Below are 45,503 nucleotides of genomic sequence, written 5' to 3' on the forward strand. Positions count from 1 at the left end.
CGAATCCACCCGATCATGGCCAGCTGCAGGTGCCCCGGGTGTACGGGCGAGGGCGGCCCAGGTTCGGGCGTCGCTGACCGCCTGGGTCAGGCGGCACCGGCCGCCGGTCGATCGCTTAGCGGGACGCGGCCTCGCGGAAGGCGGTCACCCACGGGGTCAGGTAGTCCTCGGCGGCGTCGACGTCGTCAGGGACCGGGAGTTGCAGACGGACGTCGGTGACGCCGGCCTTGACCAGCGCAGGTAGGCCGTCGATGGTCGCCGCGAGGTCCGGTGTGCCGTCCGGGCCGGCGACGTTCGGCAGTTTGCCGGCGACGCCGAGCTCCAGCGGGTCGCGGCCGAGCCCGGCGACGGCCTCGCGCATCCGCGGGATCGTCTCCACCAGCGCGTCGGCCCGGTCGGAGGCCGGTCCCCACGGAATCCAGCCCGCGCCGAACCGGGCCAGCCGGCGCATGGGGCCCGGGTTCACCGTGCCGCTGACCCACACGGGCACCCCGCCGGGCTGGACCGGCTTGGGGTTGAGGTGGATGTTCTCGAACGACAGCTCAGCCGACGAGTACGTGGCCCGCTGCTCGCGCCACAGCAGCTGGCAGACCTCCAGGGTGTGGTCGAGCAGCCGGCCGCGGCGGGTGAAGTCGAGGCCGGCGGCCTCGTACTCCTCGCGCTGCCAGCCGATCCCGACGCCCAGGTCGAGCCGCCCGCCGGACAGCACGTCCAGCGTCGCCGCGCTCTTGGCCAGCACGATCGGCCGGCGCAGCGCGGCCAGCAGGATGCTGTTGGTGAACCGCACCCGTGACGTCATCCCGGCTAGGAACGACATCGTCGTCATCGGTTCGAGGAAGTGCCCGTCCGGGTCGGTGGGCTGCACCCCACCGACCCGGCCGCCGACCTCCGGCCGGGAGTAGTTGTCCAGGTGCTCGCCGAACACGACGTGCTCGCCGGAGAGAACCACCCGGTCGACACCGGCCCGGTCCGCGGCGACGACCCGGTTGAGCAGCGGCTGCCACGTCCCCGGGTCGCTCGGCGCGAGCGCGGTGTACCGGATCGAGAACTGCGCCCCCGCTAACCCGGCCATCACGCGCCGCCGGCGAGACCCACCGGGATGCCGATGCTGCGCGTCTCCAGGTAGCCGGCCAGCCCCTCCGGCCCGAGCTCGCGGCCGAGCCCGGACTGCTTGAAGCCGCCGAACGGGACCAGCGGGAACGGCGGGAAGTCCGCGTTGATGTTGACCGCACCGGTCCGCAGCTGGCGGGCGATCCCGAGCGCGCGCGCCGGGTCCGCGCTCCAGACGCCGCCAGCCAGGCCGAACGGCGAGTCGTTGGCGATGCGCACCGCCTCGTCCTCGTCGTCGAACGGGATGAAGCTCAGCACCGGGCCGAAGATCTCCTCGCGGGCGACCGGCATCCCGTTGTCGACGTCGCCCAGGATCGTCGCCTCGACGTACCAGCCCCGGTTCAGGTGTCCCGGGCGCTTCCCGCCGGCGACAACCCTGGCGCCGCTGGCGACGGCGCCGTCGATGTAGCCCTCGACCCGCTCGCGCTGCCGCTCGGCGACCAGCGGCCCGATGACGGTGGCCGGGTCGTGCGGGTCACCGAGCGGGATCCGCGCGGCGCTCGCGCCGGCGGCCTCCAGCGCCTCGGCGTAGCGAGACCGGTGTACCAGGATCCGGGTCTGCGCCGCGCAGACCTGGCCGGAGCGGTTCATCCCGATGCCGACGACGGTCGGGACGATCTTCGCGATGTCCGTGTCGTCGAGCAGGATGCAGGCCGACTTGCCGCCCAGCTCCAGCGAGACCCGCTTCACCTGCTCCCCGCACAGGCTCATGATCCGCTTCCCGGCGCCGGTCGAGCCGGTGAACGCGATCTTGTCGACGCCCGGGTGGGTGACGAGGTGCTCGCCGACGTCCCGGCCGCCCGGCACGACGTTGATGACACCTGCCGGCACGCCCGCCTCGTGCAGCGCCTCGGCGAACGGGAAGGCCGACAGCGGCGCCTCCGGCGGCGGCTTCAGCACGACCGTGCACCCGGCGGCCAGCGCCGGCGCGATCTTCCACGCGGCCAGGGTGACCGGCGCGTTCCACGGCACGATCGCGCCGACGACACCGACCGGCTCCTGGGTGACGAGGCCCGCGCGGGCGCCCTCCAGGACGGTCCGCTCGAACGGGTAGGTCCTGGCGAGCTTCCCGTAGTACTCGAACACCGGCGCGACGAGCCCGGTCTGCGACCCGGGGTTGCTGACCGGGCAGCCGATCTCGTCGACGGTCACCGCGGCGATGTCGGGTGCGCGCTTGGCCAGCACCTCGGCGGCCCGGATGAGGATCTCGCCGCGCTCGGCCGGCGTCAGGCGGGGCCACGGGCCGTGGTCGAACGCGGCCCTGGCTGCCGCGACCGCGCGGTCGATGTCGCTGTTGGTCGCGAGCGGGACCTTGCCGACGATCTCCTCGCTGGACGGGGAGATGACGCCGAACTCGTCAGGGCCGGCGGGCGCGGTCCAGTCGCCGTCGATGAAGAACGCATCCCGATAGAGCAGTCGCTGATCCACGGTTACCTGCATTTCCTCGTGGTCGGTCAGTTGTCGAGCGTGCCAAGCAGGAGGTGGGTGTCCTGCTGGAAGACGCGGATCTCGCGGATCGTGCCGTCGGCGACGGTGAACAGCTCTACGACATCGACGGTGGCCACCCGGCCGGTCGCCTTCGCCGTCCAGGTCTGGGTGGTGATCTGGACGGCCGTGGCACCGCTCCCGGTGATCCGCGGGTCGACGATCGCGCGGTCCCAGTGCGCGCCGGCCTCGACGTTCATCGCGGCCATGCCGTCCTGCCCGGTGTGCCAGCCGCCGTGCGGCAGCGAGGCCGGCTGCTGGACCCGGATCTCCGGATGCATCAGCGCCCGCGCCCCGGCGAAGTCGCCGGACTGGAAGCGCCGCGCCATCTCCTTGACGACCGCGACGGCGTCCGCGCTGTCCACGCCGACCTCGGCACGGGTCTGCTCCGCCGCTGTGCTCATGCGGAGGCCTTGCGGGCCCGATAGGCCGCTAGCGCGTCCTCGAAGCCGCGGTGCAGGTGCTGCGGGGCGGGCTCGTTGCGGCCGAACACGACCGTGTCGATCAGGCCCAGGCGCACGCCCGGCTCGGTCCGCCCGGCGACCCAGAAGTCCTCGCCGTCCACGACCGTGTCGCAGATCCACGGCGCCATGTCGACGGCCTTGGAACGCTCCTCGTCGGTCAGGCCAGGGCGCAGATAGACCGTGTGCACGACCTCGGAGTGGCTCTCGTCGACCGGGAGGATCTGCCAGAGCTCGATGTGGCGGGCGTCGAAGGTGAGGCTGACGTTCGGGAACAACGCGTACTGGTAGCTGAAATGCCCGGAGACGTCACCCCAGTCCGGCTCGGAGCGCTCGCGCAGCTCGACGATCGACTTCAGGGCCGAGGTGTTGCGCAGGTGGCGGCCGAACGCGTCGAAGGTCAGCACGCCGCCGATGGCGTAGCTGGCAAGGGTGTTCTTGTGCAGGTAGTTGAAGTGGTAGTTCTCCCGGAACGTGTCCAGGGTGACCTTCCAGTTGCCAGCCACCTTGTGCACGTGCGGCTCGCCATACGGCTGCCAGGTCGCGAAGTCGAGCATCGCCAGCTCCTCGGCCAGACCGGGCCCGAGGTACTCGTCGATGTCGATCGGCGCGCCCGGCCGCAGCCGGCCCACGATCAGCCCGTACCCCTCGGCGACCTCGAGCCTGACCAGGCCCTTGCTCGACTTGTCCATGCCGGCGAAGCCCTCGGCGACCGGCATCCGGCCCAGCTTGCCGTCCAGGCCGTACGTCCAGGCGTGGAACGGACAGGTCAGCCGGATCGCCTCGCCGGCCCCGTCACACAGCCGCACGCCACGGTGGCGGCAGGCGTTGAGCATCGCGTGGACCTGGCCGTCGTTGTCCCGGGTGAGCAGCACGGGCGTGCCGAGCAGGTCCACGGTCCGGTAGGTGCCCGGCTCGGGCAGCGCGCCGGACAGGCACAGCACCAGGGGCTGGTCGAGGAACAGGCCCTCGATCTCGGCGGCCTGGTGCTCGGCCGAGTAGGCGTCGACCGACAGTTCCATGACCTCGTCGGCCATGTCGGTGCTGCGGTTGTCGATGTGGTCGAGCAACCGGCGCACGATGCCGTGTTCCAGCGCTTCCCTGTCCATCGTGGGTTCCCTTCGCCGGGGAGGCACTTCAACTTCGGGGTCCGGGCGGGACGTGCCGGTGGGCGGCCGGCTGGCAGGTCTCTCGACCATCCCAGCCGGCCGCCCGCGGCGCTCGCGTTCGACGATCTGGCGTTACGACAGATCTGGCCTTATGACAGCGGCTTTCCGACGAGGAACGGCTTCTCCACCGTCACCGTCAGCTTTCCGTCCTTGATCTCGCCCTGCGAGGCCGACTGGTTCTTCACCCGCGGGATACCCGTGACGCCGGCCGAGGTGAAGTCGATGGGGGCGGTCGCTCCGTGCGTGTCGAACGCGGTCTGCTGGTCGAGCCAGGCCTTGATCTTCACGGCGTCGACGGCGCCGACCTTGGGAATGATGTCCGCGACAAGCTTGACGCCGAGCCAGGCGTTGATCGCGGAGTCACCGATGGTGTTGGTGATGCCGCCGACCTGCTTGCCGTACTTGGCGACGTCGTCCGCGAACGAGCCGATGGCACCCTGGCCGAAGGCCAGGACGATCAGGTTCGGCTGGTTCAGGCTTGAGACCGTCTGCACGACCTGGGGGGTCAGCTCGATGCTCGGGATCGCCCAGAGCGTCTTGGTCAGGCCGAGCTGGTTGCAGGTCTGCATCAGCGGGGCGAGCTGGCTAGGGTTGATCGCCGGGACGACGGTGTCGGCGCCGCTCTGCTTGATCTGCAGGCAGGTCGGCTGGAAGTCCGTCGCGGTCAGCCCGAGGCCGAGGTTGTCGACCTTGACCGAGGTCGGGTAATAGGTGGCCGAGACCTTGGCGGACGCCTGCGCGACCGCCGAGTCCGCCGAGATGTAGGCGATGTGCTTGCTGGTGGCCGGCAGCATCTGCGGCAGGATCCGGTAGCCCACGAGCACCGGCTCGATCACGTAGACCCGGGGGTTCTGCAGGTCGGCGGACGCGGCGCCCAGGCTCGACCACGAGATCGTGTTCGCGGTGTCGAGCGTCGGGAGCAGGCTCGGCTCCTGGGTGCCGTCGTCGCCGGCCATCATGAGGACCTTGTCCTCGACCAGGAGCTTCTGGGCGCAGACCGAGGCGCCCTGTGGCGTGTTGTGGTCGTCGCAGACGTCGATCTCGACCGGGCGGCCGAGGATGCCGCCGTTCGCGTTGATCGAGGCGGCCGCGATCTTGGCTGCCTGTGCGACGTACGGCTGGGAGACGGCGTTGGTCTGGATGCCGGTCATCAGACCGAGCTTGATCGGCGCGCCGGTGGGCTTCGGCGCCGTCGTGCCGCCGGAGCTGGCGGACCCACCGCCGGACGAGCCGCCGCAGGCCGCGGCGACGAGTGTGACGCCCAATAAGGCGGCGACCAGCTGGGTACGTGGAATTCGTTTCTGCCGGCCGTCGGCCCGCCTGATGACTGACATTCTCTATCCCCTCAACGGTTGACACGCGTGCGTGGAAAAGGCATCGGTTTCCGGACGCGCACGGTCAAGGTCGCCGGGGTGGTTCACTCGCCCGGGCGCGCGCCGAGATCCCGCCTGGTCGTTCGGCGGGCCCCCGTCGTCGGACCGTCTGGACGGTCCGACGACGGGTGAAGAACAGCACCGGGCCGCGCCGCCCGGGTGAAAGGAGACCGCCGGCTGGCTCAGGCGATGGTCGCCGGGTCCGCCGGGGTGAAGTTGTAGACCCGGGCGGCGTTGCCGACCGTGATCTTGTGGACGACCTCGTCGGACAGGTGGCCGAGCCACTCGTTCGCGACCTTGGTCGTGTCCGGCCAGGTGGAGTCCGAGTGCGGGTAGTCGCACTCGAGCATCACGTTGTCCTCACCGATGATGTCGAGCAGCCGCAGGCCGGCCTGGTCCTCGATGAACGTGCCGAAGACGTGGTCGCGGAACAGCACCCGAATGTCGGTGTCGAGGTCGAACGACGCCGCGCCCTTCGACTCGCCCCGCTCGTGCGAGGCGTTCATGTCGATGTCGAACCGGGACGCCCAGAACCGCTGCTTGTCGATGACCTGCTCGGCGCGCTCCAGGAAGTACGGAATCCAGCCGATCGAACCCTCGGAAAGGGCGATCTTCAGGTTCGGGTACTTCGGGAAGATGCCGCTGAACAGCCAGTCCAGCAGGGTGCCGGCCTGGTTCGCCGCCGCCGAGTAGGCCATGAAAGCCAGCGTCGGCATGTCCGCCGAGGTGCGGATCAGGTTCGACGACGAGCCGACGTGCATCGAGACGACGTAACCGGTGTCGTTGCAGGCCCTGAACACCGGGTCCCAGAAGTCGGTGTGGATCGACGGGAGCCCGAGCTTGGTCGGGTTCTCCGAGAACGCGATCGTCTTGCCACCGAGGGCGGCGGTGCGCTCGATCTCGGCGGCGGCCGCGACCGGGTCCCACAGCGGGATGATCATCATGGGGATGAACCGGCCGGGGAACGCGGCGCCGAACTCCTCCAGGATGAAGTCGTTCCACGCCTGGACACAGAGCAGCGCCAGTTCCTTGTCCTTGGCCTCGTGGAACACCTGGCCGCAGTAGCGGGGGAAGCTCGGGAACAGGAGCGAGGACAGCACGTTGCCCTGGTTCATGTCCGCGACCCGGGCGGTCGGGTCGTAGCAGCCGAGGCGCATGTCCTCGTAGGTGATCGGCTCGGGCGAGAACTCCTCGCGCGTCTTGCCGGCGACCGCGTTCAGACCGGTGGTGACGATCTGGCGGTCCTCGTACACCCAGAACTCGGAGTCACCGTCGCGGACGATGCGCGGGCCGGTGTCACGCCAGCGCTCGGGCAGCCGCTCCTGCCAGAGCCGAGCCGGCTCGATGAGGTGGTCGTCAACGGAGACGAACCAGGAGAACGACACGGGTGCCTCCCACGGCCGGATCTTTGGACTCGGGCCCCTGTGAACACTGGGGCCCTGCTACGAGCGTGGGCCCTCTAAGAGAGCGAACGCTCACATGCTAACGGAGATGGACACACCAGCGCCAGATCCTCAGACGAACCTGTGCGCAAGCCGAGCCCGGTGGGCCGTCGGCGACCCGAACAGCGCGCGGTTGCCGGCGGCCCGCTTGAGGAACCGGTGCACCCCGCTTTCCCACGTGTAGCCGATACCGCCGTGCAGCTGCATCGCCTTGCCGGCCACGTCGACGGCGGCCCCGCCCACGTAGGACTTGGCCCGCGAGACGGCGATCTCGGCCGCCGCCAGGTCACCGTCGAGACCGCCGGGCCCGAGCGCCGCCAGCGCGCGCACGGCGTCGGCGACCAGGCCCCGGCTGACCGAGACCTGGACGAACATGTCGGCGCACCCGTGCTTGACGGCCTGGAACGAGCCGATCGCCCGGCCGAACTGATGGCGCACACCGACGTACGCGACGGTGGCGTCCAGCATGGCCTCGGCGACGCCCAGGCTGTCGGCGGCAAGGGCCAGCGCCCCCCGGGCGAGCAACGTCCTGACCGCCGCCTGGCCGTCACCGCCGAACCGGTGGACCTCGCCCACCGTCGCGTCGGTGACCGTGACGGTGCCGAGACCGCGGCTCACGTCGAGAACGGGCTGGTCGGCGATGCGCACGCCGGGCTGGCTCGGCTCGACGGCGACGAGCACCGGCTCGCCGTCCGGTGCCGCCGCGAGCAGCAGCACCGTTCCCGCCTCGGCCGCGTCCGGCACGAAGTCCGCGTGCCCACTTACCCGCCAGCCGCCACCAGCCGCAGCGACGAGCTGGAACGGGAGTGCCTCGGGCTTGCCCACGGCCGCGTCGCCGGTGGGCAGCGCGGGCGCGAGGCGCGGCGCGCCGGTCGCGAGGGCGCGCAGCCAGCCGTCCCGGGTCTCCCCAGGCACCAGCGCCAACAGCGCGCCGGCCCCGAGCACCGCGGTGCCCAGGTAGGGAGCCCGCGCCGCGGCGCGGCCGAGTTCCTGGCAGACGACGGCCGTCTCGGCGAAGCCCACACCGGCGCCGTCGAGCTCGTCGGGCACCTCCAGCCCGAGCCAGCCCGCGTCCGCGAAGCTCGCCCAGCCGTCGGTCGCGCCGTCCTCGTCGCCAGCGGGCAGGCCGGCCAGCAGGTCGCGGGCGACCGTCCGCAGCTCGGCGCGCAGCTCCTCGGCGGCGGCTCGCTCCTCGGCGGTCGCGGCGCTCGCTGTCGCGTGAGTACTCACACTCATCACGGCTCCCTGGGCAGGCCGAGGCCGCGCTCGCCGATGATCGTCCGCTGGATCTCGTTCGTGCCGCCCGGGATCGTCCACTCCCAGGAGCCGATGAAGTCCAGCAGCCAGGCCCCCGACTCCCAGCCGCTGGACGCCGGCTTGTGCAGCACGGTGAGCGCGTCGAGCCCGGCGAGCTCCGCGCCGAAGCCGGTCATCCGCTGCAGCAGCTCGCTGTAATAGACCTTGACGACGGAGGCGTCGGCCGCATGGCCGGAGGCCGTGCGATCATGGTTTTTTCGCACGGCCGTAGGCCCCTCAGCGGCATTGTCGGTGCCGGTGTCGTGGCGTTCGACCAGGTCACGGCACAGCGCTCGCAGGCCGGCGATCTCGGTGTCGAACGCGGCCAGCCGGTCCGCCACCCGGGAGTCGTCGATCGGCCGGTGCCCACGCTCGTCCGGGCGCCGACAGGTCTCGACCAGCGCCCGCAGCCCGACGTTGCCGAGCCGTTCGGCCAGCTCCAGCATCGTCATCCCGCGCTCGGCCGACAGCGTCGCCTGGGCCACCTGCCAGCCGGCGTTCTCCGGCCCGACGAGGTTCGCCGCCGGGATCTCGACGTCGTTGAGGAAGATCTCGCAGAAGTGCGACTCGCCGACGGCGTTGCGGATCGGCCGCACGTCCAGGCCCGGTGAGCGCAGGTCCATCAGGAAGTAGGAGATGCCCCGCCGTTTGGGCGCGGCCGGGTCGCTGCGGGCGAGCAGCAGGCACCAGTCGGCGTGCAGGGCGCCGGACGCCCAGAGCTTCTGGCCGTTGACGACGAAAACGTCGCCGCCGTCACGCGGTTCGCGCCGCGCGGTGGTGCGCAGGCTCGCGAGGTCGGAGCCGGCCTCCGGCTCGGAGAAGCCCTGGGCCCAGATCTCGCCGTCGAGGATCGCCGGCAGATGCCGGGCGCGCTGCTCGTCGGTGCCGGCGGTCAGCAGGGTGGCGGCGGCGTGGTGGATCGAGACGAACGCGAGCACCAGCCGGGGCGCGTCCGCCGCCGCCAGCTCCTGGTAGAGCACCATCTGCTCGGCCGCCGACAGGCCGCCGCCCCACTCGGCCGGCCAGTGCGGCACCGCCCAGCCGGCCGTGCGCAGCTCCTGGAACCAGGCCTGCTGGAAGGCGACGAACTCCGCGTCGCCGACGCCGGTCTGCGCGCGCCGCCAGTCGGTTGGCACGTGGGCGCGGCACCAGTCCCGCACGGTCGCGCGAAGCTCGGCCAGGTCGTCGGTCCGCGTCGCCAGCGTGGTCAACGGGCACCAGCGTTCGGGCCGAAGATGCCGGTCAGCCCACGGCGGCCCAGCCTGCGCGCCAGCGCGTCCTGGGTGGCCGAGCGGCCGAGCGGCAGCCGGCGCGCCGGCTGGCTGTAGCGGGACAGCCAGGACAGCGTCGTCTCGTCGCAGAAGCCCATCGCGCCGTGCAGCTGGTGGCAGACCCGGAACACGACGTCCGCCGCCTCGATCGCCGCGAGCCGCAGCGCCAGCGCGTCATCCAGCGCCTCGGGCCGGCCGGCCTCGATGCTCCACAGCGCGTAGCCGGCGAGCTCCGCGACACCCGCCCGCTCCACCTCGGCGTCGGTCAGCTGGAACTGCACGCCCTGGAAGCGGGCCAACGGCTGGCCGAACTGCTCGCGTTCCTGGATGTACGTCCTGGTCAGCGCCATCGCCCGGTCGAGCAGGCCGAGCAGCGTCCAGCCCGACAGCACCAGGCCCAGCGCGACGTCGCTATCGGGCGCGATGTCGAGCGGGGTGAGGTCCAGGCCGGCGACGAACGCCGTCCGGCGCGGCCCCTCGGCCGGCTGGCGGACCGTGGCGAGCGAGCGGCGCCCGTCGAGGGTCACCGCGGCCAGGCGCAGGTCGAGCCCGGCGACCGGGGCCGCGGGCGCGACGTCCGCGACGACCAGCAGCGCGTCGACGTCGAGGTCGGCCGGACGGGCGAGCCGCTCCGCTACCGGGTAGGGCAGCGCCCACCAGCCGGCGGCCCGGCACAGCGCCGCGGCCGCCTCCAGCTCGTCGGCGCTGCCGCGCGGGTCGAGCTCCCACGCGCCCAGCCCGGCCAGCAGCGGCGCGACCAGATCCGCGCGCCGCGCCGGCTCCCGCTCGGCGGTCTGGGTCAGCTCGTCGCCGCCGGCCGCCTCGATCGCCCGCTGCGCGGTGCGGCCGAACTCGACGGCCTCCAGGGCGAGGTCCAGGTCGACGGCCGTGGTCAGGGCGTCCGCTGCATCGATCACGCCGCTGTCGGTCACGAGGCCCCCCTTGAGGTCGAGGTCGGCGTGCCGGAGGCCGCGAGCAGGGCGCGGGAGAGCAGGATGCGCTGCATCTCGATGCTGCCGGAGGCGACCGTGGCCGAGACCGAGTAACGGGCGTGGTCCTCCACCTCGCGGCGGTAGTACTCGCCGTCGGCACCGGTCAGCGCGGCCTGCGCGATGATCTCCATCAGGACCTCGGCGCTGTCCTGGTCCAGCTTCGTCACGGCGATCCGGTAGGCGGCCGAGTCGACCGGGCTGACCTGGCCGGTGCCCTGGCGGGAGACGACGCGGTAGGCGAGCAGCCGGGCCCGCCGGGCGTGCACCAGCAGCCGGGCCCACCGGCCGTGCAGCTCCGCCGGCAGGTCCGCCCAGGCGCCGCCGAGCACCTCGGGCGCGGCCTGCAGCAGCCGCTCGCAGCGGGCGTAGCGGGCGATGCCGACCCGTTCGAAGGCGAGCACCTCCTGGACTACGGACCAGCCGTCGTCGACGGTGCCGAGCACGTCGGCCTCGGTGACCCGCACGCCGTCGAAGAACACCTCGTTGAGGTGGTGCGGGCCCATCATGCAGTCGATCGGGCGGACCTCGATCCCCGGCGCGTCCATCGGCACGAGGAAGATCGTCAGACCGGCCTGCTTACGGCCGCCGGTCGTGGTCCGGGCCAGCAGGAAGCACCACTGCGCCATGGTCGCGTAGGAGGTCCAGATCTTCTGGCCGTGCACCCGCCAGGCGCGGCCACCCGAGCCGTCGCCGCCCTCCTCGGGCCGGGCGGCGGTGCGCAGCGAGGCGAGATCGGAGCCGGAGCCGGGCTCGGAGAAGCCCTGGCACCAGATCACCTCGCCGCGCGCGATCGGCGGCAGGTGCTGGGCCTGCTGGGCCGCCGTGCCGTGCCTCATGATCGTCGGTCCGACCCAGTTGACGCCCATGTACTGGGCGCCGCGCGGCTCGTGGGCGGCCCACATCTCCTCGCGGACGACGGTCTGCTCCCACAGCGACGCGCCGCTCCCGCCGAACTCCTCCGGCCAGGCCATGCACAGCAGGCCCTCGTCGGCGAGCGTCCGGCAGAACCGCTGCGCGACGTCGAGATCGGCCGGATCGGGCGTGAAGGCGCCGAGATAGTCCACCGGCACATGCTCGGCGACGAGCGCGCGCAGGCGCTCGCGTAACCGGGCCGCGCCGGGACCGAGGTCGTACTCCATGACCCGCGACGCTAGGACGTGGGCCGGCAAACAGTCAATACTTATAATGATGGTAGATTGAGGCGTGCCGCCGAGCCGCCGCAGGCCCATCTCCGCGCCGCGAGTCGCCGAGACCATCGCGGCGACGCTGCGCGAGCGCATCCTGGCCAGCACCGCCGGGGACGCCTACCGGCTGCCGACCCAGGAGCAGCTGGTCGAGGAGTTCGGGGTCAGCTACCCGTCCGTCCGGGAGGCGCTGCGGATCCTGGAGACCGAGGGCCTGGTGACCGTCCGGCGCGGCAACGTCGGCGGGGGCGAGGTGCACCGGCCGGACTCCGCGTCCTCGGCCTACCACCTCGGCCTGGTCCTGCAAGCCGAGCGGGTAACCCTCGGCGACCTGGCCGGCGGGCTGCGCCTGTTCGAGCCGCTGTGCGCCGCGGAATGCGCCCGCCGGACCGATCGGCTCACGGCCGTCGTGCCCATCCTGCGGGCCAACATCGAGACCTCCGTCCAGCTGGTCGGCGCCGAGGTCGCGTTCACCCAGACCGCGCGGGAGTTCCACGAGCTCGTCGTCGCCCTCACCCCGAACGCGACCGTCCGGACCGTCGTCAGCAGCCTGGTCGCGTTGTGGTCCGCGCAGGAGGTGCGGTGGGCCGAGCTGTTGACCAGCCAGGGCCGCTACCCAGCCGAGCACAACGCCCAGGCGGTCGTCCGCACCCACCGGCGCATCCTGGCCGAGATCGAGGCAGGCCGGGCGGCCGAGGCCGAACGGATCGCCCGCGCCCACCTGGCCGCCACCCAGGCACTCCTGGTCGACCGCTTCGACGACGACGTAGTCAACGCCGCCTCAGCCAAACTCTGGCAGTCCGAGTCCCCCGGCAACCTGTCCCGCCCCACCAGCCGCATCTGACCGAGCGGCCCCGGGCCGACCCGAAGCCGGCCGCAGGCTAACGCAGAGTTTTATATCACCCTGTCTTGACAGGGTGATATAAAACTAAGCCATGGTCAGCAGCCGGGAGGGCATCCGCCGCGAGGCCGAGCGGGCGATCGCGGAGGTACTCGGGGGCCGCCCCGCGGCGCAGCTCGAATCGGTGACCTTGGACTTCAAGGAGCTCAAACGCTCCGCAGGCAACGATCGCGACCCGCTGCGGGCCGCGGCGATCGATCTCGCCGAGGCCGCGGCTTGCCTCGCCAACAGCCGAGGCGGGACAGTCATCGTCGGCGTCTCGGACACCGGATCGGGGTCCGAGGCCTTCGTTGGGGTGCCGAACGAACTGGACATCGACCACCTGAGACGACGGATCTGGGAACTCAGCTCGCCGCCGCTGGTGGTTGATCTGGAGGACCGAACGGTCGACGAGCGACGCGTCCTTCTCCTCGCTGTCGAGCCCGGATTCGACCTCGTCCGCGTCGGCGGCAAGCTGCGGGAGCGGATTGGGACGTCCTGCGAGCCGTTGACCGCCGATCGGGAGGCGGCCGTCCGAGAGGAACGGCGCGGGTATGACTGGTCCGTCGAACAGACCCAACTGACGCTTGGTGATGTCTCGGCCCGGGCACTGGAAGAGGCACGGCGCCTCCTCGTCGAGGCCGGCGATGCGCAGAGCCGTCGGCGAGCGGAGCTGGGCAATGCTGACCTGCTCCGCGAGTGCGGCGTGCTGACGAGCGAAGGCGTGCTGACCCGGGCCGGCGCACTGCTGTTCTGCGGAAGCCCGGGACTCGCCGCTGACCCGTCGCTGCACTACCTCCGGCGGCGCACCCCCGGCGGGTCGCTTGCTCGTCCACCGTCCGTGCACGACACACCGTTGATCGTCGCGATTGTCGATGTTCTGCGCAGCGTCGACGCGATCAACGAAACCACGTCGGTCACGCTGCCGACCGGCGTCCAGCAACAGCTGGAAACGATCCCCGAGTTGGCCGTCCGAGAGGCGATCGTCAATGCGGTCGCACACCGCGACTATCGCCATCCCGAGCCGATCGTGATCGAGCACAGTCCAAGCCGGCTTGTGGTGACATCACCTGGCGACCTGGTCTTCGGCGTTACCGAGGAAAACATCCTCACCCACGTGTCGAAGCCCAGGAACCGGTGCTTGATCGATGCGCTGCGGGTGCTCAGGCTGGCGGAGCGGGCCGGTACCGGAGTCGACGTGATGGTGCGTTCCATGGTGCGGGCCGGTCACACACCACCCGTGTTCAACAGTGGAGGCGGCAGCGTCCGGGTCGTGCTGGACGGTGGTGCTCCGGTCGCCCGAGTGTCGGCCATGATCGCGAGTCTGCCATCGGAGATCCAGGACGACACGGACGCAATCCTGATCATCCACCACCTGCGCTCGCACGCGACGATAGACGCGACCACAATCGCCCCGATCCTGCAGAAGAGCGTCGAGGAGTCGGCGGAGGCACTTCGGCGCCTCTCCGATGACGCCTACGACCTGCTCGAGCCGGCCCGCGAGACGCGGCGGTTCAGGCTGCCTACGTACCGGTTCCGTGAACGCATCCGGGTCGAGCTTGGCACCGTCCTGCCCTACCATCGCAACACGGCGGACGAGACCGAACGACGGATAGTCGCTCACCTGCGCGAGTACGGGACGATCTCCAACCAGACCGTCCAGAACCTTCTCCTCATCGGCGTCCAGCGGGCGAGCGTCATCCTCCGCTCGCTCGCCGAACGGGGAATCATCCAGCGAACCGAGAACTCCCCAACCCGCGGTCCTGGCGTCCGCTACGAGCCAGGTCCCCACTTCCCGACCCGTCGACGAGCACACTGACGGAGACGACAAGCACTGGAATCGTCCGGCGACGTATTTTCGCGGCAGCTGTCCGAGGCCGACCCGGCTGTCAAGCGCGCCAGGGCTCGGCGGGCGAGGTTTGTCAGCGCCCGTCAGAGTATGAACCGTGCTTTCTCCTGCTTGAACATCTGGAATGAGTTCGTCCAGCGGACGCCGACAGCGTTGCAGGCATCCGCGATCTTGATCTTCTTCTTGGACCCTGGCTCTGGCTTCTCATTGGTGACGACGCTTCGATTCAGGGTGAGTGCCCGGGAGACGAGGGCACCCCATCTCTAAATTGGCGCCTTTTGTCATCAGACCGTCATGCTGGAGAGTCTCGGGGGTCGTGACAGGGTGCGGTCGGTCGGCCCGGCGGAACCTGTCCGGCTCCGGGTACGCAGGCCGGCGGTGGCCGAGGTCGATCTCGCGCCGACGCCCCGTCAGCGAGGAGGCCCTCGGCTATCACGATTCGTGATGACTGGCGGTTCAGGATGCTTCTTGGCCCGACGAGCGTTTCGGGCTGGACTTGTGGTGGCGGCCCCGCGAGTCCGGGTTCCGCGCAGCTAATCCCGTCGAGTCCCGCACTCCCTTCGCACCAAGGAGAGCCCTCATGCCGATCGTGACCGTCCAGCAGGGGCCGCGTAGCGTCGAGCTCAAGCGCCAGCTCATCACGCGCATCACCGACGCCTTCGTCGAGGCCTACCAGATCCCAGCGGAGGCGGTGCAGGTGTGGATCCACGAGATCCCCGTCGAGAGCTGGGGCACGGCGGGCAAGCTCGCCGCTGACTCCTGAGCCCTCGGCCCGCAGAGTCCCGGGTGGCCGGACGGGCGACAGGGTCGCCGTTTCCCGACGACCTTGGCTGGGTCCCAAGCGCGCGACACAGGTGCTCGCCGCCATGTTGACCGGCGGATATCGCGACACCCGATGACAGGGCGGCGGCGTCTCGGCCGTGAGGTCGAAGGACGGCGCCGAACGCGTCATCTGGCTGGACGGTGACTCCGAGACGCTGCCCGCCCTCGGCTGCGATCTCGCGGTCGTGACAGGCAACGTCGCGCAGGTGTCTTCACCGACGAGGTGTGGAATCGCACGCGAGGCATCCGCGGCGCGCTGCGCGCCGGTGCCATCTTGTGTTCGAGACCAGGCGACCCGAGCGCCGCGTCCCAGCCGACGAAGGGCCAGGTCGGCGGCCAGGCTCCGCGATCAACACGGCCGGCGGCGCTCGGTCGCGCCTCGGGCGCCGAGCGGGCCGCTGCGGAGCGGGGCGTCGGCGCGAGGCGCTCCGCTAGCGGGCGGTCCAGCCGCCGTCGACGGCGATGGTCTGGCCGGTGACGAAGCGGGCGGCGTCGCCGGCCAGCCACAGGACCGCGCCGACGATGTCCTCCGGGGTCGCGTCGTCGGGCAGCGGGGTGTTGCGGTGCAGCCACTTCTGGCCGCTCTCCGTGTCGAACAGGTCTCCGGTGATCTCGCTGCGGAAGAAGCCCGGCGCCACGGTGTTCACTCGGATCCGGTGGCGGGCCCACTGGACGGCGAGCTCGGAGGTCAGCCCGGACAGCCCGGCCTTGCTGGCCGCGTAGGACGCCTGCGGGATGGAACCGATGCCGACGAGCCCGCTGATCGACGAGATGTGGACGATCGAGCCGCGCCCGGCTTCCCGCATGTGCGGGAACGCCTGCTGGCTCAGCCGGAACGGCGCGACCAGGTTCAGCGCCAGCGTCCGGGCGAGGGCGTCGGCGGACTCGTCCTCGGCGCGGGCTTGGCTGAAGATGTTGCCTGCGGCGTTGACCAGGATCTGCGGGCCACCCAGCTCGGCCGCCACCCGCGGGACGACCGTGTCGACCTGGTCCGCCTCCAGCAGGTCGGCGCCGACGGCGAGGCCGTCGATCTCCTTGGCGAGTGCGGCCAGCCGGTCCTCGCGCCGGGCCACGATCGCGACCCGCGCCCCGACGGCGGCGAGCGCCCGCGCGACGGCGGCACCGAGCCCCGACGAGGCGCCGGTGACGATCGCGACCCGCCCGTCCAGCCGAAACCCGTCTCCCGGCAGCGTCATGTCGGTCATCGTCTCCCGTGTTCGCTCGTCGCCGCACTCAATCGTTTCTCCACCCACTGCTTCTCCACCCACCGGGTCAGCTCGCCGTGACGAGCTGACCGGGGCGCGCGTCGGTCAGCTCGTCGGCCTCTACCAGGACGGCGCCGTTGACGAGGGTGTAGTCGTAGCCGCGGGCCCGCTGCACGAACCGCTGGGCGCCGAGCGGAAGGTCGGCGCGCATCACCGGTGTGTCCAGGTCGAGCCGGTCCAGGTCGAGCACGTTGACGTCGGCGAACGCGCCGGGGACGAGCACGCCGCGGTCCTCGATCCCGAACAGCTGGGCGCCTTCGAGGGTCAGCTTGTGCACGGCGCGCTCGATGCCGAGCAGGCCTCGCTCGCGGACCCAGTGCTTGAGCAGGTAGGTGCTCTGGCCGGCGTCCATCGTCATCGCGACGTGTGCGCCGGCGTCCGCGACCCCGACGACCACGTCGGGGTTGGTGAGCATGGCGGCGACGGCGTCGAGGTCCTGGTTGAGCACCGGGTAGTACAACAGCCCGTTCCCGGCGGTCTCGGTCAGGAAGGCGAGGAAGGCCGCGGCGGGCGAGACGCCTCGGCGGGCGGCGTCGGCGGCCAGGCTGTTCTCGGGTCGCACGTCGTAGCCGGCCGGGCCGGGCCGCAGCAGGTAGAGCCTGGCCGGGTCCTTGGGCGCGAGCGGGCCGGCGAGGTTGGCCGGCTCGTCCGCCGCCGCGACCAGGCGCGCGCGGACGGAGTCGTCGGCGATCGCGGCGAGACGGTCGGCCAGCGGGAGCGACCAGATCTCGGCCCAGGCCGGCAGGTTCTCGTAGGGAGTCCGGGCCGCCAGGCCGTAGTGGATGCCGATGCCGCGGGCGGAGGTCTGCGGGCGCAGGTCGGCGCCCCGGGCGCGGGCGGCGCGGACCTGGTCCATCACCCAGGACCACAGATCGGGCCGACGGTCACTCTGGGTGATCGCGAACGTGAGTGGACGGCCGGAGGCACGGCTGACGTCCGCCATCCAGGCGAGCTCGGCGACCGAGTTCTGCCGGGTGGCGCCGTCTCGTTCGCCGATGCGCGGGACGACCTCGATCGTGCCGCGGCCGCGGGCGGCGAGCGCCCCGGCGATCGCGGCCAGCTCCTCGGGGCGGGCGTACGTTCCCGGCACCGGGCGGCCGTCGGGGACCGTGTGCAGGAAGCTGCGTGACGTGGAGAAGCCCAGCGCGCCCGCGTCGATCGCCGCGCCGACGACGGCTGCCATCTCGGCCAGGTCGTCCGCGCCGGCCGGTGCGTCGTCGAGGGCGCGCTCGCCCATCACGTAGTACCGCAGTGCGCAGTGGCCGACGAGGCCGCCGACGTTCACCCCAAGCCCGCGGCCGCCCAGGGCCCGCAGGTAGTCGCCATAGGACTCCCAGCCCCAGTCGCCGAGGCCCGCCATGATCGTGTCGGCGGGGATGTCCTCGACGGCCTCCATCATCTCCGCGAGGTAGCGCTCCTGGCCGGCGCGGACCGGCGCGAACGTGACCCCGCAGTTGCCGAGCACCAGCGTCGTCACCCCGTGCCAGCTGGACGGGCTCGCGACCGGGTCCCAGAAGAGCTGGGCGTCGAGGTGGGTGTGGATGTCGACGAAGCCGGGGGTCACCAGCCGGCCGGCGGCGTCGAGCTCACGGCGGCCGCGCTCGACGACGGTGCCGACCGCGGTGACGCGGTCGCCGTCGATGGCGACGTCGGCCGGCCGGGCTGGGACACCGGTGCCGTCGACGACCTCACCACCACGGATCACGACGTCATGCATGGCTCTCACTCGCGGTTGAAGTACGCGACTCCAAGTAAGCAAGTCCTCTAAGTAAGTGAGTCCTCATTCTATAAGAGAGCCTAGAATTTCGGTTCCGCGTGTGTCAAGCGACCGACATCGATGTCGAGATCAGCGCGGTAGCCCTCGGGGCGGTTGCCAAAACTCTCATGATCGGGCGGGTAAGATAGCGTACGTTCATTCACCTGGCGACTGGGCTCCGTACTCGGAGGAGCTCCGTATCAGGAGAGCCACCGCTACTGGAGGACCGATGGCCGACCAGCCGACCGTGGAGCAGACGGCGGCGTCCGACGGCGCGAGCGCGGCCGCCGAGGCCAGGCCGCGGCCGCGACGGCTGACCGCCGAGGCCCGCAAGAGCTCCATTCTGAAGGCCGCCCGCCAGGCGTTCGTCGAGACCGGCGACATGAACGGTACGACCATCAAGCAGATCGCCGAGCGCGGCGGTATCAGCGAAGGTGTGATCTACCGGCATTTCGAGAGCAAGGACCAGCTCTTCTACGAGGCGGTCTTCGAGCCGCTGCGCCAGGCGGTGGACGAGCTGGTCGCGGCCACCGAGGTGGTCGACCTCGACGAGCCGCTCACGCCGGAACGCCAGCTGGAGACCCTCAACGGCCTGTACCGGCAGCTCATCGCCACCCTGGAGGAGATCCTCCCCCTGCTCGGGCTGGTGCTGTTCGGCGATCCGAAGGTGGCGCGCCGCTTCTACCGCAAGCACTTCACCGTCGCGATGGACCGGCTGGCCGAGGCCTGGCGCGAGGTCGAGGACAGGTACGGCTTCGAGTTCGAGTCGCCGGACATCTCCGCCCGGGCCGTCATGGGCATCGCGCTCGTGCTCGCGCTGGAAAGCCGGCACAACGACCTGTTCAACAAGGACCGGGCCGTCACCCTGGTCTCCCAGAGCACGGTGAAGGGCTTTTTCCCGACCCTTGAGCCGACCCGGCGCCGCCGCTAACCCGTGCCGCCGGGGAACGGGATGGGGATCGCCGCGAATGGCACGATCCCGATCCCTTTTCCTCTTCGCCGCGAGTTCGTGGCGGAAGAGGCCACGAACAAGCCTGGGCAATTCGGTTATCCCGCCACCGGAGCGATCGGGCCGCCAGCCTCCACGACCGTCTCGGCTGCCGGCTCCGGCTCGGCGGTCGGCTCCGGCTCGGCGGCTGGCTCGCCCTGGGCCTCGCCGCTGAGCTTGCCCAGGTAGGCGGCGCGGACCGCCGGGTCACGCAGCACCTCGTCCGGCGAGCCCGACGCGATGACGCGGCCGAAGTCGAGCACCACCACGTGGTCGCAGGTCGCGGCCACCACGTCGATGTTGTGCTCGACCAGCAGTACGGCGGCCCCGGACTGCCGCGCGAGCAGCCGGAACAGCTCGCTGGCCGTGCGCCGCTCCGAACCGTTCAGTCCGGCGGCCGGCTCGTCGAGCAGCACCGCCGCCGGCCGCTGCGCGACCAGGCGGGCGATCGCCACCATCCGCCGGCGGCCCTGCGGCAGGTCGGCGACCACGGTGTCCAGCACGTCGTCGAGCCCGAGCAGCGTGACGGCGGCGGCCGCCGCGTCGGACAGCACCCCGCGGCGCGGCCAGAACAGGTCACGCACGTAGGCCAGCGGGCCCCGGCCGTCCAGGCCGGTGAGGACGTTCTCGCGGACCGACAGGTCGTCGAACAGCTCCAGGTTCTGGAACGTGCGCCCAAGGCCGTGGCGGGCGCGGGCCGGGGCCCGCAGCGCGCCGATGTCCCGTCCGAGCAGCTCGACGGATCCGCCGGAGGTCCTGGTGAAGCCCGTCACGGCGTCGATGAGGCTGGTCTTGCCGGCTCCGTTCGGCCCGATCACCCCGACCACGCGGCCGGCGACCAGCTCGAAGGACACCCCGTCGACGGCGACCGCTGTCCCATAGGTCACCCGGATGTCGCGGGCGACGAGAACCGTCTCGCCGGCGGGAACCGGGCAGCTCGGCTCGAAGGACACCGGGCCGCCGGGCGACGCGGCGGCGACGGCGCCCGCGTCGCCGGCCGCCGGTGCCGGACCGCGCCGGACAGCGCGGGCCACCAGCCGGACGACGGCGTCCTTGAGGGCGGCCTGGGCCGGGACGATGCCGCTCGGCGAGCGCACCATCGCGTCCAGCACGACGAGCCCGGTCGCGATCGAGAGCCACGCGTCGATCGAGTCGACGCTCAGCAGGTCGGAGATGGCGGTCGCGACGACACCGCCGACCGCGGTCGTCGCGGCGAACACCGCGCCGGCGACGAACCCGACGCCGCCGACGACCGTGAAGGCGAGCACCGAGATCGACCGGAAGACCCCGAAGTCGGTGAAGTCCGCTAGCTGGAACTGGAAGGCCGACAGCGCGCCCGCGAGCCCGGCGATGCCGGCCGAGATGGCGAAGGCGCCGAGCTTGGTGCCGGGCACCGACACGCCGAGAGCGGCCGCGCCCCGCTCGTTGGCCCGCACCGCGAGCAGCCGCCGCCCGGCCTCACCGCGACGCAGGTTCAGCACCGCCAGGCCGCACAGGACGAAGGCCGCGATGCACACGTAGGCGAACCGGTCGGGATGCGCGGACGGGCTGAGGTCCAGGCCGAACAGGCTAGGGCGGTGGATGTGCAGCCCGTCGAGGCCGCCGGTCATCTTCGGCTGGCTGAGCACCAGGTTCTCGACCGCGAGGGACAGGCCCAGCGTGACGATCGCCAGGTTGACGCCGCGAACCCGCACCGCGGGAGCGCCGAAGACGACCCCTAGAAGCACGGCCGCCGCGGTGCCGACGATCAGGCAGACCAGGAACGGCAGGTGCAGGTCGCTGCTGGCCCGGGCGGCGGCGAACGACCCGAAGCCGGCGAGCGCCGCGCACGCGACGCTGATCTGCCCCGCATAGCCGGTGACGACGACGACCGACAGGCCGAGCAGGCCGAACAGCGCGCTGTTGGTCATCGCCGCCGACCAGGACGGCGCGGCGAACAGCGGGATCGCCACTGCGGCGAGGACCCAGACCAGCCCGGTCACCGGGCGCAGCCGGCCGCTGCCCGCCCGCGGCAGGCGGCCACTCAGCGCCTCGCCCCGCCCGGGCATGGCCGCGCCGCCGAGGACCACGGTTACGATGATCACGGCGAACGGGACGGACGAGATGACGCCGTTGTTGATGCTGTAGCGACGCATCACCGACTCGGCGACACCGAGCGCGAGACCGATGCCGACCGTCGTCCACACGGCGTTGAACCGGCCGACGAGCGCCGCCGCCATCGCCGGGATCACCAGCAGGGTGAGCGCGTCCGGCGTCAGTCCGATCACCGGGATCAGCAGGATGCCGGCGAACGCGGCCATGGCGCCGCCGACGCCCCAGGTGATCAGGCCGGTGGGGTGCGGGGAGATGCCGATCCCGCTGGCGGCGGTCGGGTTCTCCCGCAGCGCGGTCGCGTTCATCCCGAGCTTCGTCCGCGAGAACATCAGCGACAGCCCGACGGCGAGCCCGATCGTGACGACCAGGATGGCGAGGGTGTCGTAGGTGATCAGACCGCCGAGAATCTTGATCTTGCCGCGGCCGAACAGCGGGGGCAGCAGGTGGGACTCGGTGCCGTACCGCTTCACGACCGCGCTCTGCAGCAGCAGCATGAGGCCGAGCGTGGCGACCACCTTGGCCATGTCGGGGACGTTGCGCAGCAGCCGGACCACGAGCAGGTAGAACAGCAGCCCCAGCACCGCGCCGCTGGCCACGCCGATCAGCATCGCGGGCGCGACCGGCAGCGAGGCGATGGCGCCGCTGCTGGTGGTGCCGCCGTACAGGCCGGCGCCCTCGCTACCCGCGTGCAGGTCCCAGAAGACGTAGCTGCCGACCATGCCGATGGCGCCCTGGGCGAAGTTCAGGACGCCCGAGCCCCGGTAGACGGCGACGACGCCAAGCGCGACGAGCGCGTACGCGCCGCCGCCGGCTAATCCGATCAGGGCGAACTGCCAAAGCTGCGACAACGGTTCTTCCTCCCGGCGGCACCCCCGCCGCGGGCGGGGGAAGGCTGGTGCGGTGACCCGGCCAGGACCAGTGCCGGAGATCGCGGGACAGAGCGTAACCGTGGTCACAGGCCGCTCTCAAGTGAGTCCTCACTAATTTATGACCCGAAGCCAGGTCAGAGTGGCCCCGGTGGGCCGGCCGGCCGGCCAAACCGCGCAAGCTAGCGAGTACTCGCTCTGTAGTGTTACGTTCGGCTCGAAGCCCTGCCGGACCGCTGAGGGGACTCGTCATGCCCAGAGGAATCATGGTCGTGCAGTCCAGCCCGGCGAGCCCGGAGCAGGACGCCGACTTCAACAAGTGGTACGACGAGGACCACCTCCCGGAGATGCTGTCCGTCGCCGGTTTCACGGCCGCGCGTCGCTACCGGCTGCGGGCCACCGGCCCGATCAAGGCTCCCGAGTCCGTGCAGGGCTACCTGGCCGTCTATGAGGTCGAGGCCGAGGACCTGGACGCCGCCCTGGTCGCGATGCGGTCCCGGCCGCCGGGCACCGCCAGCGACGCGCTCTCCCTGAAGCCACCGCCCGTCGTCCTGTTCTATGAGCTGCTCAGCGAGGTCACGGCCTCGCCAGCCGAGGAACCCGGGTGACGCCCGCCCTCACGGCATCCGTCCGACCGACGCCGGACTTCCTGAAGGCCGGTCCCAAGAAGCTGCTGATCGGCGGCGAGTGGGTCGACGCGGCCGGCGGGCGGAGGTTCACCAGCGTCAACCCGTCGACCGGCGCGACGATCGCCGAGCTCGCCGAGGGCGACGCCACCGACGTCGACCGGGCCGTCGCGGCGGCCCGGGCCGCTTTCGACGGCGGGCCCTGGCCGCGGCTGACCCCGCGCCACCGCCAGGACCTCCTGTGGGCGTTCGCCGACGCGGTCCAGCGCGACTTCGAGGAGCTGCGCCTGCTGGAGACGCTCGATATGGGCGTTCCGATCGGGCGCCCCCGGACGAAGGCGCGCACCTCCTGGGAAGCCAGCGTGCTGCGCTACTTCGCCGGCTGGGCGACGAAGATCCAGGGTGAGACGATCCAGAACTCGCTGCCGGGGTCGGTCTTCACCTACACGCAGAAGGAGCCGGTCGGCGTCGTCGCGGCGATCGTGCCGTGGAACCGGCCGATCAGCAACGCCATCTGGAAGATCGCGCCGGTGCTCGCCACCGGCTGCACGATGGTGCTCAAGCCCTCCGAGGAGGCGAGCCTCGTCGCGATCCGCCTCGGTGAGCTGCTCGTCGAGATCGGGCTGCCGGCCGGTGTCGTCAACGTCGTCACCGGCCTCGGCGCCACCGTCGGCGCTGCCCTGGCGGAGCATCCGGGCGTCGACAAGGTCGCGTTCACCGGTTCGACGGCCGTCGGGCAGCAGATCATCCGGGCCTCGGCCGGCAACGTCAAACGGGTCACGGTGGAGCTCGGCGGCAAGTCGCCGGACGTCGTGTTCGCCGACGCCGACCTGGACCGTGCCGTCCCCGGCGTCTCGATGGGCGTCTTCCTGAACTCGGGCCAGATCTGCTGCGCGGGCAGCCGGGTGTACGTCGAACGGCCGGTCTACGACGAGTTCGTCGACCGGATGTCGACGTTCGCGGACGGCCTGCGGGTCGGCGACAGCCTGGACCCGGAAACCGTGATCGGGCCGGTCGTCTCGGCCCGCCAGCTCGACCGGGTGGTGGGCTACCTCGACCTGGGCAAGGCCGAAGGGGTCCGCACGACCGCGGGCGGGCGGCGGCTGGCCGACGGCGAGCTGGGTGACGGCTTCTTCGTCGCGCCGACGGTCTTCGCCGACGTCCGCGACGACATGCGGGTCGCCCGCGAGGAGATCTTCGGCCCGGTCGCCTGCGTCCTGCCGTTCGACACCCTCGAAGAGGCGACGGCCCGGTCCAACGACAGCCCGTTCGGCCTGGCCGGCGGGGTGTGGACCCGCGACGTCGGCCGCGCGTTCCGGATGGCGAACGGCCTGCGGGTCGGCACCGTCTGGGTGAACACCATGCTGGACATGGACCCGGCCGTGCCCTTCGGCGGCTACAAGACCAGCGGGTACGGCCGCGAGATGGGCCAGAGCTCGCTGGAGAGCTACCTCAACGTGAAATCGGTCTGGATCAACACGGAGTGATGAGCAGATGGACACGACAGCGTCGACACCGGCCGCCGGCTTAACAGACGTGTCCGCCGCGGTGCCGCAGCGCCGGCTACCAGACGGCCGGATGCCGGACGAGTGGTGCCTGCGGGAGTTCGACCACGTCGCGCCGGAGCTCGCCCCGGTGCTGCCGGAGACGCTCAGCCGGATGCGGTCGCTCTGCCCGGTCGCGCACAGCGAGCTGCACGGCGGCTACTGGGTCGTTACGAAGTACGAGGACGTGCTGCGGGTCGCGCAGGACTGGGAGACGTTCACCTCGACCGACGGCCTGAACATCCCGCCGAGCCGAGGCCACGTCCGCAACATCCCGGTCGAGGTGGACCCACCCGAGCAGCGCGTCTACAAGCGGCTGGTCAACCAGCACCTGACGCCTCGGGCGATCGCACACTGGGAGGCACCGGTCCGGGCGCTGGTGACCCGGCTGCTCGACGACATGATCGAGCGCGGCTCGTGTGAGTTCATGGACGACTTCGCCCGGCCGTTCCCCAGCATCGCCTTCTTCGACCTCGCCCTGCACGCGCCGCGGGAGGACCTGGAGAAGGTCTCCCTGCTGGCGTCGGCCGCGTCGGTGCCGAACCATCCGCAGGCACGGGAGTGCTGGGCCGGGCTCTCCGCCTGGATCTCCGACCTCGTCGCGACCCGGCGGGCCGGCGAGCCCAAGGGTGACGTCGTCGACGCGATCCTCGCCGCCGAGTACGAGGGGCGCCCGCTGACCGAGGGCGAGACGACCGGCATCATCCAGCTGCTCATCCTCGGCGGGCTGGAGACCACCGCCGGGGCACTGGGCCTGATAATGTTGCGGTTCGCCGCGCAGCCGGAGATCCCCGCGCAGCTGCGGGCCGACCCCGCGCTGATCCCGACCGCGGTCGAGGAGCTGCTGCGCCTCGACTCGCCGTTCATCGCCGTCGCCCGCACCGCCACCCGCGACGTCGAGCTCGGCGGCCGCCAGATCGCCAAGGGCGACAAGGTGCTCATGTACTGGGCGTCGGCGAACCACGACACGGCCGAGTTCCCGGGCGGCGAGCTGTTCGACGCCACCCGCTCCCCCAACCGTCACGTCGCCTTCGGCGCCGGGCCGCACCGCTGCCTGGGCTCCGCGGTCGCCCGGCTGAACCTGCGCGTCGCGCTGGAGGAGCTGACCCGCCGGCTGGACGACGTCCGGCTGGCCGACGGCGCCCAGGTGCACTTCCACAACACCCTCACCCGCGCCCCGCACAGCCTCCCGCTCACGTTCCGCCCCGGCTCCCGGCTCGGCCCCACCGAGTAACCGGCCCGGGTCCGCCAAGGTCCACCCGTCGTCTTGATCGCTGTTTTCGTCCTCTGGTGGCTATGAAACAGGCCCCGCAACGACCACCCGAGGGCCAAAACAGCGATCATGGCTGACCGCCGAGCGAGCCGGTCAGTTGTCGGTGGTCCGGGGCGTTGGGCGGGCGCGTAGGTGGAGGCGCTCGCCCTGTGGGCCGAAGAGGCTGAGGATCTCGGCTGGCTGCGCGGTCGGGTTCGCGAAGGCGTGTGGCACGTGCGTGTCGAACTCGGCGGCCTCGCCTGCGCCGAGCAGGAGGTCGTGCTCGCCAAGCAGCAGCCGCAGCCGGCCGGAGAGCACGTAGAGCCACTCGTAGCCCTCGTGGACCTGCGGCTGCGGCTCGCCCACCGGCCAGTGGGCCGGAATGAGCATCTTGAACGCCTGCAGCCCGCCGGGGCGGCGGGTCAGCGGCATGAACGTCATGCCGTTGCGCTGGAACGGGCGCGGATGAATCCGCGGGTCGGCGGTCGGCGGGTGACCGACGAGCTCGTCGAGCGGTACCTGATGGGCTCGGGCCAGCGGCAGCAACAGCTCCAAGGTGAGCTTCCGTTGCCCGGACTCCAGCCGTGACAGCGTGCTGACGGAGATGCCGGTCGCCTGGGACAGCTGCGGCAAGGTCACCTGGCGCTCATGCCGCAGCGCCCGCAGCCGCGGCCCCACCGCCGCCAGCACGTCGTCGAGGGCGGGCTCGTCCCCGGCCTCGGACGTGTCGTCCAGTCGTTGGTCCACCATGCCGCCAGTTTGCCATCTTGGCAAAGCAATTTGTCAAACTCGGCCACGCCGGTGCACTGTCGCCCCCGAGTGAACGAAGCACCAGCCCGCGGCCACGGACGGACCGGCCACGGGCAGCACGCACAGGAGGCAGGCATGGCGATCGAGACAGCCGACCAGGTGAGCGGCAGCGACGGCTACGACGTGGTGGTCATCGGCGGCGGGGCGGCCGGGCTCTCGGGAGCGCTGACGCTCGCCCGGGCGCGCCGGTCGGTTCTGGTGGTCGACGCGGGGGCGCCTCGCAACGCCCCCGCCGACGGCGTGCACAACTACCTCGGCCGCGAGGGCACTCCCCCGGCCGACCTGCTGGCGGCAGGCCGCGCCGAGGTCGCCGGCTACGGGGGCCAGATCATGTCAGGGTCGGTCACCACGCTCGCGCGGATCGACGGCGCCGACCTCTCGCCGGCTGGTGGCCCGAGGTTCGAGGTCGGGCTGGCGGACGGCCGGACCTTGCTGGCCCGCCGGCTGCTCGTGGCGACCGGCCTCGTAGACGAGCTTCCCGACGTGCCCGGTCTGGCCGATCGGTGGGGGCGCGACGTGGTGCACTGCCCGTACTGCCACGGCTGGGAGCTGCGCGACCAGCCGGTCGGCATCCTGGCCACCGGGCCGTTGGCCGTCCATCAGGCCCTGCTGTGGCGGCAGCTGACCGCCGACGTCGTCCTGTTCCGGCACACCTCGCCGCCGCTCGGCGACGAGCAGGCCGAACAGCTCGCGGCGCGCGGGATCCGGGTCGTCGACGGCGAGGTCGCCGGGCTGGAGGTCACCGACGACCGGCTCACCGGCGTGCGGTTGCGCTCCGGTGAGGTCGTCGCACGCCGGGCCGTCGCCGTCGGGACCAGGATGGTGAGCCGGGCCGACCTGCTCGCGCCGCTGGGCCTGGCGCCCGTCGAGCTGCGGCTCGGCGAGTTCGTCATCGGCTCCCAGATCGAGGCGGACCCGATGGGCGCGACCGCCGTGCCCGGCGTGTGGGTCGCGGGCAACGTCGCCAGCGCCCAGGCCCAGGTCCTGGTGTCCGCCGCCGCCGGTCTCACCGCCGGTGCCGCGATCAACATGGACCTGGTCACCGAGGACACCCGGGTGGCGCTCGACGCCCACCGTGCCCACCGGCAGGACCTGGTCTTCGGCCCGGACGCCTGGGACGCTCGGCACCGGGCTCGCGCCGAGGCGCACCCGGGGCCCGACCGGCCCAACCCGGTGCTGGTCGAGCAGATCGCGGCCCTCCCTGCCGGGACAGTCCTCGACGCGGGAGCGGGCACTGGCGCGGACGCGGGCTGGCTGGCCGACCGCGGCTGGAAGGTCACCGCCGTCGACCTCTCACCCGCCGCGCTGGAGGCCGCCGCTCGCCACGCCGACCGTCAGGGCCACGGCATCACCTGGCGACGGGCCGATCTGGCGACCGAGCCGGCCCCGGGAACGTTCGACCTGGTCGTCTCCCACTACCTGTGCCTCCCGCCGGGACCGCGCCGCGCCCTGTTCGCGAACCTGGCGGCGGCCGTCGCTGCGGGCGGCACGCTCCTGCTCGTCGGCCACGCCCCTGCCGAAGGCACCAGCGCGCCCGCGCAGGCTGGTGCCGGCCACGGGCACGGCGACCGGCATGGCGATCGTCGTCCGGGCGCGCCCGATCCGCACCTGGCCGAGGTGGCCTGGAGCGCTCCCGAGGTCGCCGCCACCCTGGGCCCCGACTGGATCATCGAGATCGCCGAGACCCGTCCGTTCAGGGCTCACGAGCACCATGGCGCGGCGACGCATGACTCGGTCCTGCGCGCCCGCCGCGGCCCGGCCGCGGCAGCACTCGCCGACGGTTGATCGCGCAGCGAGTGTCACTGTCCGCATCGGGTTGGCTGGTGGCGGATGCGCCAGGTAGCGGGGGACGGGTGCGGGGGCACCGACGGTGCCGGAGGGTCGGCGTATCTGTGGCGTTTGGCATGCCTTGTCGTTACTGTCCGGTCCGTAGTCGCCGTCGGTCCTGGGGTGGGGCCGGCCCGAGCGCCGCCGCGTGGTCGGGTCGACGATCGGCGCGCAGGTCGAACCGTCGCAGCGGAACTGCCGCCTGCGACCGCACCTGGGCGGGGTCAGATGCAGAACTCGGAAGATCCGGTATTAGGCGCGGAAGCCGCGGCGTCGGCCGGTGACGGCACCGCTGGCAGCGAGGCCGCCGTCGACGAGACCCACGGCGCCGAGGCCGCCGACAGCCAGCCCCCTGATCCGCCGGCCGCCGGCACCGATCCACCCAGAAGCGACCCACCCGACCCCGAGCTTCAGAACACCGAGCTTCAGAACACCGGGCCGCCCAACCCCGAGCCACTCGACACCGCGACGGCCGCCGCCGAGCCAGCCGACACCGACGACGCCGGGCCAGCCGACGACGCTGAGCCAGCCGACGACGCTGAGCCACTCGACTCCGATGACGGCGGGCTGGCCGACATCGGGCTAGCCGATATCGAGCCGGCCAACACGGCCGGTCGCGCGGCGCTGGACGCCGACGAGGACGAGGACGACCCGGCGGACCGGCCGACGCGGGTGGTGTCGCGGTCGGTGGTCGTCGCCATGCTGGCGCTGCTGTTCATGCTGATCGCCGGCGTCGTGGTCACGGCGGTCAGCCAGCACGGCGGCAGCAGGGCCGGCGGAGCCGCGGAACAGCCGATCGCCTTCCCGAGCGCGCTCGGCTCGACCGACGCGACGGCGCCGGGCGACACGAGCCCGACTCCCGTCGACGCCGCGCCGACGTCCACCGAGCCGGCCCTGACCGACGCCGAGCTCCCGGTGCCAACAGACAGCACTGCGGCCGGTCCCCCGCCGGCCGCCCAACCGATCTCCGCCGTGGCCGGGCCAGGCGCCGACCAGGGCGGCGCCGGCCGCGCCCAGGCCTCCCCCGCGCCGGCGCACACGTCGGCTCCCCAGGCCAGCCCTCGACCGAACGGCGAGTCGTCGGCCAGCCCCGCACCGACCAGGAAGCCGGGCAGGTCCCAGCCACGGTGCGGCCCCGTGGCGGCGTTCCTGTTCCTGTTCTGGACCGTGCTCGGCGTCGGTCCCTGCTGAGACCGCTCGGGACCCGGTCCGAACGTCCAGCGCCGCCTCCGTGATGGTCGCGGCGCTAGACCTGGACGGACTCGCCATCCTGCCAGCGGCGCAGGACGAGGTAGCGGCCGTGTAGAGCGCCGCGGTCGCGGTGACCGAAGCCCAGCTGGGTGCCGTCGTGGCCCTCCGTCGCGGGCAGCCACTTGATCTGCTCCAGCCCGTCGCGGACGCCGTCGCGGGTCAGCTCGCTGGCGCGGGCCAGGCCTTCGACGGCCAGCCGGGCCAGGTCGTAGCCCTTGGCCGCGGCGGCGGCCCGGGCCGGCGGGACCTCCAGCCGCTCGCGCAGCGCGGCCAGGGCCGGGTTGGCGTCGGAGTAGATGTCGACGTACGTCCAGCCCTCCAGGGCCCGGCCGATCTCCGGCTGGCGGCCGAACATGCCGGCGGAGTTCATCAGCCGCGGCCCGTCGAAGCCCGCCGCGTCGGCCGCGCGCGCCACCGGGGCCGCCGTCCGGCCGAGCCCCAGGTAGACGAGCGCGTCGGGCCCGGACGCCAGCACTCGCCCGACCTGCGCCGTGGCGTCCTCGGCCAGCGGCGTCAGCCCGGCCGTCGCCGTCACCACCGCGCCGTACAGCTCGGTCTCGGTGGTCAGGTAGTGCAGGTAGCGCCGCCCGATGGGCGACCGGTCGTGGACGACGCCAACCCTGCTGGCGCCCAGCGACGCCAGGTGCTGGGCGAGCACCGCTCCCTCGTCCTCGTGCGAGCCGACCTGCAGGTGGAACATCCAGGCGCCGCGGGCCCGCTCCGTGCCGGCCCAGTTGATCGTCGGGAGCTGGAACCGCTCGGCGAGGGGGGTGGCGACTAGCGCGTTGTCGCCGACCGCCGGCCCGACGACGAGCAGCACGTCCGCCGCGTCCAGCCGGGCGAAGGCGTGCTCGACGGCCGCCGCCGTGCCGGACGGCAGTCCGAGGCCGAACGAGGCGACGACCTCCACCTCCCGGTCCAGGCGGCCGGCCGCGAGGTACTCGTCCGCTACCAGACGTAACCACTGCTCGACGTCGGTCGGGCTCGGCGGGCCGTCCGCCAGGTCGTCCAGGAACCCCACCCGCAACGGTGCCGCCATCCGTCTCCCCGTCCCACGCCCGTACGCCAGACCGGCTGGCAAGTATGCATTCACTTATCAAGAAGGGCGTGGGCCGGCCCGGGGGGGGGCGGCCCCCCGCGGGGGCGGGGCGGGGGCGGGGGGGCCCCCCCCCCGCGGGGGCGACGGTCAGGCGCCGTTCGCGCCCCACCAGGAGAGGAGGTCGGGCGCCAGCAGCGGCCAGTGAGCGAACAGGCCTTCCTTGGCGGCCTCGGGGGTGTGGCGGTCGGCCCACTCGGTGTCCGACCACGGCGGCTCGCGCAGGACCGCGTTCGGCAGCGCGGCGGCGATCTTCTCGGAGGTCTCGCGGCGGTGGTGCATGTCGCTCGCGCCGCTGCGGAAGACCAGGGTCGGCAGGTCGAGCTTGGCCGCCTCGTCGTCGGACAGGCCCGGGACCAGCGCCTCGTCGTCGACGCAGTAGACCGCCATCCAGCGTTCCATGGTCTCGAGGAACGTCGCCCGGTCCTGGTCGAGGATGCGCTGGCGGTTGCCGTCGTTGCGCTCGATGACCTCAGCCCACTCGGGCAACGCGGCGACGGCCGGCATGCCGTCGTCCCAGGCCGCGCGGAACGAGCCTGACCCGTAGTGCACGCCGATGCTCATGAGCCCGAACACCCCGCCACTGATCCACCAGATCGCGAGGCCGGCAGACAGGTCCCGGTGACGGGCGGCGGTCAGCATGGACACCCGGGAGCCGCCCGATCCGCCGGCGATGATGGTCGGCCCCAGCTCGAGCTGCCGAATGAGGCCGCCCAGCGCGTCCGCCTGCATCTGGGACTCGGACTCCCCGGTGAAGCAGACATCCGAGGCGCCCGTGTTGGGGCGGTCCCAGATAAGCGCCTTCCCGCCGGTGCCCTCGGCAAGGGCGGCCGCCAACTCACGGATACCCGGCGTGTCCTTGCTGTAACGGCCACCGGGCGTGATCGCCCAGGCCTGGCCGTCGCCCGTGCCGATCAGCTCGTAGGAGATCGATAAACCGTCTACGGTTGCGTACGCCATGGCACGAATCTAACATTGATATCTATGTCAAAGAATGGCTTATTCATCGTCGACGCGGACTCGCACTGGGCCGAACCAGCCGATCTTTTCACCAAGCGCGCTCCCGCGGCCTACAAGGACCGGGTCCCCCAGCCGCGGATCGTCGACGGCGAGCCGACGTGGGTCATGGACGGCCACCCGCTGGGGCGGTTCAGCCCGGGTGGGGTCATCGGCCGCGACGGGACGAAGGAAGAAGCCGACAAGGCCCTGTTCCACTGGACGCACGACCAGATCCACGTCGGGGCCTACGACCCCGCGGTCCGCATCGGCGTCCTGGACGAGCTCGGCATCGACGCGCAGATCATCTTCCCCAGTACGATCGGCCTCGGTGGCCAGGACCTGGGACTCGTCGACGACCCGGCACTCACCCGGCTGACGATCGAGATCTACAACGACTCGATGGCGGAGATCCAGGCGGAGTCGGGCAACCGCCTGCTGCCGCTCCCGCTGATGCCGGCCTGGGACATCGACCTGTGCGTCACCGAGGCGAAGCGGGTGGCCGCGCTCGGTGCACGCGGCGTGAACATGACGTCGGACCCGCAGGACCTGGGTTCCCCCGACCTCGCGGACCCGGCCTGGGACCCGTTCTGGGCGGCCGTGTCCGAGCTGAAGCTTCCGGTGCATTTCCATATCGGCGCCTCCGTCACCGGAATGACGTTCTATGGCAAATACCCGTGGCCGTCACACGCGGCCAACACCCGGCTCGCCATCGGCGGCACCCTGCTGTTCATCGGCAATGCGCGCGTCGTGACGAACCTGATTCTCTCCGGCATCTTCGACCGTCACCCCGACCTTCAGACGGTTTCAGTCGAAAGCGGCGTCGGCTGGATTCCGTTCATTCTCGAGACGCTTGACTACGAGATGAACGAGAACGCCCCCCGCGAGCTGGCCAAGATGAAGAAGCTGCCCTCTGAGTACTTCAGGAGCAACATCTACGCGACGTTCTGGTTCGAGAAGAACCAGGGCAAGCTGCCGGCGCTCGTCGAGGCCGTCGGCGCGGACCGCATCCTGTTCGAGACCGACTTCCCGCACCCGACCTGTCTCTACCCGCACCCGCTGGAGACAGTCGAGGAGAAGATGGCGACGCTCTCGCCGGAGATCCGCGCGAAGATTCTGGGCGAGAACGCCCGCAAGCTCTACCGCCTGTAGCCGACAAGCCGACGCGTCGACAGGCCAGGACGCTGCGGCCAGCGGGCAGGTCCAGCTCAGGTGCCGGGGATTTCGTGCACCCCGACACCTGAGTGGGCGTTCACAAACCGGTCTTTTCGGGTCCGGTCCGCCGGCTAGAAACTTCTCGTGACCGCCCGGACGGCATGCCTTCCGTCGGCGCCCGCGTCGCGGACCTCGACCGTCGTCATCCCGCCGTGGGCCGTCGCCGTCGCCACGGCCGGCCCGATTCGAACCGGCCGTAGATAACGCAAGGTAATCGATGCCAGCGGCACACCCGGGTTCAGCGAAAGTGCCGCCTGCTCGACCGCTAGCGCGATCAGCCCGCCGTTGACGGTGTTCGACGAGTTCAGTCCGTGCACGGTCCGGTAGACGGCCGCGACACCGGGCTCCCTGAGCTCGCAGCCGACGTGCTCGGCGAGGCTCGTCAGCAGCGGCGGGCGCGGCGGGGCCTCGTCCGGGTCCTCCCAGACGATCGGCGGCATCACGAGCGACGGATCGCCCGCGGCCATGAACGCGGCCGCCCCGACGCCGAGGAGCTCACCCGCGTCGTCGGTGAACTCCACGCCGAGGACGACGACCGAACGCCCGGTCTTGATCACCCGCCCGGTCGCGTTGATCTGGCTGGTCGGGCGGGGCGGGACGGTGAGCTGCACGTCCAGGTCGAGGGTGACGGGCACCCGCGGCGCGAGCTCGCCGACCGCCAGCCGACCGCCGATGACATCCGTCCAGACCACGAGCGGGGCGAGCTGGACGGTGTTCGTCCCCGGTACGCACATTCCGGGCGAGACCGGGCAGGAGCCGCGCAGCTCGTCGCCGATCCGGCGCGTCGCCATCATGATCGGGCCGAGGGCGTGCCCGTCCCGCGCGCTGTGGCGGACCTGGCGGGCGTTGGGGATGCCCGGCACGTCGACCGTCTCGATCTCGAGTGACGGCACGGCGCCCGGCCCGGGAACGCCGTCGAGGACCTCGCCTGACTCGCTCAAAACTTGCCCAGCAGGTAGTGGACCGCGCCGGTGTCCGCCGGCCAGACCCCGGTGTTGCCGGCGGCGAAGTGGCCGGCGTCGGTGATCAGGGTGATCCCGCTGATCCCGGCGGCGGCGTCCGAGCACAGGAACACCAGCGGGTATCCCTGCTCCAGCGGCGTCGCCGCCTCGATGCCGACCTCGGCGCGGTAGCCGGCGCCGAAACCGAGCCAGGTCTCGGCGTTCGCCCGGGCGAGCGGTGTGTCCGTGGGCCCGGGGCAGATCGCGTTGATCCGGATGCCACGAGCCAGCAGCGGCATGGCCTGGGTGGCCACGTACGCGCAGATCGACTGCTTGCTCCAGACGTAGTCGGCCCGCTTGCGCTCGATCGCCCACGCCGACGCCTCGGCGACATCCTCGATCGCGAGGTAGACCTTCAGGTCGTCGAGGTTCTTCTCCCAGCCGAGCCCGGCCGCCGACGAGATGAAGCCGATGGCCGAGCCACGCGGCAGCGCGTCCGCGGCGAGCAGCCGCTCCAGCAGGTACTTGTGGCCGAGGAAGTTGGTCTTCTCGATGCCCTCGGTCCCGTCTGCGACGCCGGCGGCGCAAAGCACCACGTGGTACGGCGCGCCGGCGGCCGCGAGCGCCGCGTCGATGGACGCGGTGTCACGCAGGTCGACGTGGATGGCCTTGGCGCCGACCGTGGTGATCTCCGCGATGTCCAGGACGGTCACCTCGGCACCGAGGCCCAGCGCGACCTCGGCGGCGGCGGCACCCATGCCGGTGGCCCCACCCACTACTAACACTCGCTTGCCGTCGAGCCGGAACGCGTCGAACAGCGACATATCGATCTCCCTGAGCCAGGTGACGCCGATGCAGAAGGCTGACCACGGCGCGGGACCACGATGACACTGCGTGGCGAGGCCGGTGGCGAGCCGCGCTCGGGCCGGGTCCGCGGCCGGCCGAAGTGCCCTGGAACACCTGAGGCAAGAGCGGCCTGGTGCCGCGGGCTCTGGTACCCGACACGCTTTGTCAATTTTAACGTCGACGTCAATGACAATCCACCGGTAGACTTACCGGTAAACATCGGTGTCGATCGGAGGACCATTCGTGGAAGGCTGCCGTGGCGTCCACAGATAATGTGTCCCCGCCCGCGCCGGTGCCCGGTGCCCGGTCGGAGGGGCGAGACAAGGCGAGCGGGCCGCGTTCCCGCAAGGGCGCCGCGACCAGAGCCCGGCTCGTGCAGGCAGCGAAGGCCGTCTTCGAGGAGGACGGTTTCCTGGACGCCCGGATCTCCGACATCGCCGAGCACGCCGGGCTGTCACACGGGTCGTTCTACCATTACTTCGACTCGAAGGAACAGATCTTCCGCGAGGTCGCCATGGCGGTCGGCGACCTTCTCCAGCAGCCGATGTACACGTCGGTCTTCAACGGGCCCTCCGCCAGGACGCCGGCCGCGACGATCCGGCAGGTGGCCACGCAGTTCCTGGCCAGCTACCGGGACGAGGCCCGGATCATCGGCGTCATCGAGATGGTCTCGCGATACGACCCGGAACTGACCAGTATCCGGTTCGAATACCAGGAAGCCGACCGTATCCGCGCCGCCAAGGCCGTTCGCCGGATGCAGGAGCAGGGCTGGGCCGACCCGAGCATCATCCCCGAGGTGGCGCTGGCGGCGATGAGCGCGATGATGAACCGCTTCGCCGAGATGTGGTTTGTGCAGAAGCTGTTCGAGTTTGATTTTGACGAAGGCGTCGAGCAACTCGTCCGCCTTTGCCTGAACGCTCTCCAGCTGGAGGAACCAGCAGCCGACCTGAACGGGCGCTGAGCGCTTCCATCCGCTCCGCGCCCGTTTCCGGGCGACCGTCGTTTCAGTCCGTCGTTTCAGTCCGAGGACGGAAGCGGCTTGGCCTGGGCGAGAGACATCGGCTCGCCGTGGCATACGGGCTCGGCGGCACCGGCCTTGGCGACGAGGACCTGGGCCTCACACACGGCACAGGTGTAGCGCTTGCCCAGCGCGGCCGGGCCGCCCGGGCGCAGTTCGAGGCTTGACTCCGCGGTGACCCGGACGACGACCGCCTCCACGCCAGTCGCCTCGTCCTTCAGCCGGGCGCCGGCCTTCAGGGCTGTCATGTCGTCCTCCCGTCGTCGGTTGTTCACCACGGGGCCCGCGGCCCTCCCACGCTAGATGGATTTGACACCGACGTCAACATTAGGTCTTGCCGGTGACCACGCACGGGATGTGAACAACCTGGGCCCACGCTACCGACTGGCCGTCAGTCTGCGGAGGGCTTCTCCCAGGCGGCGAGAACGTCGTCGGTGCCGACGATCGTGGCGCACAGCGCGAGCGAGTTGCGCAGCACCAGATCGGTGTACTCGGTGGGCACGCCGGCGATCGCGTCCCGGACCACGACGACCTGGTAGCCCAGGTTCACCGCGTCGAACACGGCCGCCGGGACGGCGACGTTGGACGACACCCCGACGATCACCACGGTCCTCGCGCCCAGGTTGGTCAACAGCGCGTCGACGTCGGTCCCGGCGATCGGCGAGACGCCATGCAGCCGGACCGAGACCAGGTCCGACGGCTCCTGACCGATCTCGTCGAGGACCTGGACGGCCGGCGTGCCGAGCAGCTGCTTGACCGGCGCCTTGTCGGTGCCGAGGAAGAGCCGGGCGTTGGTGCTGGAGCCGCGGCCGTCCGGCCGGCGCGCCGCGATCGCGTGCAGCACGCCGACCCCGGCGGCCCGGGCACCGGCGGCCAGCCGGGCCACGTTCGCGATCATCCCCGACTCGCGGGCCACCTCGGCGAGGATGGGCAGCGAGCTGGGCGTGCCGATGACGCCGTTCTGGCATTCCTGCGTGAGCAGGACCGTGTGCGCCGGCTTCAGTAACTCGGCGAGATCTACCGCCATCGTCTGGCCTCTTCTCCGGGTCGCCGGCCGGCTCTCGCTCGTCCGGACCGTCACCTGTCAGGACTGTCACCTAGAAGGACTGTCGTCCGCCAGGACCGTCGGCTGTCAGGAGGGAGGGAAGCGCATCCCGGGGCCGCGGGTCTCGAAGACGTCCTGCGCCAGCACCTCGCCGAGCTTGGTCGGGTCCCAGCGCTTGCCACCCGCCGAGATGACCTTGCGCTCGGTCCAGCCGCGCATCCAGATGATCCTGTCCTCGATCACCCGGATGACCTGGCCGGTCACGTGGTCGGCCTCGTCGCTGGCGAGCCACGCGACCAGCGGGGAGCTGTTCGCCGGGTCCATCGGGTGGTACTCGCCCTCGGCGACCTCGTCCGGTTCGAACGCCGCGCCCATGCCCGGGATCGTGGCGGTGATCCGGGTGAGGCCGGACGGGCCCACCGCGTTCACCGTCACGCCGGAGCGCAGCAGCTCCAGCGCGAGCGTCTGGGTGACGGCGACGATCGCCGCCTTGGCCGCCGCGTAGCTCGACTGGCCGAAGTTGCCCCCGAGGCCCGCCCCGGAGGTGGTGTTGATGATCCGGCCGCCGACCGGGCCGCCCTTGGCCTTGGCCGCGGCACGCCAGTACTTGGCGGCGTGCTGGCAGGTGGACCAGGTGCCGCGCAGGTGAACCCGGATGACCGCGTCGAAGTCGTCCGGCGGCATGTTCCAGATCACCGAGTCACGCACGATGCCGGCGTTGTTCACCAGGACGTCGAGCTTGCCGAACACGTCCACCGCGCGGCCGATCAGCTCACCGCACTGGTCGAAGTCGCCGACGTCGGCGTAGTCGGCGACCGCGATGCCGCCGCGCTTCTCGATGAGCGCGACGGTCTCGTCGGCGGCCCGGCTCTGGCCCTCACCGCGCAGCGAGCCGCCCAGGTCGTTCACGACGACCTTCGCGCCCTGCTTCGCCAGTTCGAGGGCGTGGCCCCGGCCGATGCCGTGCCCGGCCCCGGTGACGATCGCGACCTTGCCGTCGAGCAGCCCCATGCCCAGCACCTCGGTTTCGTTCCATGACTTCGCAGACTGAGTTCGCACTTCGACTGCCTGACGCGACCGCGTCGTTCGACCGCAGGCAGGTACGGCTACGTTCAGCTATCAGATTGTATAAAATATCAGTATGCGAGCTCGCACGCCTCCGAACGCCGAACCGCGGCGGCGTGGGGTCCGTCCCACTCAGTTTCAGGACAGGCGTCAGGCCCGGCCGAACGCACCGGCGGCGCGCAGCTCGGCGACCTTCTCCTCGTCGTAGCCGAGAACCCCGGCGAGGACCTCGGCCGCGTGCTCTCCCGGCTTCGGCGCCCGGCCGCGTGGCTGGGGGTTGCTCCCGTCGAAACGCACCGGGAACGGCAGCTCGTCGATACCGAAGGTCTCGGCCGGCAGCCAGGGCAGCCGGTCGGCGAACTGCGGGTCCTCGACGATCGACTTCGGGGTGTTGACCGGCGCGATCGTCGTGTCGTGCTCGCCGGCGAACCGGATCCACTCGGCGGTCGTCCGGGTCGCGAAGATCTCGGTGAGCTCGGCGCGGGTCGCCAGGTCGCCGCGGGCGTGGTCGGCGAACTCGGCGCCGGGGCGCCGGTCGTAGAGGTCCATCCGGCCCACGCCGGCGCAGAAGTTCTTCCAGAACTTCCGCTCCGAGGCCATGAACAGGACGTGGCCGTCGGCGGACCGGTAGACCTGGTAGCGGACGCCGTCCTCCATGCCGCCGGTGCCCGGGGTACGCCGCTCGTAGTCGTCGACCGGATTGCCGGTGACCTCGTCCTCGGGCCGCTCGTAGGCTCGGTAGGTCTCGCTGCGCAGCCAGTCCATCGCCGCCGCGGCGTCCGCCTGGCCGACCTCGACATGGCTGCCCCGGCCGGTCTCGCGGGCCGCGAGGATCGCGGCGACGAGCCCGAGCGCGCCGTAGAGCGGGCCGGCGTGGATGCCGATCGAGGCGTGCTCCGGCAGGTAGGTGAAGCCGTTCGCGTCGACGGCGGGCGTCACCACGCCGGCCCACGTGTCGTAGGCGATGCCGTGGCTCGGCAGGTCCCGGTACGGGCCGCTCGCGCCGTAGCCGGAGATCGAGCACATGACGAGCCTCGGGTTGAGCTCGCTCAGCGCCGCGAAGCCCAGCCCGCGGCGGTCGAGGGCGCCCGGGCGCATCGCCTCGACGACGGCGTCGGCGCCGCGGACCAGGTCGCGGAAGACCTCCAGGCCGGCCTCGGTGCGCAGGTCCAGCTCGACCGAGCGCTTGCCGCGGGAGATGTGCCAGTGCAGCAGCGAGACGCCCTCGATGAACGGCCACACCATCTTGCGGACGTACTCGCCGCCCGGCGGCTCCACCTTGATGACGTCCGCGCCCAGGTCGGCCAGGTGCGTCGTCAACGCGCCCGGCCCCAGCATCGACACGTCGACGATGCGTACCCCGGCGAGCGGAGCGGTCGCGGACGGCCGGGGGGCGGTCTCGTCGGGCATGGGCGGCACCTCGCTGGTCATCGGCGGTTCGTCAGCGTCGGTGTCGGAACCGGCGCGGCTTGAGCAACGCTGTTGGCGCCGCCGCGACCGTCCGACATTGGATACGTTATCCAATCTACGCGCGACGTGCCCGCGATGCGCCGGACGCCGCCCCGAACGGGTGGTCTCGTCACACTGCGCTGCGGGACACGCCGAGCCAGGCCGTGCCATGTGGTAGTCATGACCACACTGCCGTTGCACCCCGCGCCGGGGCCCAGCGGCGACAGGGGCACTCGGGTGCGCGCCCTCGCCACCGCCGCGTCGCCCCGCGCTCGATGCCGTTCCTCGAACGGGACGGACCTCCCGGGAGGACAAGGCAAGAATGGCGCGCGAGTGGCTCTTAGCCGTCGATCTGGGGACCACCTGGACGAAGGCCGCCTACACGACGGCGGACAGCGCCGACCCGGTGCTCGTCCGGGTGCCGGCGACCCAGCTGGCCTGGTTCCCCACGGCGGTCGGCCGCGCGTCCGACGGGCGCTGGCTGGTCGGTGAGGCGGCCCAGGCCCGCCGGGTCAGCCGGCCCGACTGGTGCTGGGGCGACATCAAGCGCGACCTCGGCCAGCGCGAGCCCCGGATGCTGGGCGGCCACCCGTTCGCGGCGGCCGAGGCCGTCAGCCAGCCACTGCTGCACGCGGCCCGGCTGGCCCGCCGTCAGGCCGGGCGGGGGTTCGACCGGCTCGTCCTCTCGGCGCCGGTCACCTTCACGCCCGACCAGCACGCCGCGCTGCTGGAGGCCGGTGAGAACGCCGGCTTCGCCCCTGACACGATCACGATCGTCGACGAGGCCGCGGCCGCCTCCCGGTCCGTCCTCGGCCCGCGGCCCGAGGACGGCACCTGGGCCGTGGTCGACGTCGGCGGCGGAACCTTCGACGCAGCCCTGGTGACCGCCAACCGTGGGGTGGCCGCCGTGCTCGACCAGGTCGGTGACGACCAGGCGGGCGGCCACTCCATCGACACGGCGATCGTCACGCGGCTGCGCGAGCTCTACCAGATCGACGACGGCGACGGCGAGGCCGGGCGGCGGCGCGCCAGCTACCTGCGCGACGCCGCCCGGATGCTCCGGGAGCAGCTGGCCGAGCAGCGGTCGGCGGACGTCTTCCTGCCCGACCTCCTGCTGGAGCTCAGCCTCACGCCGGCGCAGCTGGGCGAGCTGGTCGAGCCAGTCCTCGCGCCGGCGATCGAGCGGTGCACGGCGATGCTGACGCGCAACGACCTGGACTGGGCGAAGATCAACGGTCTGGTGCTCAGCGGTGGCGCAACCCGGGACCCGGCCGTTCGCGCGCGGCTGGCGCCGCTCGCCCCGGTGCGCGACGCCGCCAACCCCGAGCTGGCCGTCGTCCTCGGGCTGACCGTCCCGGCCGAGGCACCCAGCCGCACCATCCTGTCGCTCAAGTACTGACGGCCTGCACCGCTCCAGGCGTCGGGCGCACTGTCACGGGCGCAGGGCGCCGACGAACAGCCGGACCGCCGCCTGGATGCGCTGCTCGGCCTCGACCGGGTCGGGCCGGATGCCGAAGGACGCGAGCCTGGCCGGCGCGCTGGAGACCATGCCGACGAACAGGTCGGCGAGCACGTCTGGGTCGTCGGTGAGCGCGATGGCACCGGTCGCCGCGTGCCGGCGCAGCAGGTCGGCCACCTGACGCTGGCGCGGTGAGCCACCGCCCGAGGTGGTCTGGATGCGGCGGGCGAGGTCGGGGAACCGGTCAGCCTGCGCGATCGCGATCCGGCTCATCCGCACCATCGACGGGTCCAGCGCCCGGCGCACGGCGGCCTGGGCGATCGCGGTGAGCGCGCCGGCCAGGTCGTCCGTCTCGGCCGGCGGCGCCGGGTCCGGCGCCGGCCAGTCCGTCCGGCCCATCGCCCAGCCGAACACCGAGGTGAAGACGGCGTCCTTGCTGGGGAACCGCGCGTAGAGAGACGCCTTGGTCGTCCCGGCGGCCTGCGCGATCGCGTCCATCGACGTGCCCTCGTAGCCGTGCTCCAGGAAGAGCCGCAGCGCGTGCTCACGGACGTCCCGGTCGAGCTGGGCCGCCTCCTCGCGGGTGGGCCGGCCGCCGCGGCGTGGCGGGCGCGGCCGGGTGCCGGGCGGCGTGGTCATGGCGCTCAGTCTGACAGGTCTCCGTGAAAACTAGACGGGCGAGTTGAGTTAAAACTAGACTGCCCAGTGCAGTAACCCGGCGCCGCTCGACCGTGGCGCCCCTGGGCGCGAGACGCGGCCCTCCGGCGGCCGGGATTCCCCCGCATCGACAGCGCAGAAGAGGGGCGTCATGTCCGTGACGACCAGCAGCCAGTCGGCCGGCCTCGCGCCGGGGATCGTGGAGGCGCTCGACGCCCGCTTCCAGGAGCGCCGCCAGCAGGTACCGGTCCTCGCCCAGCGGGCCAAGGCCGAGGGCGTCGAGGAGATCCGCTCCGCGGAGGACCTGGTCCCGCTGCTGTTTCCGCACACGACGTACAAGAGCTACCCGGAGACGATCGTCGCCAAGGGCCGCTGGAAGCAGCTGAACCGCTGGCTCGACTCGGTCTCGACCTACCGCGTCGCCGACGTGGACGTGGCGGGCGTCGAGGATCTCGATGGCTGGATCGCCCGCCTGGAGGAGCACGGCCACCTGGTCTCGTCGTCGTCCGGGACCTCGGGAAAGGCGTCGTTCCTCAACAAGACGCGCGCCGACCGTGCGGCCTCCGGCCAGAACCTGCTGGACTCGCTGACCTGGCTGGGCCTGCCCCCGTCGAGGGAGTGGCACGTCTGCCCAGTCGGGCCGGACACGGGCATCAGCTCCGCGATCTACATCCGCGACGTCTTCCTGGCGAACTACCGCAAGGCCGACGCGTTCCCGTTGCCGGAGTCCAAGCCCGTCACGGACCACCACAGGTACATGGCCCGCCTCGGGGCGATGCGCCGCGCGATCGCCGACGGGACCGCCTCGCCGGACGAGGTCGCCGCCTTCGACGCCGAGGGTGCCGCCCGCCAGGCCGATGTCGAGGCCCGCCTGCATTTCCTCGCGGACCAGATCATCGCGCACCGGGACGAGAACATCTTCTTCAACTCGATGTTCGTCCTGCTGTACCGGCTGAACGAGATCCTGCGGGAGAAGGGCGTCAAGCCCGGCGACATCACCGGGTTGAACGGCCTGCAGGTCGCGGGCGGGCTGAAGGGGATGACGCTGCCGCCGGACTACCGCGAGCGCATCTTCGAGCTGCTCAACATCCAGCCGAGCCGCTTCCTGCACTACTACGCGATGCAGGAGGTCAACCTGCGCAGCGTGAAGTGCCTCGCCGGGCGCTACCACGTGCCGGCCGGCCTGACGCTCCTGGTGCTCGACAAGAACGGCGAGGCGCTCGCGCCACTGTCCGACGGCCAGGTCGAGGGCCGGGCGGCCTTCTTCGACTTCTCCGTCGACGGCCGGTGGGGCGCCACCATCTCCGGCGACAGGATTCTCGCGGACTTCCGCGTCTGCTCCTGCGGCCGCGAAGGGACAACCGTCTTCGAGGACATCACCCGCTACAAGGACCTGCCGGACGGCGACAAGATCACCTGTGCCGGCACCATGGACGCCTACGTCCGCGGCTTCATCGAGAGCTGAGGGAGCGGCAGATGACCGTCACCGAGACCACACCATCGCAGGGCACCACCCCGCCGCAGGGCCTCGTGCCGTCGCCGGGGCTCGCGCCGTCCGGCGGGCCGACGCCCGCGAAGCTGAAGGTGCCGCACGTCATTCGCGGCAAGGTCGTCTGGGGCGAGGACGTCGAGTACGCCTCGCGCGACTTCGGCGTGCCGTTCGTGACACCGCGCATCAAGTTCAACGAGCTGATCACGCCACGCACCGAGCAGGGCCCCGCCTTCGACGTTCCGCTCACGGACATCATCGACTACCTGGTCGAGGTCGCCGCGCACCTGGACCTGGCGAAGAACCCGTACCTGCAGGAGTCGCTGGAGCTGACCGCGCAGGTCAGCCAGATGCCGCGGCGCATGATCGAGAACACGTTCCACCGGCCGGGGCAGTTCCTGACCAGACAGTCGATGGAGTTCCGCCTGGAGAAGACGTTCCGCGACGTCCGGGTCCTCGACGGCTGGGTTGCGCACACCGACCCGAACGGCCGGCGGACCCGGATTCGCGCGTTCCCGCCACGGCTGGTGCACATGCTGGCCGGGAACTCGCCGTCGGGGGCGATGACCTCGATCGCCGACGCGGCGCTCGTCAAGGCCGTCAACGTCTTCAAGCTGCCGTCGGCCGACCCGTTCACCACCGTCGCCGTGCTGCGCACGATGGCCGACATCGACCCGGACCACCCGGTGCTGCGCTCGATGTCAGCCGTCTACTGGAAGGGCGGCGACGCGAAGGTCGAGAACGTCCTCTACCGCGCCCAGTACTTCGACAAGATCATCGGCTGGGGTGGCGGCGCCGCGATCAACAACGTCATCAAGTACACCGGGCCCGGCTTCCACCTGGTCGCCTTCGACCCGAAGGTCTCGATGGCGATCATCGGACGGGAGGCACTGGCCTCGCCGGAGACGATGCGCGAGGTCGCGGAGCTGGCCGCGCTCGACGCGACCGTCTTCAACCAGGACGCCTGCCTCGCCGCCCGGCACATCGCCGTCGAGACCGACGTCGACGACGACGCGGAGATGGAGCGGCTCGACCAGTTCTGCGCCCTGCTGCGCGACCGGCTGAACGTCGACCGCGAGTTCGCCTCCGCCGTCGGCCCGGCCACGCCGCCGGACATCCGCGAGGCCGTCGAGGGCATGCGCTTCCTGGAGCCGGACTACCGGATCTGGGGCGAGTACGACGGCTCGGGCCTCGTCGTCCGCTCCCCCGAGCCGGTCGACTTCCATCCGACGAACAAGACCGTCAACGTCGTGCCGGTCGGGTCGCTCGTCGAGGCGACGCACTTCGCCAACGTGGCGACGCAGACCGTCGGCGTGTACCCGCCCGAGCGCAAGGCCGAGATCCGCGACCTGCTGGCAACTGCCGGGGTGCAACGGGTCGTCAGGCTCGGCAGCGCGATGACCGGCACGATGGGCAACCCGCACGACGGCATGTATCCGCTGCACCGGTTCGTCAACTGGGTGGCCGACGATGACGCCTGACGCTTCGCCCCCGGCCGCGCCGCGGGGGCTGCCGGTGGTCCCGCCGCCGGCCTGGGTGCACGGCGACGCGACGACGCTGCGGCAGCGGGTGCTCGGACGGTCCGGCATCCGGGTCTCGGAGTTCGCGCTGGGCACGATGACGTTCGGCACCCGCGCCGGCTGGGGATCCGACGAGTCGGTCTGCCGCGAGATCTACGCCGCCTTTCGGGAAGCCGGCGGGACCTTCGTCGACACGGCGAACAACTACGCCGCCGGCGAGAGCGAGGAGATCGTCGGCCGGCTCGTCGCCGCCGAGCGGGACGACCTCGTGGTGGCGTCCAAGTTCACCCTGCCGACGAACCTGGCCGACCCGAACTCGGGCGGCTCCAGCCGCAAGACGATTCGCGGGAGCGTCGAGCGGTCGCTGCGCCGGCTCGGCACCGACTACCTGGACGTGCTCTGGGTGCACGCCTGGGACCGCAACACCCCGGTCGAGGAGACACTGCGCGCCCTGGACGACCTGGTCCACGCCGGGAAGGTGCTCGCGATCGGCCTGTCCAACATGCCGGCCTGGGTGATCGCGCACGCGGCGACGCTCGTGTCGTTGCGTGGCTGGTCTCCGGTGGCGGCGGTTCAGGTGGAGTACTCGCTGCTGGCCCGCACCGCGGACCGGGAGATGCTCCCGATGGCCGACGCGTTCGGCCTGGCCGTCGCCGCGTGGAGTCCGCTCGGCCGCGGCCGTCTGGTCAAGGCCGCCCCCGCGAACGCGTCGGTGCCGGCGGCGCAGGCTCGGGCGGTCGAGGCGCTCGGCCAGGTTGCCGACGAGCTGGAGGCGACGCCGGCCTCGGTCGCCATCGCCTGGGTGATGGCCCACGGCCTGCTCCCGACGCTCGGCGTCAGCAGCGTCAAACAGCTAGCCGACAGCCTCGCCGCGGCCCGCCTGACCCTTACGGCCGACCAGCTAACCCGCCTCGACGCCGCCACCGAAGTCCGCCTGGGCTACCCACACGAGTTCCTCCGCGACCGCTGCCCAACCCTGGCCCCGCCGCCTCCACGGTAGCCCTCGTCCTTCTTCGTGGGCGCGGGCGCGTGCGGGGGCCCGCAGGGGGACCCGGGGGGTTGGGGGGGGGTGCCGCCCCAATGTTTGGGGGCGG

At 71.6% G+C, this 45,503-nt stretch carries 38 protein-coding genes and 1 pseudogene; 15 read left to right on the forward strand and 24 right to left on the reverse strand.

The features are described from left to right. Window positions 1–115: 115 nt before the first annotated feature. From I6A60_RS09635 to I6A60_RS09680, 10 genes are all read right to left on the reverse strand, one after another. A complete protein-coding gene (locus I6A60_RS09635; protein WP_203015402.1) occupies window positions 116–1,072 on the reverse strand; it encodes a TIGR03619 family F420-dependent LLM class oxidoreductase in 957 nt (318 codons plus the stop codon). Continuing rightward, window positions 1,072–2,550: an aldehyde dehydrogenase gene (locus I6A60_RS09640; RefSeq protein ID WP_238435097.1), complete on the reverse strand. Its 1,479-nt coding sequence runs from the start codon at window positions 2,548–2,550 to the stop codon at window positions 1,072–1,074. The genes I6A60_RS09635 and I6A60_RS09640 overlap by 1 nt, the downstream gene beginning before the upstream one ends. Window positions 2,551–2,564: 14 nt before the next feature. Continuing rightward, entirely contained in the window at window positions 2,565–2,999 is a 435-nt protein-coding gene (locus tag I6A60_RS09645) for a nuclear transport factor 2 family protein (protein WP_203015400.1), read from the reverse strand. Then, window positions 2,996–4,165, reverse strand: a complete 1,170-nt coding sequence (locus I6A60_RS09650) for an aromatic ring-hydroxylating dioxygenase subunit alpha (RefSeq protein WP_203015398.1) — start codon at window positions 4,163–4,165, stop codon at window positions 2,996–2,998. Before I6A60_RS09650 ends, I6A60_RS09645 begins: the two co-directional genes overlap by 4 nt. 149 nt (window positions 4,166–4,314) lie before the next feature. Beyond that, entirely contained in the window at window positions 4,315–5,559 is a 1,245-nt protein-coding gene (locus I6A60_RS09655) for an ABC transporter substrate-binding protein (protein WP_203015396.1), read from the reverse strand. Window positions 5,560–5,780: 221 nt separating this feature from the next. Beyond that, window positions 5,781–6,983: an amidohydrolase family protein gene (locus I6A60_RS09660; protein ID WP_203015395.1), complete on the reverse strand. Its 1,203-nt coding sequence runs from the start codon at window positions 6,981–6,983 to the stop codon at window positions 5,781–5,783. A gap of 129 nt (window positions 6,984–7,112) precedes the next feature. Further along, window positions 7,113–8,276, reverse strand: coding sequence for an acyl-CoA dehydrogenase family protein (locus tag I6A60_RS09665; RefSeq protein WP_203015394.1), 1,164 nt, complete (start codon window positions 8,274–8,276; stop codon window positions 7,113–7,115). Continuing rightward, on the reverse strand, window positions 8,276–9,538 hold the full coding sequence (locus I6A60_RS09670) for an acyl-CoA dehydrogenase family protein (RefSeq protein WP_203015464.1): 1,263 nt from the start codon (window positions 9,536–9,538) through the stop codon (window positions 8,276–8,278). The genes I6A60_RS09665 and I6A60_RS09670 overlap by 1 nt, the downstream gene beginning before the upstream one ends. 5 nt (window positions 9,539–9,543) lie before the next feature. Further along, complete coding sequence (locus I6A60_RS09675) at window positions 9,544–10,539, reverse strand: acyl-CoA dehydrogenase family protein (RefSeq protein ID WP_307873608.1); 996 nt, start codon at window positions 10,537–10,539, stop codon at window positions 9,544–9,546. Beyond that, on the reverse strand, window positions 10,536–11,738 hold the full coding sequence (locus I6A60_RS09680) for an acyl-CoA dehydrogenase family protein (RefSeq protein ID WP_203015393.1): 1,203 nt from the start codon (window positions 11,736–11,738) through the stop codon (window positions 10,536–10,538). Before I6A60_RS09680 ends, I6A60_RS09675 begins: the two co-directional genes overlap by 4 nt. 64 nt (window positions 11,739–11,802) lie before the next feature. Between I6A60_RS09680 and I6A60_RS43425 the strand changes: the two genes are divergently transcribed. Together I6A60_RS43425 and I6A60_RS09690 are read left to right on the forward strand one after the other, a co-directional pair. Further along, entirely contained in the window at window positions 11,803–12,627 is an 825-nt protein-coding gene (locus tag I6A60_RS43425; RefSeq protein WP_203015392.1) for a FadR/GntR family transcriptional regulator, read from the forward strand. Between the two features lie 91 nt (window positions 12,628–12,718). Next, entirely contained in the window at window positions 12,719–14,482 is a 1,764-nt protein-coding gene (locus I6A60_RS09690) for an ATP-binding protein (RefSeq protein WP_203015391.1), read from the forward strand. Window positions 14,483–14,595: 113 nt separating this feature from the next. Here the strand turns inward: I6A60_RS09690 and I6A60_RS43955 are convergent. After that, window positions 14,596–14,751: pseudogene (locus I6A60_RS43955) on the reverse strand (DUF4411 family protein); the annotation flags it as partial. A 341-nt stretch (window positions 14,752–15,092) separates the two neighbouring features. Between I6A60_RS43955 and dmpI the strand changes: the two are divergent. After that, on the forward strand, window positions 15,093–15,275 hold the full coding sequence (gene dmpI / locus I6A60_RS09700; protein ID WP_203015390.1) for a 4-oxalocrotonate tautomerase DmpI: 183 nt from the start codon (window positions 15,093–15,095) through the stop codon (window positions 15,273–15,275). 490 nt (window positions 15,276–15,765) lie between these two features. Here the strand turns inward: dmpI and I6A60_RS09705 are convergent, their stop codons facing one another. After that, window positions 15,766–16,530 carry an SDR family NAD(P)-dependent oxidoreductase gene (locus I6A60_RS09705; protein ID WP_041261545.1) on the reverse strand — a complete coding sequence of 255 codons (765 nt, stop codon included), beginning with the start codon at window positions 16,528–16,530 and terminating at the stop codon, window positions 15,766–15,768. Window positions 16,531–16,606: 76 nt separating this feature from the next. Continuing rightward, window positions 16,607–18,316 carry an amidohydrolase family protein gene (locus tag I6A60_RS09710; protein WP_203015389.1) on the reverse strand — a complete coding sequence of 570 codons (1,710 nt, stop codon included), beginning with the start codon at window positions 18,314–18,316 and terminating at the stop codon, window positions 16,607–16,609. A 268-nt stretch (window positions 18,317–18,584) separates the two neighbouring features. Here I6A60_RS09710 and I6A60_RS09715 point away from each other — a divergent pair, with 268 nt between their 5' ends. Beyond that, window positions 18,585–19,286: a TetR/AcrR family transcriptional regulator gene (locus tag I6A60_RS09715; RefSeq protein ID WP_238435099.1), complete on the forward strand. Its 702-nt coding sequence runs from the start codon at window positions 18,585–18,587 to the stop codon at window positions 19,284–19,286. Between the two features lie 116 nt (window positions 19,287–19,402). Here I6A60_RS09715 and I6A60_RS09720 read toward each other — a convergent pair whose 3' ends face one another. Continuing rightward, entirely contained in the window at window positions 19,403–22,285 is a 2,883-nt protein-coding gene (locus tag I6A60_RS09720) for a branched-chain amino acid ABC transporter permease/ATP-binding protein (RefSeq protein ID WP_203015388.1), read from the reverse strand. Window positions 22,286–22,554: 269 nt separating this feature from the next. On the opposite strand from I6A60_RS09720, the gene I6A60_RS09725 reads away from it, so the two are divergent. The 3 genes from I6A60_RS09725 to I6A60_RS09735 are packed head-to-tail and all read left to right on the forward strand — an operon-like array spanning window position 22,555 to window position 25,707. Continuing rightward, a complete protein-coding gene (locus I6A60_RS09725; RefSeq protein ID WP_203015387.1) occupies window positions 22,555–22,911 on the forward strand; it encodes a DUF4286 family protein in 357 nt (118 codons plus the stop codon). After that, on the forward strand, window positions 22,908–24,416 hold the full coding sequence (locus I6A60_RS09730) for an aldehyde dehydrogenase family protein (protein ID WP_203015386.1): 1,509 nt from the start codon (window positions 22,908–22,910) through the stop codon (window positions 24,414–24,416). The genes I6A60_RS09725 and I6A60_RS09730 overlap by 4 nt, the downstream gene beginning before the upstream one ends. Window positions 24,417–24,423: 7 nt before the next feature. Further along, entirely contained in the window at window positions 24,424–25,707 is a 1,284-nt protein-coding gene (locus tag I6A60_RS09735; RefSeq protein ID WP_203015385.1) for a cytochrome P450, read from the forward strand. A 132-nt stretch (window positions 25,708–25,839) separates the two neighbouring features. Here I6A60_RS09735 and I6A60_RS09740 read toward each other — a convergent pair whose 3' ends face one another. Continuing rightward, complete coding sequence (locus tag I6A60_RS09740) at window positions 25,840–26,475, reverse strand: helix-turn-helix domain-containing protein (RefSeq protein WP_203015384.1); 636 nt, start codon at window positions 26,473–26,475, stop codon at window positions 25,840–25,842. Window positions 26,476–26,610: 135 nt separating this feature from the next. Between I6A60_RS09740 and I6A60_RS09745 the strand changes: the two genes are divergently transcribed. Both I6A60_RS09745 and I6A60_RS09750 read left to right on the forward strand, forming a co-directional pair. Beyond that, on the forward strand, window positions 26,611–28,320 hold the full coding sequence (locus I6A60_RS09745; protein WP_203015383.1) for a bifunctional NAD(P)/FAD-dependent oxidoreductase/class I SAM-dependent methyltransferase: 1,710 nt from the start codon (window positions 26,611–26,613) through the stop codon (window positions 28,318–28,320). Window positions 28,321–28,590: 270 nt separating this feature from the next. Then, window positions 28,591–29,553 (forward strand): hypothetical protein, encoded by a 963-nt coding sequence (locus I6A60_RS09750; protein ID WP_203015382.1) that lies wholly within the window; start codon window positions 28,591–28,593, stop codon window positions 29,551–29,553. Window positions 29,554–29,608: 55 nt separating this feature from the next. On the opposite strand, the gene I6A60_RS09755 is transcribed toward I6A60_RS09750, so the two are convergent. Together I6A60_RS09755 and I6A60_RS09760 are read right to left on the reverse strand one after the other, a co-directional pair. Continuing rightward, window positions 29,609–30,652 (reverse strand): ABC transporter substrate-binding protein, encoded by a 1,044-nt coding sequence (locus I6A60_RS09755; RefSeq protein WP_203015381.1) that lies wholly within the window; start codon window positions 30,650–30,652, stop codon window positions 29,609–29,611. Between the two features lie 147 nt (window positions 30,653–30,799). Next, a complete protein-coding gene (locus tag I6A60_RS09760; protein WP_203021579.1) occupies window positions 30,800–31,669 on the reverse strand; it encodes an alpha/beta fold hydrolase in 870 nt (289 codons plus the stop codon). A gap of 24 nt (window positions 31,670–31,693) precedes the next feature. Here I6A60_RS09760 and I6A60_RS09765 point away from each other — a divergent pair, with 24 nt between their 5' ends. Beyond that, window positions 31,694–32,857: an amidohydrolase family protein gene (locus I6A60_RS09765; RefSeq protein WP_203021580.1), complete on the forward strand. Its 1,164-nt coding sequence runs from the start codon at window positions 31,694–31,696 to the stop codon at window positions 32,855–32,857. 134 nt (window positions 32,858–32,991) lie between these two features. On the opposite strand, the gene I6A60_RS09770 is transcribed toward I6A60_RS09765, so the two are convergent. Further along, window positions 32,992–33,861, reverse strand: a complete 870-nt coding sequence (locus I6A60_RS09770; RefSeq protein WP_203021581.1) for a hotdog domain-containing protein — start codon at window positions 33,859–33,861, stop codon at window positions 32,992–32,994. Then, on the reverse strand, window positions 33,858–34,685 hold the full coding sequence (locus I6A60_RS09775) for an SDR family oxidoreductase (protein ID WP_203021582.1): 828 nt from the start codon (window positions 34,683–34,685) through the stop codon (window positions 33,858–33,860). Before I6A60_RS09775 ends, I6A60_RS09770 begins: the two co-directional genes overlap by 4 nt. A 278-nt stretch (window positions 34,686–34,963) precedes the next feature. Here I6A60_RS09775 and I6A60_RS09780 point away from each other — a divergent pair, with 278 nt between their 5' ends. Further along, on the forward strand, window positions 34,964–35,668 hold the full coding sequence (locus tag I6A60_RS09780; RefSeq protein ID WP_203021583.1) for a TetR/AcrR family transcriptional regulator: 705 nt from the start codon (window positions 34,964–34,966) through the stop codon (window positions 35,666–35,668). A 56-nt stretch (window positions 35,669–35,724) separates the two neighbouring features. On the opposite strand, the gene I6A60_RS09785 is transcribed toward I6A60_RS09780, so the two are convergent. The 4 genes from I6A60_RS09785 to I6A60_RS09800 all read right to left on the reverse strand — a co-directional run bounded on the left by I6A60_RS09785 (window position 35,725) and on the right by I6A60_RS09800 (window position 39,266). After that, window positions 35,725–35,973, reverse strand: coding sequence for a desulfoferrodoxin (locus I6A60_RS09785; protein WP_013426618.1), 249 nt, complete (start codon window positions 35,971–35,973; stop codon window positions 35,725–35,727). 143 nt (window positions 35,974–36,116) lie between these two features. Further along, a complete protein-coding gene (locus tag I6A60_RS09790) occupies window positions 36,117–36,752 on the reverse strand; it encodes a cysteine hydrolase family protein (protein ID WP_203021584.1) in 636 nt (211 codons plus the stop codon). A gap of 105 nt (window positions 36,753–36,857) precedes the next feature. Next, window positions 36,858–37,781, reverse strand: coding sequence for an SDR family NAD(P)-dependent oxidoreductase (locus tag I6A60_RS09795; RefSeq protein ID WP_203021585.1), 924 nt, complete (start codon window positions 37,779–37,781; stop codon window positions 36,858–36,860). Between the two features lie 204 nt (window positions 37,782–37,985). Next, window positions 37,986–39,266, reverse strand: coding sequence for a CaiB/BaiF CoA-transferase family protein (locus tag I6A60_RS09800; protein ID WP_238435100.1), 1,281 nt, complete (start codon window positions 39,264–39,266; stop codon window positions 37,986–37,988). A gap of 340 nt (window positions 39,267–39,606) precedes the next feature. Here I6A60_RS09800 and I6A60_RS09805 point away from each other — a divergent pair, with 340 nt between their 5' ends. Then, on the forward strand, window positions 39,607–40,683 hold the full coding sequence (locus I6A60_RS09805) for an Hsp70 family protein (protein WP_203021586.1): 1,077 nt from the start codon (window positions 39,607–39,609) through the stop codon (window positions 40,681–40,683). 33 nt (window positions 40,684–40,716) lie between these two features. Here the strand turns inward: I6A60_RS09805 and I6A60_RS09810 are convergent, their stop codons facing one another. Then, window positions 40,717–41,382: a TetR/AcrR family transcriptional regulator gene (locus I6A60_RS09810; protein WP_203021587.1), complete on the reverse strand. Its 666-nt coding sequence runs from the start codon at window positions 41,380–41,382 to the stop codon at window positions 40,717–40,719. Window positions 41,383–41,551: 169 nt separating this feature from the next. On the opposite strand from I6A60_RS09810, the gene I6A60_RS09815 reads away from it, so the two are divergent. Genes I6A60_RS09815 through I6A60_RS09825 form a run of 3 tightly spaced genes read left to right on the forward strand, consistent with a single transcriptional unit; the run spans window position 41,552 to window position 45,409 of the window. Beyond that, window positions 41,552–42,865, forward strand: a complete 1,314-nt coding sequence (locus tag I6A60_RS09815) for a hypothetical protein (RefSeq protein WP_203021588.1) — start codon at window positions 41,552–41,554, stop codon at window positions 42,863–42,865. A gap of 11 nt (window positions 42,866–42,876) precedes the next feature. Further along, window positions 42,877–44,370 carry an acyl-CoA reductase gene (locus I6A60_RS09820; protein ID WP_203021589.1) on the forward strand — a complete coding sequence of 498 codons (1,494 nt, stop codon included), beginning with the start codon at window positions 42,877–42,879 and terminating at the stop codon, window positions 44,368–44,370. Beyond that, window positions 44,360–45,409, forward strand: a complete 1,050-nt coding sequence (locus I6A60_RS09825) for an aldo/keto reductase (RefSeq protein ID WP_203021590.1) — start codon at window positions 44,360–44,362, stop codon at window positions 45,407–45,409. Before I6A60_RS09820 ends, I6A60_RS09825 begins: the two co-directional genes overlap by 11 nt. Window positions 45,410–45,503 lie beyond the last annotated feature (94 nt).

Source organism: Frankia sp. AgB1.9 (assembly GCF_016786355.1).
Taxonomy (GTDB): Bacteria; Actinomycetota; Actinomycetes; order Frankiales; family Frankiaceae; genus Pseudofrankia.

Coding starts and splice junctions, on each gene's coding strand:
- I6A60_RS09635 (WP_203015402.1), bottom strand. CDS start 1,072: ATGGCCGGGTTAGCGGGGGCGCAGTTCTCGATCCGGTACACCGCGCTC.
- I6A60_RS09640 (WP_238435097.1), bottom strand. CDS start 2,550: ATGCAGGTAACCGTGGATCAGCGACTGCTCTATCGGGATGCGTTCTTC.
- I6A60_RS09645 (WP_203015400.1), bottom strand. CDS start 2,999: ATGAGCACAGCGGCGGAGCAGACCCGTGCCGAGGTCGGCGTGGACAGC.
- I6A60_RS09650 (WP_203015398.1), bottom strand. CDS start 4,165: ATGGACAGGGAAGCGCTGGAACACGGCATCGTGCGCCGGTTGCTCGAC.
- I6A60_RS09655 (WP_203015396.1), bottom strand. CDS start 5,559: ATGTCAGTCATCAGGCGGGCCGACGGCCGGCAGAAACGAATTCCACGT.
- I6A60_RS09665 (WP_203015394.1), bottom strand. CDS start 8,276: ATGAGTGTGAGTACTCACGCGACAGCGAGCGCCGCGACCGCCGAGGAG.
- I6A60_RS09680 (WP_203015393.1), bottom strand. CDS start 11,738: ATGGAGTACGACCTCGGTCCCGGCGCGGCCCGGTTACGCGAGCGCCTG.
- I6A60_RS09690 (WP_203015391.1), top strand. CDS start 12,719: ATGGTCAGCAGCCGGGAGGGCATCCGCCGCGAGGCCGAGCGGGCGATC.
- dmpI (WP_203015390.1), top strand. CDS start 15,093: ATGCCGATCGTGACCGTCCAGCAGGGGCCGCGTAGCGTCGAGCTCAAG.
- I6A60_RS09705 (WP_041261545.1), bottom strand. CDS start 16,530: ATGACGCTGCCGGGAGACGGGTTTCGGCTGGACGGGCGGGTCGCGATC.
- I6A60_RS09710 (WP_203015389.1), bottom strand. CDS start 18,316: ATGCATGACGTCGTGATCCGTGGTGGTGAGGTCGTCGACGGCACCGGT.
- I6A60_RS09715 (WP_238435099.1), top strand. CDS start 18,585: ATGGCCGACCAGCCGACCGTGGAGCAGACGGCGGCGTCCGACGGCGCG.
- I6A60_RS09725 (WP_203015387.1), top strand. CDS start 22,555: ATGCCCAGAGGAATCATGGTCGTGCAGTCCAGCCCGGCGAGCCCGGAG.
- I6A60_RS09735 (WP_203015385.1), top strand. CDS start 24,424: ATGGACACGACAGCGTCGACACCGGCCGCCGGCTTAACAGACGTGTCC.
- I6A60_RS09740 (WP_203015384.1), bottom strand. CDS start 26,475: ATGGTGGACCAACGACTGGACGACACGTCCGAGGCCGGGGACGAGCCC.
- I6A60_RS09745 (WP_203015383.1), top strand. CDS start 26,611: ATGGCGATCGAGACAGCCGACCAGGTGAGCGGCAGCGACGGCTACGAC.
- I6A60_RS09750 (WP_203015382.1), top strand. CDS start 28,591: ATGCAGAACTCGGAAGATCCGGTATTAGGCGCGGAAGCCGCGGCGTCG.
- I6A60_RS09755 (WP_203015381.1), bottom strand. CDS start 30,652: ATGGCGGCACCGTTGCGGGTGGGGTTCCTGGACGACCTGGCGGACGGC.
- I6A60_RS09760 (WP_203021579.1), bottom strand. CDS start 31,669: ATGGCGTACGCAACCGTAGACGGTTTATCGATCTCCTACGAGCTGATC.
- I6A60_RS09765 (WP_203021580.1), top strand. CDS start 31,694: ATGTCAAAGAATGGCTTATTCATCGTCGACGCGGACTCGCACTGGGCC.
- I6A60_RS09775 (WP_203021582.1), bottom strand. CDS start 34,685: ATGTCGCTGTTCGACGCGTTCCGGCTCGACGGCAAGCGAGTGTTAGTA.
- I6A60_RS09785 (WP_013426618.1), bottom strand. CDS start 35,973: ATGACAGCCCTGAAGGCCGGCGCCCGGCTGAAGGACGAGGCGACTGGC.
- I6A60_RS09790 (WP_203021584.1), bottom strand. CDS start 36,752: ATGGCGGTAGATCTCGCCGAGTTACTGAAGCCGGCGCACACGGTCCTG.
- I6A60_RS09795 (WP_203021585.1), bottom strand. CDS start 37,781: ATGGGGCTGCTCGACGGCAAGGTCGCGATCGTCACCGGGGCCGGGCAC.
- I6A60_RS09800 (WP_238435100.1), bottom strand. CDS start 39,266: ATGACCAGCGAGGTGCCGCCCATGCCCGACGAGACCGCCCCCCGGCCG.
- I6A60_RS09805 (WP_203021586.1), top strand. CDS start 39,607: ATGGCGCGCGAGTGGCTCTTAGCCGTCGATCTGGGGACCACCTGGACG.
- I6A60_RS09810 (WP_203021587.1), bottom strand. CDS start 41,382: ATGACCACGCCGCCCGGCACCCGGCCGCGCCCGCCACGCCGCGGCGGC.
- I6A60_RS09815 (WP_203021588.1), top strand. CDS start 41,552: ATGTCCGTGACGACCAGCAGCCAGTCGGCCGGCCTCGCGCCGGGGATC.
- I6A60_RS09820 (WP_203021589.1), top strand. CDS start 42,877: ATGACCGTCACCGAGACCACACCATCGCAGGGCACCACCCCGCCGCAG.
- I6A60_RS09825 (WP_203021590.1), top strand. CDS start 44,360: ATGACGCCTGACGCTTCGCCCCCGGCCGCGCCGCGGGGGCTGCCGGTG.